The organism is Acinetobacter sp. NIPH 817 (genome assembly GCF_000368405.1).
Lineage (GTDB): Bacteria > Pseudomonadota > Gammaproteobacteria > Pseudomonadales > Moraxellaceae > Acinetobacter.
Genome location: NZ_KB849418.1, coordinates 57672 through 115342, shown reverse-complemented (window position 1 = coordinate 115342; position 57671 = coordinate 57672). Strand labels below are relative to the sequence as shown.

Here is a 57671-nt window from a genome sequence, read left to right as displayed (position 1 = left end):
CTGTGAAAAATCAACACCACCACCAGTAATCACACTGATAATTGGCATGATAATATCTTTTACTAAAGAGTCCACGATTTTGCCAAAAGCACCACCAATAATCACACCAATGGCTAAATCCATCATATTGCCTTTAATGGCAAATTCTTTAAATTCTTGAATAATACTCATCTAAACATCTCCAGATGTCGGGGGCCGAAACACGTCATATTTTTCTTTTTCAATGGCATCTTATCGATTTAGATAGTACTCGCCATGATATTGATAATTTAATATTTTTATCAAAAAAAAGAAAACTATCTCACACTTTAACAACATATTCTCTGATAAGAAAAATATGATTTTAAGCTTAGTTTAATTCTAAATAGAACGATTAAAAAAACCGCTGATCGAAATCAGCGGTTTTTATCATCCGAAGATAAGAATAACTTATTTGTTACGCTTACGTTCGTTTTCAGTCAACCAGCGCTTACGGATACGGATTGACTTAGGTGTTACTTCAACTAATTCATCATCTTCAATGAACTCAAGCGCTTGTTCAAGCGTATATTCAATTGCAGGTACTAAAGTTAAAGCATCATCTGTACCAGAAGCACGTACGTTAGTTAACTGTTTAGCTTTAGTTGGGTTCACCACCATATCGTCTGAACGTGAGTTAATCCCTACGATCATACCTTCGTAAACTTCTAACTGTGGTTTAGCGAATAGACGACCACGGTCTTGCAAGCTGAACAATGCATAGCCAAGGCAAGTACCTTGAACCATAGAAATCAACACACCGTTTTGACGCTTCGCAACAGTACCTTGTTTCATCGGACCGTAGTGAGAGAAGCTTGAAGTCATGATTCCTGTACCAGAAGTCATAGTCAAGAACTCTGAACGGAAACCAATTAAGCCACGTGAAGGTACAGTTGCTTCAATACGGATACGGCCTTTACCGTCAACTTCCATATTTGTCATTTCACCTTTACGGTTACCCATTTGTTCCATTACAGAACCTTGGTGCTGTTCTTCAACGTCAAATGTAACGTTTTCGTAAGGTTCTTGTTTTTCACCGTCAACTTCTTTCAAGATTACTTGTGGACGAGATACGCCCATTTCGAAACCTTCGCGACGCATGTTTTCAATTAAAACTGAAAGGTGAAGTTCACCACGACCAGATACTTTAAAACGGTCTGGACTGTCAGTGTCTTCTACACGTAATGCTACGTTGTGAATTAATTCGCGGTCTAAACGTTCACGGATGTTACGTGAAGTAACGAATTTACCTTCTTTTCCTGCAAACGGCGAGTTGTTTACTTGGAAAGTCATTGTTACTGTAGGTTCATCTACAGATAATGGTGGTAAAGCTTCAACATTTTTCGGATCACAAATCGTGTCAGAAATATGAAGTTCATCAATACCTGTAATACATACGATATCGCCTGCTTGAGCAGAATCAACATCAACACGCTCTAGACCGTGGTAACCCATAATTTTTAAGATACGGCCGTTACGTGTCTTACCATCTTTATCAATGACAGTTACAGGTGTATTTAAACCAATTGAACCACGTTGAATACGACCAACACCGATAACACCTACGAAGCTGTTATAGTCAAGTGAAGAGATCTGCATTTGGAATGGACCATCAGCATCAACTGCTGGTGGTTCAACAATGTCAACGATTGTTTGGAATAATGGCGTCATGTCGTCAGCCAATTCTTCTGGAGAAGGACCAGCAACACCACGTAAGCCAGATGCATAAACAACTGGGAAGTCTAGCTGTTCGTCAGAACCGCCAAGGTTGTCGAACAAGTCAAATACTTGGTCAATCACCCAGTCTGGACGCGCGCTTGGCTTGTCAACTTTGTTGATAATTACGATTGGTTTTAAACCACGAGCAAACGCTTTTTGAGTTACAAAGCGAGTTTGTGGCATTGGACCTTCTTGAGAGTCAACCAATAACAATACACAGTCAACCATCGACATTACACGTTCAACTTCACCACCGAAGTCGGCGTGTCCCGGGGTGTCGACGATATTAATACGGTATTCTGTATTCGTACGAGCATCGGTCCATTTAATTGCAGTGTTCTTTGCAAGAATGGTAATACCACGTTCACTTTCAATAGCGCCCGAATCCATGACACGCTCAATCTCACCAGCGCGATCACCAAGAGCACCTGATTGTTGAAGTAATTTATCGACAAGTGTGGTTTTCCCGTGGTCGACGTGGGCAATAATTGCAATATTGCGGAGATTTTTGATATCTGACATAGAATTCGATAAGCCTGAAACTTGAGGGCAAATTATACAGAAAAATTATAGATTTTAGTAGTGACAGTTTATTGACATTGACAAAAAAATTTCCAATAGCCTGTATTTCGTTTTGTAAAGATAGTTATCTCGATTAGAATAGCGCCAATTTGCAAAATTGCGGCAGACCTACACCCATGTCCAATCAACACTCTCAAGACCATTTAGACCTTGTTTATGGTTTAAATGATCGACCAAAACCTTTGATCGCTTTTTTAGCAGCTTTCCAGCATTTGCTTGCGATTATTGTACCAATTGTTACACCAGGCCTTTTAATTTGCTTAGCTTTAGGCGTTTCACGCACCGAAACCAACATGATTTTATCGATGTCTTTGGTAATTTCAGGTATTGCTACATTTCTACAATGTAAAAAAGTTGGTCCGTTTGGTGCAGGTCTTCTTATTGTTCAAGGCACAAGTTTTAACTTTATTGGTCCTATTATTGGTATTGGTAGTGCAATGGTTGCCGCAGGAACACCAGTCAACCAAGTTATGGCTGCAATTTTCGGTGTAGTAATTGCTGGCTCCTTTATTGAAATGGGTGTTTCGCAAATTCTTCCATGGGTAAAGAGACTAATTACTCCTTTGGTGACTGGTATTGTTGTTTTATTAATTGGCTTAACGCTTATTAAAGAAGGCTTGATTAGTATGGGTGGTGGTTACCAGGCCATGCAAGACCATACTTTTGCAAGTGCAGACAACCTTATTATGTCATGTACCGTACTTGCGATTATTATTGTACTCAATCGTATTCGAGTGGTTTGGATTAAAAGCTCAGCTATTTTAATCGCACTAGTGATTGGCTACATTCTTGCTGGATTTATGGGACATCTAGATTTCTCTAGTATTAAAGATGCACCTCTCGTACAAATTCCAACACCAATGCACTTTGGTTTGAGCTTCTCATGGGGCTTATTCATTCCAATGGCATTCATTTATTTGGTGACCTCTTTAGAAGCCATTGGTGATGTAACAGCAACCAGTAAACTTTCTAACCAACCTGTTAATGGTCCTGAATGGATGAAACGCATTAAAGGTGGTGTATTAGTAAATGGTGCAAACTCTTTACTCGCTGGATTATTTAACACTTTCCCAAGTTCTATTTTCGCTCAAAATAATGGTGTAATTCAACTCACTGGTGTGGCTAGCCGCTACGTAGGTATATGGATTGCTGGATTACTTATTTTATTAGGTCTCTTTCCTGCGGTAGCTGGTGTTATACAAGCAGTTCCTCAAGCAGTTTTAGGCGGCGCTGTTATGGTGATGTTCGGTGCCGTGGCTGCATCAGGCATTAATATTCTTTCATCTATTCACCTTGATCGCCGAGCATTATTAATTATTGCCATCTCACTTGCATTAGGTTTGGGTGTTGCTCAAGTTCCTCAAATTTTAGAGCATCTTCCAGAATTGTTTAAAAATATTTTTAGCTCTGGCGTGGCAACAGGTGGTATAGCCGCATTAATTTTAAATGTTGTGCTTCCTGAAACGCATAAATAACTAACTTTTAATTTTGATTACTGCCCAGCTCCCACTGGGCATTCTTCTTCATGAGAGATGTACATGGATCCTAGAAGTGAAGTGGTATTAAGACAGCAAGACTATTTAAAAGGTAGTATCTTGTTAATTAATGCACCGAATGATGCCTTAGTCAGTCAATTACCAGCTGGGACTGATGCGTCAGTCTGGACATGGAACCATGCCGACTATCAAGGATTTATAAATAGTGGAACAAAAGCTCACTTCTCAGTTGAGTTTCCCTCACAAGAATTCGACCAAGCAATTATTTTTGTTCCAAAATCTAAAGAACTCTTAAATTACATATTACATGTAGTGATGAGCCATCTTAAAACCAATCAATCGGTTTTTTTAGTCGGTGAAAAAAAAGGTGGCGTAGAAAGAGCGGCCAAACAATTACAAAGCTTTGGCAAAGTACTAAAACTTGATAGTGCACGTCACTGTCAGCTATGGCACTTAAAGATTGAGAAAACAGAACAAATTAAACCTCTAGAAAAATGGCTTAAAACCTATACTGTTCAGGTTAATGAACAAGAGCTTACGATTTGTGCCCTTCCCGGTGTTTTTAGCCAAAATCATTTAGATGTCGGAACTGCTGTTTTACTCCCTTATCTTAATCAAGTGAAATCAGGTAGAATTGCCGACTTCGGGTGTGGTGCTGGAATTATCAGTTGCTATTTGGCAAAAATAAATTCGAGTAATATTATTCATGCCCTAGATATTGATGCTTTCGCTTTACGGTCAACGGAAATGACTTTTAGTCGAAATGGAATAGGTTCAGACCAGTTGAGATTGCAGCCTGTTACAGGTATTGCAGACGCTCCAACAGAACTCGATGCCATTGTCAGTAATCCTCCTTTCCATCAAGGTATTCATACCAACTATGATGCAAGTGAAGGACTCTGCCAAAACGCTAAAAAACATTTAAAGGCATCAGGTGAGCTATGGATTGTAGCAAACCGTTTTTTAAACTATCCGATCTTAATTGAGAAGCACTTTGGTCAGTGCCAGATTAAAACTGATCTTCAAGGCTTTAAGGTGTTATATGCCTGTGCATAACAAACTATGTAAGGAATCTCCATGAGCGAAACACATGCTCCTGAAAAACTCCAGCGTAAGCTTGGGGCTCGTCATCTGAATATGATCGCCATTGGTGGTTCCATTGGTACAGGCCTCTTCCTTGCTTCTGGATCGACCATTGCAAATGCTGGCCCAGGTGGAGCGCTACTCGCCTATTCGCTTATTGGTATTATGATTTACTTCTTAATGACCAGTTTAGGTGAACTTGCAACCCATAATCCAACTTCTGGGGCTTTTTTTACATATGGTAGTCGTTATGTCGAAGAAGGCTTTGGCTTCGCTTTAGGTTGGAACTATTGGTATAACTGGGCAATCACAGTTGCATTCGAACTTGTAGCAGTTCAGTTTATTATGAAGTTCTGGTTCCCTGATATTCCAGGGTTCTATTGGAGTGCCCTGTTCCTTATCGTAATTTTTGCAATCAATGCCATGACAGTAAAAGGATTCGGCGAAAGCGAATTCTGGTTCTCAATGGTAAAAGTGATTGCGATTGTAGCGTTTATTATCATTGGCTTAGCCATGATCATTAAGATCATGCTGACTCCAGGTGTCGCAGCTTTTGGAAACTGGACCTATAAAGAAGCACCTTTTGTTGGTGGTTTACAGGCCATGATCGGTGTAGCAATGATTGCCGGATTCTCTTTCCAAGGCACTGAAATGGTAGGGGTTGCTGCTGGTGAATCTAAAGATCCAAAGAAAACGATTCCACTTGCAATCAAACAGATTTTCTGGCGAATCTTATTATTTTATATCTTATGTATCTTCATTATCGGCACGCTAATTGCCTATGATGACCCAAATTTATTGCAAGCTGCTACCACTGAAAATGTTGCACTTTCTCCATTTACATTGCTCTATGAAAGAGTTGGCTTTGCTTTTGCAGCTGGTTTAATGAATGCTGTCATTCTTACTGCTATTTTGTCTGCAGGTAACTCAGGCATGTATTCATCAACTCGTATGTTATTTAAAATGGCTCAGGAAGGTCGTGCACCAAAGTGGTTTGCAAAACTTGATGGTCGTGGCGTTCCGATGAATGCACTATATGCCACCACATTTATCGCCGCTTTTTGTTTCTTGACAACGTTTATTGGTGAAAAACAAGTCTTTAACTGGCTACTGAATATGTCAGGGATGTGTGGTTTTATTGTCTGGCTGGGCATTGCGATTTCACACTATCGTTTCCGTAAAGGCTATATTGCTCAAGGGTATAAATTAGAAGATTTAGCTTACCGTGCCAAATTTTTCCCATTTGCCCCTTGGTTTGCCTTTATTCTCTGTTCAATCATCATCTTAGGGCAGAACTATCAAGCCATTTTAGGTGGAAAAATTGACTGGTTAGGCCTACTTTCAACTTATATTAGTTTGCCATTATTCTTAATTATTTGGTTAGGTTATAAGTGGAAAAATAAAACTAAACTGATCGCTTATGATCAAATGAATGTGAAGCCAGAGCAAGACTAAGAATCGGTAATTAAAAGTAAATCAAAGATCAAAAGCTTGATCTTTGATTAAAAAAGCGTAAAATGCCGTTCAGATTTTCAACGGCGCTTTTAAATAAGGAGGACATCATGCCAACACTACAAGGTAAAACAGATTAAATAATTTGGCACGATGTCAGCTCACGGACAAGTGTACAAATTCACTTCACTTGTCCGAATGCTCAAATTTAAGACCTAGCATTCGCTAGGTTTTTTTATGCCTGCTCGGACAAAAATAAGAGAAAAATTATGGGCATACAAAAAATATTAAATGAGGAAGCACTTTACGGTGTTCCCGTTAAAATTTTCACTCAAGATATAGATAGTGAAAGTATCGAACAACTCAAAAAAATGGCACAGCTGCAATTTATCTATTCACATATTGCTGTTATGCCAGATGTTCACGTAGGAAAAGGCGCGACTGTAGGCAGTGTTATTCCAACTAAACATGCCATTATTCCAGCAGCAGTCGGTGTAGATATTGGCTGTGGAATGAATGCAATTCGCTTAAGCCTAAAGGCCTCGCAATTGCCTGATAACTTAAGTCGTTTACGCGATGCAATCGAACGTAAAGTACCAGTCGGATTTGCTTTGCATAAACAAGTTAAAGCAAAAGCTTCTAGCATTATTCCACTTGAAAAACGCTTAGAGCCCATTATCAAAAAGCATCCTGGACTTGTTCGAATGCTTCGACAGTTTGATGCAACATGGCAAAAGCAACTTGGTACTTTAGGCGGTGGCAATCACTTTATAGAATTATGTATTGATGAAAATCAAGACGTATGGGTGATGCTACATTCAGGTAGCAGAGGGCTGGGTAATGTCATTGGTACTTATTTTATTGAGTTAGCCAAGAAAGAAGCCCAGCATCGCTTTGGTCATGTACCTGATAAAGACTTAAGCTATTTTGCCGAAGGCTCAACCAGTTTTGATGATTATGTAGAAGCTGTAGAGTGGGCTCAAGAATATGCTTTTGAAAATCGCAAGGAAATGATGCGTTTAATTTTAGAAGCGATTCGTCCACTTCTACCCTCCTTTCAAATGACCAAAGAGGCTATTAATTGTCATCATAATTATGTAAGCCGTGAAACACATTTCGGTGAAAGTTTATTGATCACCCGAAAAGGTGCAATTCGAGCAGGCTTAGATGAATTAGGCATTATTCCAGGTTCAATGGGAGCACGCTCTTATATCGTCAGAGGTAAAGCAAACCCTGAGTCATTTTGTTCTTGTTCTCATGGAGCAGGTCGTAAGATGAGTCGAAGCAAGGCAAAAACTCTTTTTAACCAGCAAGATCTTATTGAACAAACCCAAGGTATTGAATGTCGCAAAGACAGTGGTGTTGTTGATGAAATCCCAAGTGCTTATAAAGATATTGATGAAGTCATGGCAAATCAGGCTGACCTCATTGAAGTTGTTCACACACTTAAACAAGTTTTATGTATTAAAGGTTAAAATATGAAAATTAAAGAAATGCCAAAAATCAAAGTCCGTAATCAAGTGGCTCTTTCCCCTTTACTTCACAAAGGTGGAATTCATGAAACAGAGAAACCTCGTGCCCAACATCGTAGAGATAGACAAGATGCTAAACAGCAATTAAGAAAAGGAGATTGGTAAATAATTTAGACCAGGATCGAAAGTAATTATTTATTAAGGAGATATAGAAATGACTAAATATTTTAAAAATCGCAATAAAAAAAGCGACTCTAACGAGTCGCTTTTTTACTGTTCAAGAACTCAAATTATTGAGCTGCTGCTTCTTGACCAGGTTGAACAACTACAGTACGGCTACCAGTGATTGTCGCGAATACACGACGGTTCATAGCACGACCTTCTTTAGTTTTGTTGTCAGCAATCGGTTGATCCCAAGCGAAACCTTGAGTAGACAAACGAGATGCATCAACGTTGTATTCGTTTACAAGAGCTGATTTAACAGAGTTAGCACGAGCTAAAGATAAACGTTCGTTTAACTTACGTGGACCAGTGTTATCTGTGTGACCTTCGATACGTGCAGTAGCGTTAGGGTATTCAGTTAACTTCTCAGCAACTTTAGCAATTTCTGGCTTGTATTGGTCTTTGATGTTTGATTTGTTAGTATCAAAGAACACACGAAGTTCCATGTTAAGGTCTTCAGTTAACTCTTGTGGTTGTGGAGCAACTGGAGTTGGTTCAACTGGAGCAACTTCTACTACAGGAGCAGCAGGCTTCAAGTGACCACCAAGAACTACGTTTAAACCAGCAAGAGCTGTATAGTTCCAGAACTCTTCATCAGCGTTATAAGTAGCACGAGCTTCTGTACGAAGAGATAAAGCGTCGTTTAAGCGCCAGAAAGCACCTACACCAGCGTTACCTAAAGTACCTTCTTCTGAATTACCACGTGTACCACGGTTTACGCCATCAAAGTCGTATTTGTAGTGACCAGCACCTAACAATACATACGGCTTAATTTTGCTGTCGTAGTTTTTAGTGATTAAATCAGAAGTAACATAGAAGTTACCGTTGATTTGTTTTTGTTTGTATTCAGCACCAGCAGCAGCGCCGTCTACGTCACCTTTAACTTGGTTATATTCAGCTTCGAAACCTAACCATGGTGTTAACTCGATACCAAGAGCTGCACCAACGAATAAATCGTCTTGTAACTCAGGACCGTTTGTTAAGTTACCATCTTTACCGCCATTATTGTGTTGGCTGTCTTGGAAAGTGTAACCAAGCAATAATGGAGTAACTGTTACGCCAGCATTAGCAGCAGCTAATGGAGCAGCAACAAGCATAGTAGCAAGTGCAATACGACTCAATTTCATGGATATCCTCCAGAGATAACAATTGTTGTTCAAGCTCAGCCTAAATTTATTGGCCCCTGAGATATTTTCACCCCAGTATTATTTTTAAGCTATTCACATTTGAATCATACAAACACTTGATAGACTTTCCAAGTGCTTGATAATTTTAATCAAGTAAATTATTGACAAAATTACTTACAATTTCCGTTGTAATTCGGTAATTTTTTACTCAACTAGCAAATATGAACAACTTCTTTCTTTCGCTTAGGGTGATTTTACCAGTATTCTAGCGTCCTGATAACCTTTATTTAATTTTGTGTTTCCTCATTATAAAAAGTCATATAAATCATTGATAGAACGCATAAAATCAAAATATTTCTTTATATATTAAGGAATTCTAATGTTTAAATCTCCCGGTTTCACATTGATGGAACTCATTATAACGCTCGCAATTCTTATGATTACGTTCACCCTAGCCCTTCCTTTATACCACCAATTTATGGCTTCAATGGAATTTAAAAGCACACCTCAACTACTCACAATTCATATACAAAAAGCCAAATACGACGCAATTCTACGACATAAGAGTGTCGTACTTTGCCCAAGTGTTGATTTGTCTATATGTAATAGTAATTGGGATACAAGGCTTATAAGCTTTGTAGACACAAATCATAATCTACAAAGAGAAAGCGACGAAGAAATATTAACCAATATTGAACTTAATCATCGTTATGGCTCTTTGAAATTTCAAAAATTCGGCAAAAATTTAAATAGTATCGTATTTCAGGGAGATACCGGACTTCCACGAGAGTCTAACGGCAGTTTTACTTATTGTTCTTATAATCAGCTTAAAAATTTTAAATTAGTTCTTAGCAAAATGGGGCATGTACGCTTAGAAGAACTTCAAAATTGTTAGAACTCTACAGTCTAATACAGAATCCAAGCCCTCCCCCATTTTGCAATATACTGCTTAAGTTTTAATGTTTTCTTAATTTGAGATAAAGAACAATCGGAGATTACAACAATGACTGATATCGTAATTGTTAATGGTGCTCGTACTGCCATGGGTGGTTTTCAAGGATCACTATCAGGACTTACAGCGCCTGAATTAGGTGCTGTAACGATTAAAGAAGCAATCGCACGAGCAGGTTTACAACCTACTGATGTCGAAGAAGTCATTATGGGTTGTGTTCTTCCTGCGGGTTTAAAACAAGGCCCTGCTCGTCAAGCAATGCGCAAAGCTGGTTTACCTGATTCTACAGGTGCTGTGACTATTAATAAGCTTTGTGGCTCTGGTATGAAAGCCGTGATGCAAGCAACCGACATGATTAAAGCAGGCAGTGCTGACATTGTTGTTGCTGGCGGCATGGAGTCTATGACAAATGCACCTTATGTTTTACCAAAAGCACGTGCTGGCTACCGCATGGGTCATGGTGAAATTAAGGATCACATGTTTCTTGATGGACTTGAAGATGCTGAAACTGGTCGTTTAATGGGTTCTTTTGCTCAAGATATGGCAAATACTCGTGGCTATACGCGCGAACAAATGGATGACTTTGCGATTCGCTCTTTGAAACGTGCTCAAACAGCAATTACTGAAGGGTATTTCAAAGATGAAATTGTTTCGGTTACCGTACCTAGTCGCAAAGGTGATGTCGTTGTTGATCAAGATGAACAACCTCTAAATGCAAAAATCGACAAAATTCCTTCGCTTAAACCAGCTTTTGCAAAAGACGGTACAATTACCGCAGCAAACGCAAGCTCTATTTCGGATGGTGCATCTGCCTTAGTATTAACTTCAAGTGAAGTTGCAGCACAGCGCGGTTTACAACCACTTGCGAAAATTATCGCGACAGCGTCAAACTCTCAGCATCCTTCAGAATTTACGATCGCTCCTGTCGGCGCTATCGAAAAAGTTCTTAAAAAAGCGGGATGGAATGCTCAAGACGTTGATCTTTGGGAAATTAACGAAGCTTTTGCTATGGTTACTATGTGTCCAATTGATGATTTCAAACTTGATGCTGAAAAAGTCAATATCAATGGTGGTGCTTGTGCCCTAGGTCATCCAGTAGGTTCTACAGGTTCTCGTATTATTCTTACGTTGATTCATGCACTGAAACGTACTGGCGGTAAAAAAGGTATTGCAGCACTTTGTATTGGCGGTGGTGAAGCAACAGCCGTTGCGATTGAACTTATTTAATTAAAATTAACTATTTTAAAATCCCACTTCGGTGGGATTTTTTTATGAAAAAACTACAAAAAAAGACCCACAAAATCACTTTTAAGTTTTAACTTATTCTTTTAAACGAAAACAACAATGGACAATAACAATGCAACTCAATCACTATCTCAATTTCCAAGGTCAAGCAGAACAAGCCTTTAACTTTTATAAATCAGTATTTGGTGGTGAATTCGGTATGTTAAGCCGTTATGGTGATATGCCAGCGCCTGAAGGTGTGACGTTATCGGAAGCCAACAAAAATCTGGTTCTACATGTTTCACTGCCAATTAATGAATACACTGTGCTTATGGCCTCAGATACAAATGATCAGTTCTGTGCGCCTAACAGCTTTTTTACCCAAGGAAATAATCACTATATCTCGATCAATCTTGAAAAAGATGAGCAAGAAAAAGCAAAACAACTTTTTGATACTTTATCTGTTAATGGCCAAATTGAAATGCCTTTAGAAAAAACGTTCTGGGGCGCATTGTACGGCGCTTTTACCGATCAGTTCGGTATAAAGTGGATGGTTAACTGCCAGCTCAATACCTAATATTTTCAATATTTAGCCCTTATAGAGATACTTAATATTTCTATAAGGCTTTAAACATCGATATTGGAATATTGTGCAATAATCATTAAACCTACAGTAATAAAACCAATTCCCACCCATCCTGCCACATCAATATTCTGACCAAGAAAAATCTTTGCTAAAAAAGCCGTCGCTAATACACCTATTCCAGACCAAAGCACATATAAGATTCCAGCTTGCATATACTTCAAAGCAATAGCAGCGCATGCAAAAGAAATAATATATAAAATCAGTGCAATACCTTGAGCTGTTTTATTGACTAATCCATTCCCCTTAGCAGAATAAAATGTTGAGAGTACATCTGTCGCAATAGCAAAGAGTAGCCACCAAGCACCGGGATTTATTTTTGAAATTAAACCTAACATTATTGTTCTTCAGTTGAGTCATATAAAAATTATTTATAAAAAAAGCTGAACCAGAGTTCAGCCTTTATATTTTAAAGTTATTTAAGCACCAGTTTGATAACTTGCTTGCGGTACGGCTGTTGAAGCTTGATATGGACGAGTAAAGTCTTGCAAACCAGCTGCCGCTTCTTGCACATCTTTACCTTCTTTAATCACAAAACTATCAAAACCTGAACGTTTTAAGTAGTTTAAGACATCCTTAAACACATCACCAGTTGCACGCAATTCACCTTGGAAACCTTGACGACGCAATAGTGCAGCGAATGAATAACCACGACCATCACCAAAACCTGAAAACTCAATGAAGATTGCATCAAGTTCACCTAATGGAAATGTGTGCTCTTCAGGTGAATCATTTACGGTCACATACAAAGCTTTTTTGTCTTGAATGTTTGCCAATTGATCGAGTTGAGCTGTTGTTACAACAACATCACCTTGTGGAACAACACCATCTTCAGCAATGATTTGATAAGTATTATCTGCAATCGTGCCATCTTTATAAAGCACTGGTAGAGCTGTATTAAGCATATGCGCGCTCCTTAAATGGTTGAATTCCTACACGGCGATATGTATCAACAAAACGCTCACCTTCAGTACGCAAATCAAGATAAGTATTTAATACTTCCTCAATTACATCTGGCACAGCATCTGCTGCAAATGATGGCCCTAAGATGTCACCGATTGATGCATCATGGTCAGAATTACCACCTAATGTAATTTGGTAGAATTCAGCGCCTTTCTTATCTACACCTAAAATACCAATGTTACCTACGTGGTGATGACCACAAGCATTCATACAACCAGAGATATTTAGATCTAAATGACCAAGATCATAAACTTTATCTAAGTCATCAAAACGACGTGTAATTGCTTCAGCAATTGGAATTGATTTCGCATTTGCAAGTGAACAGAAATCACCGCCCGGGCAACTAATAATATCGGTAATAAAACCAATATGTGCACGTGCCATATTTTGCTGTTCAAGCGCTTGCCATACATCGAACAAATCTTTTTGAGGCACATCTGCCAAAGCAATATTTTGTTCGTGAGTCGTGCGAAGTTCGCCGAAAGTATATTTATCAGCAAGATCTGCAATAAAGTTCATTTCTTCAGTGGTCATATCGCCCGGTGCGATACCTGCACGTTTTAGAGAAATCGTAACAATACGATAGCCCTTCACTTTATGCGCATGCGTGTTGATGTTGAACCACTGTTTGAATTTTGGATGCTCAGCAAATAAAGCTGTAAAGTCTTCATCTGCCAAATCTTGATAATCAAAAGGAGTGAATTCTTCATCCAGTTTTTTCAAGATTTCTGGCTGAATTTTTAATGCTTCACGTGTATGTTCAAATTCAGCTTCAACTTTCTGTGCAAATACTTCAGGCGTTAATGCTTTAACTAGAATTTTAATACGTGCTTTATATTTGTTATCACGACGGCCATGCAAGTTATAAACACGTAGAACCGCTTCTAAGTAAGCAATTAAATCTTCACGTGGTAAAAACTCACGAATAACGCTACCAATGATTGGAGTACGGCCTAAACCACCACCAGCCATAATTTTATAGCCGATTTCACCCGCTTCATTGCGCACGATGTAAACACCAATATCGTGAAATGCAGTTGCCGCACGATCTTTTTCTTCAAGTGCAGAAACAGCAATTTTGAATTTACGTGGCAAGAATGCAAATTCTGGGTGGAATGTACTCCACTGACGAATCAATTCACATGTTGGACGTGGGTCTGCAATTTCACCAGCAACCACACCTGCATATTGGTCAGTTGTGGTGTTACGAATACAGTTACCACTGGTTTGAATGGCATGCATTTGTACAGTTGCAAGTTCAGCTAAAATATCTGGCACATCTTCAAGTGCAGGCCAGTTCAACTGGATATTTTGACGGGTAGATACGTGTGCATATCCACGGTCATAAGCAGTTGAAACTTCAGCAACTTTACGTAATTGCTTAGAATTCATTAAGCCATACGGCACAGCAATACGCAGCATAGGCGCATAGCGTTGCACATATAAACCATTTTGCAAACGTAACGGACGATATTCATCTTCAGAAAGTTTGCCAGCTAAATAGCGTTCAGTCTGATCACGGAACTGAGCAACTCGTTCATTAACCAGCTGCTGGTCGAAATCGGTATATAAATACATGGCGTATGGCTAGTAGATTCATTATTAAGGCGGATAGCATAGCGAGCTTTCATTCATCAATAAAATGCTTTTTTTGCATATTTAATAACGGTTTTATTGATAAGCTTTAATATAAATCGACATAAAAAAGCCCGGATAAATCCAGGCCCTTTCTATAAAAGCTTTTTATTTGTTATCTGGTAAGGCATAGGCCACTAAATAGTCGCCCATTTTCGTACCAAATGAACCATGACCACCAGCCATGATCACAACATATTGCTTACCATTGATTTCATAAGTCATTGGTGTTGCTTGTCCACCCGCTGGTAAACGCGCTTCCCAAAGTTTCTTACCGTTAGTAACGTTAAACGCACGTAAGTAGTTATCTTGAGTTGCACCAACAAACATGACATTACCGGCAGTAGAAATTGAACCACCTAAACCAGGCACACCAATTTTCACAGCTGGTAACTGGAACAAGTTCGGTAAGCTGTCACGAATTGTACCAATACGTTTTTTCCATACTACTTCATGAGTTTTCAAATCAACGCCAGCTACATAGCCCCAAGCCGGTTGCTTACAAGGTAAACCAAGCGGAGATAAGAATGCGCTAATTTCAACACCATAAGGTACGCCGTACATCGGTTGTACACCCTGCTCAGTTCCCGCACCTTTTGCAGTTTGTGCACGGTTTGGATCAGCAGGAATTAAACGACTAACGAATGGCAAACCAATTGGGTTCATCACAGCAACTTGACGGTCAGGGTTAACTGACATACCGCCCCATTCAAATACACCTAAGTTACCAGGGAAAACTAAAGTACCGTTTTCAGATGGTGGCGTATAAATACCATCGTAATTTAGACGTTTGAAAGATACACGACACATGAGCTGATCAAGCATAGTGGCACCCCACATATCTTTATCAGTCAATTTATCTTGTGGAGCTAGGTTCAAGTCAGAGAATGGCTGAGTTTTTGAATAATGCTCGCCTTTAGTTTGTGGTCCACGCTTAACTGTTTGTGGAACTGGTTTCTCAGTTACAGGAACAATTGGTTGACCATTACGACGATCAAGAACAAAGGCGTTACCTGTTTTAGTCAATACATAGATTGCAGGAACAGTTTGGCCAGCTTTGTTTTTGATATCAGCTAAAGATGGTTGTGATGGTACGTCCATATCCCATAGATCGTGATGGGTTGTCTGGAAGTTCCACACTAATTTACCAGTTGAAGCATTAATCGCTAACATCGAGTTTGCATAACGCTCTTTCAACTCGGTACGGTCGCCACCCCAGATATCTGGAGTACCTACACCTGTTGGAACATAAACGATATCAAGTTTGGCATCGTATGCTAAAGGAGCCCACGCATTTGGTGAGTTATGAACAAAATTCGTACCTTCGCCCGGCATTGCATTTGGATCTGCTGCACCTGTATCAAATACCCAAAGGAGTTTACCAGTGTTAACGTCGTATCCACGAATTACACCAGATGGCTCTTTATTTGAGTAGTTATCGGTTACCGAACCAGCAATAACAACTGTTGAACCAGTCACGATACCAGGAGATGTTGGGTTGTAACCACCTGGGTAAGCATATGGCATAAACTCTTGCAAGTTCACTTCACCATTTTTACCAAAGTCAGTACATGCTTTACCAGTGTCAGCATTCACCGCAACTAAACGGCCATCATTCACAGGAACAAAGACTTTACGCGGACATTGTGTAGAGTCAGATTTCTTGCTTTGAAGACTCGTTGCAAACTCAGTTGTGTTGTTTGCATCGTAGTACATCACACCACGGCAAGTTAAATGCTGGAACGATTTATCCGTTTTAAGCTTCGGATCAAAACGCCATTTTTCTTTACCTGTCGCAGGATCAATTGAAATTAATTGCTGGTGAGCTGTACAGATAAACATGTTATTACCGATTTTAATCGGTGTAACCTGATTGGTCGTTTCGCCAGAGTCATTATCCGTTTTAAGATCGCCAGTACGTAAAGTCCAAGCAACTTTCAAATCTTTTACGTTTTGATCATTAATCTGTTTTAACGGAGAATAACGTACACCTGCCTGAGTACGACCATACGCTGGCCAGTCACTCTCTGCTACACCTGGAACTGCTTGAGCAGTTTCTGGTTGAGGTGTCTTGATTTCACCATTAATTTCTTGCGGATCGTTGAAGATAGAATAAACCATCAACAAGATTGCAATTGCTAGAGTTGAAGATAAGGCAACTTTACTTGATCCAAGGTTGCTGATTCCACGAGTTACGGCTGGAACCAATAACCATAAACCAAGAATACCTAAAATATCTAAACGAGGTGCAAGCGCCCAGAAGTCTGTTCCAACTTCCCAGACACCCCAAATAATGGTACCTAGCATTAAAGCAGCGTACACCCACAATGCGGTAGATGCTCGCTTATAGAGTTGCCATGCAACAATTAGGAGTAATACACCAGTAATAATATAGTAAATTGAACCGCCTAATGTAGCGAGCCAAATACCTCCAATTAACAGGAATAACGCTAATAACCCAATAATAATTACGGTAAAAGTCGTTAAACCTGATCTTGAAGTAGGTTGAGTCATAAACCACCTCTTATCAATCATCATTTTTATCGGAAAGATAGGCCAAGCTTTTCATCAAAAATCGGCCTATCAATACATCTAAAACAAAACTCAGGCATAAAGAAAAAACGGAAGGTCAGGATTATTCAATCAATGATTTAGCCCTCGACAATCCGTTTTCAGAGTAATTACGCTTAGAATGCAGTTGAGAATTTAATACCGCCTACCCAAGTGTTATCACCATTTTTTAATGCACCAACATGACGAACATATTGCACATTTGGACGGATAGTTAGCCAGTTTGTCGCATGAATACCGTAGTAAAGCTCGGTATTGTATTCAGTGTCGTATTCTTTATTTTGGACATCGTTCCAATCATCGTTGATATGGATACGTGCAACACCTAATGCCAATTCATCTTGAGGACGTTGATTGAGCAAACCTTTATAGACTAAGCCTACATTTTGCATATTATCAATTTTGTTGGTATCAGAGTCGTGGAACGTTAGGTTCACAAACCCAGTCAAACCACGGTCTGTTTGATCAACCGGCTGGAATAATTTTTGTTTTGCAGTTACCCACACCCCTTGCTTATGAGATGTTTGAGCCTTATTTGTAATTTCTTCGGCATCAGCAGTGCTGTAGTAATACCCTAAACGGTATTCACCAGCCATACTTTGAGCGCCTAATTTAGGTGACCACACTACTTCTGCTGGAATAATTGCACCGTGAGAGCCATCGGTACTTAGGTTAAAGCCTTTGCCTCGGTCCAGATTTTCTGGATTATATTCATATACACCTACTTGCGTATATAAATCGGGTTGCAAGTTATATTTAACGCGCATTGCCCATTGGCTGACTGGCCAGTTATACCACTGTTCGCCCACCCAGTTACCGACTTGTGAACCACAAAGCGCCAAGTTCTGGAAATCACAGTCAAAACTATTAAAGTCTTCACCTTCACCAAAACGACCAACTTTCACGTCTAACTTCTGGTCAAGAAATTTTTTCTTGATCCACAAATCGGTTAAACGCCAAGTTTGCTCACGCCCCCACACTTCTTGTGCCGAGCTTAAGTGCCCCGCTAAAGCTGGTGAATGTTCAGAAAGTGATTGCCCATCACGATAAGTTAATGTGATTTGAGCTTCAGTATCTTGCCACCCTAAAATTTTGTTTAAATCAAAATGAGTTCCTAAAGCAAGTTGCCCCGTATAAGCACTACCATGCGTTGATGTATTTTTTGAATCTAAAATACCGGCGTATTCGCCGGTATATCCAAAAGAAAAATCATAACCTTGTGCTTGTAACGCGGTGCGTTGACCGTTCCAATCACCCAACATCCACGGACTATTTGGGTCGAATGCAGCAGCAGCTTGTGCGTGCTGTATGAAAAGAGTAATTGATAAAACGGATAAACAGGAAGCCATCAAGGATTTATGTGTTTTCATGTTTACATACCTTTTATGTCTTTGTTTATAAAGGGTACGCTAATTTTATGTAAAGAAATTATTCAAAATGTTAATCAATTGATTAATCTAATAATAATCTTAATACACAGTGTCTAAGAAATAACCTCAGCTCTTTACCATTGTCCTTCACCAAGTTTTTGACCTATAAAGGAATATCTCATTTTTGATCTTGAAAACTTAATTGGGCAAGCCAACTGTGGTTCTGTATCTGCTGTATTATTCTGCAAAGGAACATCCACAATCCATCCACGTTGTTGTGCTAAGGGCGAGTTTAATGACTCAGTGAGACTTAAAACAGGTTCTACACACACATCAAGGTTTGCAAAAATTTCATGCCACTCTTTAAATGTTTTGCTTTTAATTTTTTCTTGAATCGCTTGTTTAACTTCCTTTCTATCTTCAACATCCAAAGAAGCGCCTTTTTGTAATAATAAAGGCAAATCAAGAGCTACGGACAAACCAGACATAAACTGTGGCTCAAGACTACCTATTGAAAGATAACGACCATCTTGAGTCATATAATAGTCATAGAAAATCCCACCATTGAGCATTCCATGCTCTGGAGCCTGCTCGACTTGTGCAGCGAGTGTGGCTGATGCAGCCATACTATTTAAGCTAGCAACACAATCAGTCATAGAAATATCAATATATTGCCCTTGTCCACTACGCCCGCGTTCAACCACCGCCGCTAAAATAGCAATCACTGCATGAAGTGAACCACCTGCAATGTCTGCAACTTGAATACCAAGTGGTGGCGGACCATTGTCTTGTCGGCCACTATATCCAGCAATACCAGCTAAAGCTAAATAGTTAATGTCATGCCCTGCTCTATCTTTATAGCTTCCTGTTTGTCCATAACCTGTAATTGAGCAGTAAATTAAGCGAGGATTAATTTCGGCAAGTGTTGAATAATCTAATCCTAGACGGCGCATAACATCAGGTCGAAACTGCTCTATGACAATATCAAACTCGGAAATTTTGGCTTTAATTAATTCGATACTTGCAGGATCTTTTAAATCAAGAACAATTGACTGTTTATTTCGGTTTAAATAACTATGTGCGGTTGCTTGCCCATTTGCATAGGGTGGCATGATCCGAATTAAATCTGGACGCGATGGAGATTCGATATGGATGACTTCTGCTCCCATATCGGCTAAGTACATTGTGGCAAAAGGTCCGGGTAAGAGTGTCGAGAAATCGAGAACTTTAAGTCCATTTAATGCTGTCGTCATCGTTTTTTTAACCACTATTATTCATATTTTCTTTTATATTAGTTAAGCAAATATTCTAAAACAATGTCATGTTCAGCCATTTACCTTGATCATTTCGGCAATTTAACATGTAAAAAGTGCTTTTACTCTGTTGTAAATCGCCAATTTATTTTTTTAGACGGTCATTTAGGTCAATTTAAAGTGAACATCAAAGAGACTGAAGGATTCAATATGAGTCGCGATACGATTAGCATCCACTTCGTGAATGCGGCTTTGACAGGCGTAAAGCGCCTTGGCATGGATGTTGAAATGCTCCTTTCACATGTGGGCATTGAAGCGGAATTATTACGTCAACCTAAAGCTCGAATCTCACCAGAACAATACACTCGTTTTATAAAAATGTTGTGGATGGTCACACAGGATGAACACGTTGGATTTGACGTACAACCACGTCGTCTGGGCACTTTTGCCATTATGTGTCAGTTGATTATTCACGCAAAAACATTGGGCCAAGCCCTTGAACTGTCATCTCAATTTTACAAATTATTTGGCGATGAATGGTCTGTCAGCCTAGAGCGTGATAAGCATGAAGCACGTCTAGTTCCACTCATTCCAAAAACTTTAGATCCAGATCATTTCATTACCGAAAGCATGCTTATGATTTGGCACGGTCTAGCATCATGGCTCATTGAACGCCGTTTGCCATTAGAGCGTGTTCATTTTAGCTACCCACGTCCTGCACATGCAGATGAATATGATGCATTATTTTTTGCACCAGTCATGCAGTTTGATGCACCACGCACTGAAATAACCTTTGCGGCTGATTATCTTGATTTGCCAATCCGCCAAGATGAAAAAACGCTAGAAGAATTCTTAAAAGCAGCACCTGCTCAGCTTTTAGTAAAATTCAAAAATACTAACTCGCTAACTTCTCGTATTCGTGAAGTGCTCAAAAGCCAGATTGGTGAAGAAATGCCAACGCTTAATGACGTTGCATCAATGTTGTATTTATCTCCTCAAACCTTACGTCGCCGCTTGGCTGCCGAAGGTAAAAGCTATCAAGGTGTAAAAGATGCCTTACGTCGAGATGCTGCAATTCACTTATTACTCAACCCTGAATTAACACTTGAAGACGTTGCTCAACAAGTTGGTTTTAGTGAAACCAGTACGTTCCACCGCGCATTTAAAAAATGGACGGGTGTAACCCCTGGCCTATATCGCCAGCTACACGGTTATCACTAATTCTTCAATCTATTTAAGTTTCACATTTAGCCCAAGTTCAACTTGGGCTTTTTTGTATTTCTATTGGCAAAAATCATCACCTGACTGGTGCGCTTATCGTCATTGCACTCGCTATTAAAACCAGTACACTCAAAACACAAATAAATTTTAAGCAATAAAAAAGGAACTGCTATGAGCGAGGCTTATATTATTGATGCCATTCGCACCCCACGCGGAAAAGGAAAAAAAGACGGCTCTCTTTATGAAGTAAAACCAATTACCTTACTCACCACTTTATTAAATGAATTACAGCAGCGCCATCAACTCGATACATCTAAAGTCGACGACATTGTTTTAGGCTGCGTAACTCCTATTGGTGATCAAGGTGGTGACATTGCCAAAACTGCAGCCATTGCAGCTGGTTGGAATGATGACGTTGCTGGGGTTCAAATCAATCGTTTTTGTGCTTCAGGCTTGGAAGCCGTCAACATGGCAGCCATGAAAGTTCGTTCTGGTTGGGAAGATTTAGTGGTTGCTGGTGGCGTTGAATCAATGTCACGTATCCCAATGGGTTCCGATGGAGGACCATGGGCGTTAGATCCTGAAACAAACCTTAAATCATCATTTGTTCCGCAAGGTATTGGCGCCGATCTTATTGCAACCTTAGATGGCTATAGCCGTGAAGATGTTGATAATTTTGCTGTGAAGTCACAACAAAAAGCAGCAGCAGCTCAATCAAATGGTTATTTCAATCACTCTGTCGTACCAGTAAAAGATCACGCAGGCGTGGTGATTTTAGATAAAGATGAGTTTATTAAAAGCAATACCACACTCGAAGGTCTAACGAAGCTCAACCCAAGTTTTGAAATGATGGGGCAAATGGGCTTTGATGCAATCGCTTTGCAAAAATATCCAGAAGCACAGAAAATTAATCATGTTCATCACGCAGGTAACTCATCAGGTATTGTTGATGGAGCAGCTGTAGTTTTATTGGCTTCTGAAAAAGCGGTAAAAGAACAAAATTTAAAACCACGCGCTAAAGTTTTGGCGACTGCACTAGTCGGTACTGACCCAACCATCATGCTGACAGGCCCTGCTCCTGCTGCACGTAAAGCTTTAGAAAAAGCTGGTCTTACTATTGATGATATTGACCTCTTTGAAGTCAATGAAGCCTTTGCAGCTGTTGTTATGCGTTTTATTAATGAGCTCAACGTCCCTGCTGAAAAAGTCAACGTAAATGGCGGTGCGATTGCTTTAGGCCATCCTTTAGGCGCAACAGGTGCCATGATTTTAGGCACACTACTTGATGAGCTTGAACGACAAGATAAAAAGCGCGGTTTAGCGACGCTCTGTGTTGGTGGTGGGATGGGTATTGCCACCATTATTGAACGCGTATAAAAATTAGGGATATAAAAGATGAGTGCAATTCAATACGAAAAAAATGCCGACAATATTGTCATTTTAACGCTTGATTCAACTGGTCAATCTGCAAACACCATGAATGCCGAGTTCCGTGACTCGCTCGATGAAGCGACTCAGAAACTTAAAACAGAAACAGAACTTTCAGGTGTTATTTTTCGCTCAGCTAAAAAAACTTTCTTTGCAGGCGGTGACCTAGATGAGCTGATTCAAGTTCAGCCGGAACATGCGACTGACTTTTTTAATATGGTTGAAAAGCTAAAAGGTCATTTACGTACAATTGAAACGCTAGGGATTCCAGTTGTTGCTGCATTAAATGGCACAGCACTTGGCGGCGGTTGGGAAATCGCATTAAGTTGCCATCACCGTATTGCAATCAATGACCTGAAAAGCAAATTTGGCCTACCAGAAGTTACTTTAGGTTTGTTACCGGGTGGCGGCGGTATTGTACGCATGGTACGTCTGCTTGGGCTTCAAAATGCATTCCCATTTTTAATGGAAGGCAAACAGTTCGGTGTTGATAAAGCAAAATCTTTAGGTTTAATTCACGATACTGCTGAAAATGAACAAGAGCTTTTAGATAAAGCAATTGCTTGGATAAAGGCCAATCCAAAGTCTCAGCAGCCTTTTGATGTGAAGGGTTATAAAATTCCGGGCGGTGATCCAAAAACTCCAGCAGTTGCACAAGTTCTTGCGATTGCACCAGCCATGTTAAGAGACAAAACCAAAGGTTGTTACCCTGCCCCTGAAGCGATTATGGCTGCCGCAGTTGAAGGCGCTCAAGTCGATGTAGATACTGCTTTACGTATTGAGTCTCGCTACTTTACTCAGCTTACAATAGGCCAAATTTCTAAAAATATGATCGGCACTTTCTGGCATGGTCTAAATGCAATTAAGTCTGGTGCGAGCCGCCCTGCCGATGTTGCAAAATGGCAAGCCAGTAAAGTGGGTGTGTTGGGTGCGGGCATGATGGGTGCGGGCATTGCTTATTCAACAGCCATTAAAGGCATTCCAGTTGTACTCAAAGACGTATCTATTGAAAATGCTGAGAAAGGCAAAGCTTACTCACAAAAACTCTTAGATAAACGTGTTTCACAAGGCCGCATGACCGCAGAAAAACGTGATCAGGTTTTATCGCTCATTACGGCTACTGCTTCAGCTCAAGATCTTCAAGGCTGTGATTTAATTATTGAAGCGGTATTTGAAAACCAAGAACTCAAAGCCAAAGTTACTCAAGAAGCTGAACAATATTTAGCTGAAGGTGGAATTTTTGCATCGAATACCTCCACCCTACCAATTACGGGTTTAGCTCAAGCAAGTAAAGATGATAAAGCGTTTATCGGTCTGCACTTCTTTAGCCCTGTCGACAAAATGCAGTTGGTTGAGATTATTAAAGGTAAAAACACCTCCGCAGAGACTCTTGCTAAAGCCTACGACTTTGTACAACAAATTGGAAAAACACCGATTGTTGTCAATGATAGCCGTGGCTTCTTTACCAGTCGCGTATTTGGTACTTTCATTCAGGAAGGTATGCGCTTGCTTGCCGAAGGCGTCCATCCAGCGCGTATTGAAATGGCAGCACTGAAAGCTGGTATGCCAGTTGGCCCACTCGCTATTCAAGATGAAGTGTCTTTAACCTTAACCGAGCATGTTGCAAGTGAAGCACGTAAAGCCTTGCAAGCTGAAGGAAAAGATTTACCTAAAACCTCTGTAGACGAAGTCGTTCACACCATGATTCATGAGCTAAACCGTAAAGGTAAGGCGGCTGGCGCTGGTTTCTATGAATATCCAGAAAATGGTAAAAAGCACCTTTGGAAAGGTTTAAACCGCTGGGAAAAAGATCATGATATTTCCGAGCAAGATATGATTGATCGCATTCTGTTTGTACAGGCGTTAGATACCTTACGTTGTTATGAAGAAGGCGTATTAGAGTCTGTAATTGATGCCAATGTCGGTTCTATCTTTGGAATTGGTTATGCACCTTGGACAGGAGGAGCAATTCAATTCCTAAATCAATATGGCACTGATAAAGCACAAAAACGAGCTGAAGAATTGGCTGCCAAATATGGTGAACGTTTTACACCTCCAACTTTGTTAAAAACCAAAGCTGAGCAGAAACAAAATATTCAATAACTTAGACTTACTGAATATTTAAAAACTGCATAAACCTTACCCATATAAATATATTTTATTTATATGGGTTTTTCTTTTATGACCTTTAAGATTTCAGCCTACTACCTAAATATGCTATAAATAGACTTCATTTTTGTGCTTCTATAGCACATTCGAGAAATCCTTATGTCCGATAAAAATTCTTCCGAGTCAGCAGTTCTAGGCTGGAAATTTGTTCTGATCGTTGGTGTTTTAAGTGCGATTTTCCTTGGCTTTTTCTATTTAGCAATGAGTAATGAACCTGACTATATGCCAGGAGCACAGCGCAAAGCACAACAAGAGCAAATGCAGCAAAAAGCTGAACACTCTACAGAGCAACACGCTCAACATGACGATATGCCTGAAATGGATATGCAAGAACATAAGCACTCAACTCAGTAATTAGATATTTTTCAAATGACAGATTTTTCCCGCAACGCGCTGGTTGTAGAGGGTGGAGGCATGCGTGGTGCCTTTACCAGTGGTGTACTTGACTCATTTTTACAACAACAGTTCAATCCTTTTGACTTATACGTTGGTGTATCGTCTGGTTCGACCAATGTGGCTAACTACTTGGCAGGCCAGCAAGGCCGCACTCTAACGTTTTATGTTGATCATTCACTTCGTCCTGAATTCATCGATTACAAACGCTTTTTTAAAGGCGGTGATTTACTTGATTTAAAATGGATGTGGGAAATTGGTGAGCAAGAGCACCCTCTTGATCAACAGAGTCTTTTCGCTAAAAATCCAGATTTTTATATGGTGTTGACGCATGCAAAAACAGGTCATGCGGAATATCTTCGTGCTGGTAAAGATAATTTACTAAACGCACTGCGTGCTTCTAGTTCAATTCCAGTGTTAACGCGTCATCCCGTCGATATTATGGGTGAACCTTATTTTGATGGTGGCGTTGCAGATGCCCTACCCGTTCGCTGGACGGCTCAGCAAAGTGACGTAAAGAAACTATTGGTTTTACGCACACGCCCGAAAAATTACTTTAAGGCGAGTAGTCGAGGCGATCAATTCCTAGCGAAATACGCGTTTAAACATCATTATGGTTTTGCAAACAGCTTACGTAGCCGTTGTGCTCGTTATAACGCTTCGGTCGATTTTGTTCGTGGTGAAAATCCAGAACAGCAAATTTTAGAAGTTTGCCCACCACCTCTTAAAAATATGGCTGGCCGTTTAACTACTAACCCGAAAAAGCTTCGTTATAGCTATGAAGTCGGCTTAGAAACAGGGCTACAGGCAATTGAAAGCTGGAATACAATGAAATAAATCCAACTTGAGATTTCTAAAAAGAAGTCTCAAGTTAATTCTAAAATCATATCAATATGTGGAATGCCACAGTCTTGGTAAACCTCACCTTGCACCTGAAAACCTAAAGCTTCGTAAAAAGCTGTTACATAGGTTTGTGCTGAAAGCTTTAAATAAGGCAGTTTATGACGACGCGCATAGTCAATGATATGCTGCATTAAAATTTTACCAATACCCTGCTTTCGATAAGGCACTAAAACAGCAACACGCCCTACGCTATGCTGTGGCAACAGACGTGCTGTAGCGATAGGCTGTTCTTTGTCATAAACAATAAAATGCAAAACTGTGACATCCAACTCGTCCCACTCATCTTCAGGCGCAATTCCCTGTTCTTGAATAAAGACTTGTTCACGGATGTATTTCGCATCTTTTTCGAGCTGTTCCCAACTACCCGCTATAATTTTATACATCCGCTCACCGTCCTAGCACTTGCAGCCAATATTTTCGATCAGCAACTGATCTTGTAATAACAATTCCAAAGTCTGTTTTTTAACACCGTACATTTCTTTCAATGCTTGGATTTGAGCCATAATCTTGGCATCAGGTTCAGAAACATTTTTGCGTTTCGTCGCCAAAATCATTTTGTTTTTGCTGGTATGTTCAAGCGATACAAACTCAAAAACTTTAGTTTCATAGCCATATGCTTTTAAAAGTAACGCACGTAAAGTATCAGTCAGCATCTCGGCTTGCTGCCCAGCATGAATACCAAACTGTAGCATTGGTTGTAAAACTTCTGGGCTATGTAATTGTGGGCGTAACTCTTTGTGACAACATGGCGCGCACATAATCATTGAAGCGTTTAAACGAATTCCAGTATGAATGGCAAAGTCAGTTGCAATATCACACGCGTGTAAGGCAATCATAACGTCTAATTTTTCTGGCTGATAACTACGGACGTCACCTTCAAAAAAGTCTAAGTGGTTAAAATGCACTTTGTCTGCAACATTCTGGCAAAACTCAACCAGATTCGGGCGTAATTCAACACCAGTGATTAATGGTGTTTTATGTTGTTCTTGCAAATAATCATATAACGCAAAAGTTAAATAACCTTTGCCCGAACCAAAATCGACAATGCGTAACTCTTGTTGAGATGCATCAATTTGCTCATAAGCACTGGCAAAGATTTCAATAAATTTATTAATTTGTTTCCATTTACGTGCCATGCTTGGAATGATTTGGCCTTTTTCATCGGTAATACCCAGCTCTTTTAAAAATGCATTCCCCTGCTGTACATAACGTTGCTTTTCACGATCATGGGCCTGAATCGTTTGAGTCGCATTTACTGCCTGTTTTTCCCCCATATTAAGCATGGCTTTTTTCTTATTTTTTTTAAGTTGAATTTCTTGAGTAGTCGAAAATAAGTTTGCTTGTTTACACTGAATGATCAATTGCTCAATTTGCTGCAAGCCTTGTTCAAATGAATAATTTTTAGTCACATCTTGGGTAGTATGGTGATATAAAGCTGAAAGCTGTTTTTGACCATGTAGTTCTACAACGCGGAAAGTAATTTTTTCCAGCTGAGCCAACTCTCCTTTATATTGGCTTAAGATCAATCGCTCAAAAGCTTGTTGGTCAAGCATTTGCTTGATTTCATGAAAGAATTGCTGTTCTTGCTCAAAGGAGAAAACCGACACGGATATACCTAAAAATGAAGACTCATATAAAATAGAAGTTTAAAGGGTCTAGGATTAAAAATAAAATAACTTTACGACTGTTTTGTATTTCTATACATTTGTATTTTTAATCAAAAAAATTAAACTTATGAGTAAATCTGTGTTGGAAACTTACGATCCAAAAGAAGAACTATTTAATGCCTACAGCCATGGGGCTGGTATTATTATGGCAGTTATAGCTTCTATGTTTTTAATTATAAAGGGATCTTATCTTTCAACTGCTCAGTGGATAGGTTTGTGGGTATATTCATTTAGTCTCATTCTAGTTTTCACCAGTTCTACACTCTATCATTTTGCTCAAACACAAAATCTACGCTACTGGTATAAGAAGCTTGACCATACAGCTATTTATTATTTAATTGCTGGAACGTATACCCCGTTCTTAAGCATCGCAATTCCTACTACAAAAGCTCACTATCTGTTGGTTGCACTTTGGAGCATCGCTGCAATTGGTACACTTTTCAAGTTAGTTTTTATACATCGTTTTCAAAAAATTTCTTTGCTAGCCTATATTTTAATGGGATGGCTTGCTGTGTTTGTAATGGATGACATGCGCACGTATTTAAGTAAAGATGCATTGATTTTCTTGATCATTGGCGGCTTAGCTTATACGGTTGGAGCATTGTTTTACGCGTTAAAAAAGGTAAGATATACCCATGCGATCTGGCACATTTTTGTGCTTTTAGGTGCAGGAGCACATTTTCTTGCGATCTATTGGTACATAGTTTAGTTCATTTTTCACTCTTATTCAGTGATCCTGAAAGAGTCATGGATGATGTTCTTTCACGCTATTCTTTTAGAAAAAATACGTCTTTAAAAGGAATAGTAAATTAAAAATAAATTTTAGCTGATATAAGGTCTTATATGGAGTCAACTTCTGCGACTGCTGCTCCAGCAGTAGCCACTAATTCAAAAACACGGGTTTTGTTTGCAAGCTTAGTCGGTACAACCATTGAGTTCTTCGACTTCTATATCTATGCAACTGCTGCCGTTATTATTTTTCCTCACTTGTTTTTCCCTGCTAGTAGTGGCAGTGCCGCAGTCTTACAATCTTTAGCAACCTTCGCCATTGCCTTTATTGCCCGCCCCATCGGTGCAGCAATATTTGGTCATTTAGGAGACCGTATTGGTCGGAAAGCCACATTGGTTGCAGCTTTACTAACCATGGGTATTTCAACCGTATGTATTGGTTTACTTCCTACCTATGCACATATCGGAATCTTCGCACCCTTACTATTGGCTGTATGCCGTTTAGGACAAGGCTTGGGTTTAGGTGGTGAATGGAGCGGTGCAGTATTACTCGCGACTGAAAATGCCCCAGAAGGTAAAAGAGCATGGTATGGCATGTTCCCACAGCTTGGTGCTCCAATTGGTTTTATTTTGGCAACCGGTTCATTTTTATTATTGAGTGCAACTATTCCTGAGCAAGCATTTATGCAATGGGGTTGGCGTATTCCATTTATTGCAAGTGCTGTATTAGTGATTGTGGGTTTATATATCCGTTTAAAACTACATGAAACTCCAGCATTCCAAAAAGTTTTAGATAAGCAAAAAGAAGTTAATATTCCATTTAAAGAAGTTATCACTAAACATACGGGTAAGCTTATTCTTGGTACGATTGCAGCAATCTGTACGTTTGTCGTGTTCTATCTTACTACTGTCTTTGCCTTAAACTGGGGAACCACAAAGCTTGGTTATGCACGTGGTGAGTTTTTGGAACTTCAGCTCTTTGCCACCCTTTGCTTTGCTGCATTCATTCCTTTATCAGCTATTTTTGCAGAAAAATTTGGTCGTAAAACAACCTCCATTGGGGTCTGTATTGCTGCTGCGATTTTCGGCTTGTTCTTCTCTAGCATGTTAGAGTCTGGAAATACATTAATCGTCTTCCTTTTCTTGTGTACTGGCTTGGCGATTATGGGATTGACCTATGGTCCGATTGGTACAGTTCTTTCTGAACTTTTCCCAACTTCAGTTCGCTACACAGGTTCAGCATTAACGTTTAACTTAGCAGGCATTTTTGGTGCATCATTTGCGCCACTTATTGCAACTAAGCTTGCTGAAACTTATGGTTTATATGCAGTTGGTTATTATCTTACTGCGGCATCACTTTTATCACTCATCGCATTCTTACTCATTCGTGAAACGAAAAATGATGATGTGAATAATCAGATTTAAAATTAGAAATTCTTATATAAAAAAGCCGGTTCAAAATTGAACCGGCTTTTTTATAAATATATGATCTTAATTTATTGATGCTGGATTCGAAGGCGCAATGCTATTTGATACAGCAGGAGCTGTTACATTACTCGCCGCAACAGCAGCTGGTCCAGCAACAGCAGCTTCACCAATAAGTGCAACTTTTGCTTTTTCTTGGCTCTTCACAGATAAAGCAGGGTTAGTTGCTACAATACGATTAATGTTTGCTGAGTTTGCCGGAGCAATCGCAGTCGTTTGTAAAATAATTGGGCGATTACCTGTGTTACCCAACGTATAGCGAATGCCTGTACGCGGGCTAATCACTGTAGTATTTTCTTGCTTCACTACAGCTTGAGCCGAAGTTGGGCCTTTTGCTGCAAGTACTTTATCAACCGTTGTCGTTTGAGGGGCTGAAGCTGCTTCTGCTGCGAAAACAAAACTAGGCACAGCAAGAACAGTTAAAAATAAAGGTTGTAATACTTTTTTCATTGTCTTTCCAACATACACTCTGGATGAGAAGTAAATAGCATTTAATGCTTAAAACTGCAAACATTATTCACAGGCTTACTACAAACATAAAAAAAGCAGAACAATAGTTCTGCTTTTTCCTTTAAGGCAGATTAGATCTTACCGTGACATTGCTTATATTTTAGTCCAGACCCACATGGGCATGGTGCATTACGGCTTTCTGGAACAGGGAAAGCTTGCTGATCATTAGACTCATTCATGTTTTCTTGAGAAAGTGTAACTTCACCAGTTAAACCATCCACATCGTCATGTTCAAAAGAAAGCTTCATTGATTCAGCTTGCTGCTGCTGTTGAGCTTCCATTTCTGCAAGTTCTTCTGGTGTTGGGATATGTACACGAGACAAATCAGTCACAACATCAGTTTTAATAACACCTAACATATTTACAAACAGGTTGAAGGCTTCTTTCTTGTATTCCTGTTCAGGATTTTTTTGCGCATAGCCACGTAAGTGAATACCTTGACGCAAATAATCCATTGCAGCCAAGTGATCTTTCCAATGACGATCAAGAGAGTTTAAAACGAAATGACGTTCAAGCATTGCTGCTGATTCCTCACCCATTTGAGCGCGGCGCTGGCGATAACGTTCAATTACTTCATCGCTAATACGCTCAACTAAACCTTCTTCATCTAGACGGCGATCTTGATCTAACCACTCTTGAATTGGTAACTCAATACCCAAATCAATACGTAGAGCGTTTTCCAAACCTTCAACATCCCACTGGTCATGAATTGACTCTGGTGGAATAAAGTTAGCAATCACACCTTTCATCACTTCGTGATGCATTTCTTCAACGTATTCTTTTAAAGTATTTTCAGCCAATACTTCATCACGTTGTGAATAAATGATCTTACGTTGTTCATTATTCACATCATCGTATTTCAATAAGTTTTTACGAATATCGAAGTTACGCGCTTCAACCTTACGCTGAGCATTCTCGATTGAACGACTCACCATTTTGTGTTCAATCGCTTCATTTTCTTGGAGACCCATTGCACGCATCATTCCGACTACACGGTCACCTGCAAAAATACGCATAAGGTCGTCTTCAAGAGACAAATAGAAACGAGAAACACCAGGGTCACCCTGACGACCCGCACGACCACGTAACTGGTTATCAATACGGCGTGATTCATGGCGTTCAGAACCAATGATGTGCAAACCACCTGATTGCAATACATCTTCGTGGTCTTGTTCCCATTGTGCTTTCAGACGTGCTTCATCTTCAGCAGTAGGATTTTCAAGTTTGGCAAGTTTCGCTTTCCAGTTACCACCCAAGATAATGTCCGTACCACGACCAGCCATGTTGGTTGCAATCGTTACTGCATTCGGGCTACCCGCCTGAGCAATAATGTCAGCTTCACGCTCATGTTGTTTTGCATTTAACACTTCGTGATGAATACCAGCTTGCATTAACTTAGAAGATAAAATTTCACTGGCTTCAATGGTCGCGGTACCAATCAGAATCGGTGCAACACCCTGCTCACGAATGTTGGTAATTTCCTGAATAATCGCATCGTATTTACCGTTACGGTTTAAATAAATTAAATCGTTTTGGTCATTACGTACCATTGGGCGATGAGTTGGAATAATCACAACATCAAGGCCATAAATTTCTTTCATTTCCGCAGCTTCAGTATCAGCAGTACCTGTCATACCTGAAAGCTTTTTATATAGACGGAAATAATTCTGGAATGTTGTGGTCGCTAGTGTCTGGTTTTCAGGCTGAATTTCCAAACCTTCTTTCGCTTCAACTGCTTGATGCAAACCTTCTGACCAACGACGACCCGGCATTGTACGACCAGTATGTTCGTCAACGATCACAACTTCACCATCGTGAATAATATAGTGAACATCACGTTGGAATAAGAAATGTGCACGAATAGCAGCAGACACATGATGAACAAGGCTCAGATTCGTTGCTGAATACAGGCTTTCACCTTCAGCCAACAGTCCCATTTGAATAAGCTCTTGCTCAACAGTTTCATAACCAATTTCGGTCATTTCAACTGAACGCTGCTTTTCATCAATCCAGAAATGCCCACCATCTGCAACTTTTTCTTCTTTTTGCGGATGTAATTTAGGGGGAATCGAATTAATTGCAGAATACAGATGCGAAGAGTCTTCACTTTGACCAGAAATAATTAATGGTGTACGTGCTTCATCAATCAAGATTGAGTCAACTTCATCGATAATTGCATAGTGCAAACCACGTTGTTTCTTTTCTGCTAAAGAAAACACCATGTTGTCACGTAAGTAGTCAAAGCCAAATTCGTTATTGGTACCATAGGTAATATCAGCAAGATAAGCTTCCGCTTTTTCAGACGGACCTTGCATTGAATAGATCGTACCAATAGATAAACCTAAAAACTCAAATAATGGGCGGTTCAACTCAGCATCACGCTGTGCCAAATAATCGTTCACTGTAATAACATGAACGCCTTCGCCACTTAATGCGTTTAAATAACACGCCAAAGTACCCATCAGGGTTTTACCTTCACCGGTACGCATTTCGGCAATTTTACCTTCATGTAAGGTAATACCACCAATAAGCTGAACGTCATAGTGACGCATGCCCATTACACGTTTAGCTGCTTCACGACAAACTGCAAACGCTTCTGGAAGTAATTTATCTAAACTTTCGCCATTATTATAACGTTGTTTGAATTCTGGAGTTTTTGCAGATAAGTCTGCATCGCTTAAAGCTGATATCGTCGGCTCGAGCGCATTGATTTGCTCAACAATTTTGCGCATGCGTTTGAGTTCGCGCTCATTTTTTGTACCGAAGATACCTCCGATCAGACTTGCCAACATGGATAAACTCTCTAAATCTTGCTTGGTCAAATGAATAAACTTTTTCTCAGTCGTTTATTATGGTGCCAGAAATTTGAAGTACAAGGGGTTTGCACAAAACCCCTAAAAAAAATCTGATAGTTAGATGAATGGTATTTCATTCATCTAGTCCCCCCTTAATGTATCTGGCACCTAAAAAGCACCATTAACGCTCATCTATTAAGCATAACTTCCGAGAAATCTAATTTAGCAAATTTACCTTAAAGTTACATTGATTAAGCACTTAAAATAATGAGTTTTAGTCATATATATTTACACTTATATAAAAATTTCATAATAAAATATAAAAACAATAATTTTAATCATAAAGTAAATGCTGCATATTCATTCAATCGAATAACAAATTATGAGCAATTGAGGAAATATCATGACACTACGATTAGGAGACACTGCCCCCGATTTTCAACAAGAATCGAGCGAAGGCCCAATTAATTTTTATGATTTTTTAGGGGATAGTTGGGGAATCTTATTTTCACATCCAGCCGACTATACGCCAGTATGTACAACAGAGTTAGGTTACACAGCAAAATTAAAAGATGAATTTACGAAGCGTAATGTTAAAGCGATTGCTTTGTCAGTAGACGATGTAGAGTCTCATAAGGGCTGGATCAACGATATTAATGAAACACAAAACACAACGGTAAATTTTCCAATCATTGCGGATAAAGATCGTAAAGTATCTGAGCTTTATGGTTTCATCCATCCTAACGCCAGTGAAACACTCACAGTGCGTTCTCTAGTGATTATTGATCCGAATAAAAAAGTTCGCTTAATTATTACCTACCCTGCTTCAACAGGTCGAAATTTTAATGAAGTCTTACGTGTTGTTGACTCATTACAATTAACTGACAAGCATAAAGTAGCTACACCAGCGAACTGGCAACAAGGCGAAGATGTAGTGATTGTGCCATCACTTAAAGACGAAGAAGAGATTAAACAACGCTTTCCTAAAGGTTATACAGCGGTTAAGCCTTATTTACGCCTCACACCACAGCCTGAGTGAGGATAAAGCGAGCAATGCTCGCTCCGAACGCAAGACAAGCGAAGCGCGTAGGCACACATCTTAAAAATTCCCTACAAGACAAACGAAGTGCGTAGGCAAGAATCAGAAGGTTTCAAAACAAGCCAACCGCGTAGTAAATCTTAAGCAAAATAAGTAAATATTCCACTCTTAAAAAGTCATCCAACGCGATGGCTTTTTATTTATGTATTGAATACACATGGTTTTTACTGCTCAGATCAGTTATAACTCGAAGCGTTTCGGTATAAAAAATAAAAATCATGATCTATAAAATTCATCATTTAAAGTGTGGCAGCATGTGCCCAGTTTGTGCCCCACTCTTTGGACAAAAGGGCTTTCGAGCTGAAGTCGTCTGTCATTGCCTTCTGGTTGAAACTGATAGAGGCTTAGTACTTATTGATACAGGCTTTGGCTTGCAAGATTACTTACATATGAAACAACGTCTAGGCTCATTAGTTAAACGTTTAGGCAAAATTGAGCCTAACCTTGAGTTTAGTGCCATTCAGCAAATCCAAAAGCTGGGGTTTAATCCGAAGGATGTGCAACACATCTTTGTCACTCATCTTGATTTTGATCATGCAGGTGGAATTTCAGATTTTCCACATGCCACTGTGCATGTTTTAGCTGCAGAATACAACGCAGCCCAACTTCCAAATTTTAAGGGCAAACTTCGTTATAGAACCAATCAATATAAAGATCATCGCTACTGGAACTTTGTTGAATACCAGCAAGGTGAAGCATGGTTCAACCTCGAAAAAGTAAAAGGCTTTCCTCTATTCCAAGATGAAATTTTAATGGTGCCTCTATTGGGGCATTCAGCTGGCCATTGTGGTATTGCCATAAAGCAACAAAATCAATGGCTATTATTTTGTGGAGATGCTTACTACTCACATCTAGAGTTAAACCCTAAAAATAAATTAAGATCACTCAATGTGCTGGAAAAAACATTTGCAGAAGATAATGAGCAACGCCTTGTTAATCTCAAACGCTTACAGCATTTAGCTCAACATGAGCCAACGATTGAAATAATTTGTGCTCATGATCCTTATGAGCTTAATCGGTATCAAACATGAAAAAAATATCGCTCATCACCCTTCTCATCTGTATAAATTTACAAGGATGTATGCAGCATGAAAGTATCGCCCATGAGCATCGACCACAAGATTGGGGAAGCTTAGTTTCTCAGACTCATAACTTTTATCAAATTAGTAAGAATGTTTATCGTAGTGAACAACCTGATACTGCAATGATTTCTGAATTAAAGAATCATCAAATTGGAACGATTATTAATTTACGGGCCAAAGACGCAGATACTTTAGTTTTTAAAAATGAAAATTTTAACCTTGTGCATATTCCTATCAACACATGGGCAATTAACCGACAAGATCTATTAGAGGTTATGCAGCAAATCAAAATTGCCAAGCAGAATGATCAGCGCGTTTTATTGCACTGCTACCATGGTTCAGACCGTACAGGCGCCAGCGTTGCGATGTATCGTATTATTTTTGAAAATTGGGCGATTGATGATGCGGTTAAGGAAATGAAACAAGGTGGTTACGGTTATCATATTATTTGGAAGAACATTGACCGTTTATTCACCCCTGAAAATGTAAAATGGATTCAACAAGAATTGTCGAATCCATCTTAACTACATCTTAAATAAACCTTAGATCAGATTAACGCTGATCTAATGGCACCCAATCAATGACCCAAGCCGATTTCATATTTAAACTTGAATCAGAAGTAATTTTCTTACGGGCCGCATCTGCTGTATCACGGTCTTTCGCAGGTCCGACCATAATACGGATTCCCTTGCTAGTTTGGCTCGTAGTTACCTTGTAGCCTTTAGCTCGTAATTTAGAAACAACTGCATCTGCATTTGCTTGGTTAGCAGCCAATGCAACTTGCACCATCCACTTTTTATCACCATTTTCCAGCAATTCACGCGCTTTTTCAGCCTCAGCTTTTTTATCAGCTTCTGCTTTACGTTTAGCATCAGAGGCTTTTTTATCAGCTTCTGCTTGTCGTTTGGCTTCAGCTGCTTTCTTATCGGCTTCGGCTTGGCGTTTTGCTTCAGCAGCTTTCTTATCAGCTTCTGCCTGACGTTTTGCTTCAGTTGCTTTCTTATCAGCTTCTGCTTGGCGCTTTGCTTCAGTTGCTTTCTTATCAGCTTCTGCCTGACGTTTTGCTTCAGCTGCTTTCTTATCAGCTTCCGCTTGGCGTTTTGCTTCAGCTGCTTTTTTGTCTGCATCTATTTTTGAAGTATCAGTTGTTTTATTTGCCACATTAGTTTGCTGGTTTTTAGCTTTCGCCTCACCCACTAACTCTGGTGGAATATTATCTGAACTTTCTTGAGCAGCTGTACGACGTGCATTAATCGCAGCGTACTCTGCTGCGGCTTTACGAGCAGCATCAGCTTCTGCTTGCTGTTGCATTGCTAAAAACTCAGCTGCACGTGCTTCTTGCTCAGCAACCGCTTTTTCACGCGAACGGCGCTGTTCTTCTAACAAACGCTTTTCTGTTTCAACATCAACCGCTAGAGGCTGTAGTTGTACCATTTGTCCTTCGGTTGCTTGCTTTGGCTTAGTTTGAGTTTTTGGCGATGTGGATGCGGGTGGCTGAACTTCAACCTGTTTTATTTCCTCATTTCCTTTTAGAAGTAATGCTGCCAATAAAACACCACCTCCCAGTAAAACAACACCACCCATCCAGCGTTGTTTGTTATTCATTGACATTCTTCCAAATACTCCCAAATCGCTTCTAAAGTATGAAACGAACCACAGGCCAAAATCAGCTGATTGTTATTTGTTTGCTCAAGCGCTGATTTAAAAGCCTCTTTGATATTGCCATATTGTTGTACTGTCTGGCCTTGCAAGGCATCATTGAGTTGCTGAATCGGTGCAGCACGCGGCACATTCAACTCAGCAATTTTCCAATGTAAAACAGTAGGTTTCAATAAATCGACTACTGATTTTATATCTTTATCTGCCAGCATTGAAAATACTGCGACAACTTCTGTGTACTGTTTATTGTATTCTAAGAAATTTCGCAATTGCTTTAACAAAAATTCAACACCATGTGGATTGTGTCCGGCATCAAAAATTACCGTTTTCCCCTGCACTTGACGCTGCTCAAAACGTCCTGCTAAACGTGCAGATTGAATACCTTTTTCTAATGCTGACTGAGAGATTTCAAGTCCGCTATTTAAAATAGCGGCAACCGCTCCCGCAATATTTTCAATGGCTAAATGACCTAAGGGAAGCTTTAAAGTAGTTCCTTCAGAGGCAAAGTACCAGTTTTGTCCATCATCGGCGAGTTTATAAAAATAATCACGATTAACGGTATATAAGTCTGCTTGGGTACTTTCTGCTTTATCTTTGATTGCTTGAGGTAGAATTTGTTCACCGGCAAAGACAACCGGAATGTTTGGACGAATAATGCCTGCTTTTTCAAAAGCAATTTTTTCGATAGTATCGCCCAACCAGTCAGTATGATCTAGGCCAATATTAGTAATAACTGCAACGTCGGGATCAATTACATTGACGACATCTAAGCGCCCGCCCAAACCAACTTCAAGCACCCATACATCACATTGCTGTTGTTTAAAAATGACAAAAGCAGCCAAAGTGGTTGCTTCAAAAAAAGATAAGCTTAAATCACAATCGCGACGAGCCTGATCGACTTGAACAAAAGCATCAATCAGACTTTGATCATCGACTTCAACTCCACCTAATTTGACTCGCTCATTAAAGCGATAGATATGCGGTGACTGATATAACCCAACTTTATAACCCTGTGCGTTTAATATCGCGGCCAGTGTGGTTGTAGTTGAGCCTTTACCATTCGTTCCGGCTACTGTAAAAACTTTAGCAGTAGGCTGAGTTACACCCAGCTTTTCTGCAACAGGAATTACACGTTCCAGACCAAGATCTATCCCTGTAACGTGAACATGGCTCCAATAATTGAGCCATGTATCTAAAGAGTCTATTGAAAGTGGAGCTTGTTGGTTCAAGGTAAGTTCATCAATTTCGATACAAGTCGAGATACAGTATCACGTAAAGCGTGACGATGAACAATCTGATCGATTACACCATGATCAAGCAAATATTCAGCACGTTGGAACGGTTCTTCTAGCGTTTCACGTACAGTCTGCTCAATTACACGTTTACCAGCAAAGCCAATCATCGCTTTAGGTTCAGCAATATGAATATCACCCAACATTGCTAAAGAAGCTGTTACACCACCATATACAGGATGTGTTAACACCACGATATAAGGTAAACCTGCATCTTTTAACTTTTGGATCGCCGCTGAAGTACGTGCCATTTGCATAAGAGACAGCATGCCTTCTTGCATACGTGCACCACCAGAAGCTGCGAAACAGATCAATGGTTGACGTTTTTCAATAGCAAGTTCAGCAGCCTGAACAAAACGGTCGCCTACAACTGTACCCATAGAGCCGCCCATAAAGTCGAACTCAAAAGCACATGCAATCATATCTACGCCATTTAAATTACCTTGCATGGCAATTAAGGCTTCCGTTTCACCAGTTTTGGTTTGCGCTTCACGCATACGATCTGGATATGGCTTGGTATCGACAAACTTTAACGGATCTTTCGCGCTAAATTCTTGCCCTAATTCTACTACTACATTGTCGAAGAACCAGTTCAAACGATCACGAGCTTTCATACGTAAGTGTTCATCACACTGCGGACAAACATACGCATTGAAAGAGATTGCTGTACGTGTCACTAGAGCATGACATTCAGGGCATTCAATCGTTGGCTCAGTAAATGTTGCTTTGAGAATTTGTTGCTCATTTGCGACTTCAATACCTGGAACCGGACGTTTTGTCCATGGTGTCGAAGGGCTAAGAACTTTCCCTGATTTCACTTCTTGATTCATACTAACTCATCGAGCGCTGCTCGAAGCTCCTTGACTTTATTCACCGTCTGTTCAACAGCGTCATCCGCTGCCAACGTTGCAAAATTTTTAACGAAAGCACTACCTACAATCACCGCATCAGCAACACTACCCATTGCTTTTGCTGAAGCAGCATCACTAATACCAAAACCAACACCTACTGGAATATCAGTGGCATTTTTGATTTTTTGAATACGTGCAGCAGCTTCTGCCGTATCTAGTGTTGCGGCTCCTGTTACACCCTTAAGTGAAACATAGTAGATAAATCCACTTGCCTGATTTGCCACATGCTGAATGCGTTGGTCTGTAGAAGTTGGTGCGAGCAAGAAGATTTGATCCATGTCATGTTGCTTCAACACAGCACCAAAATCTTTTGACTCTTCTGGCGGTAAATCCACCAGTAATAAGCCATCTACACCACACTCTTTCGCATGAGAAACAAACTTCTCGTAACCAATCACTTCAACCGGATTCAGATAACCCATTAAAACAACAGGTGTATCATGATCCTGTTCACGGAACTCCTTTACCATATGAAGAGCATCTAATGTGTTAGTCCCTGCTGCAAGCGCACGTTCAGCTGCAAGCGCAATTACTGGACCATCGGCCATTGGATCTGAAAATGGTAAACCAAGCTCAATGACATCTACTCCTGCTGCAACCATTTTATGCAGTAACGGAACTGTTACTTGCGGTTGTGGATCACCCGCCATGACATAAGATACAAGCGCTTTACGTTGTTGGGACTTAAGCTTTTCAAAACGAGTGGCAAGACGTGACATAGGGTTGTGCTTTCCTTGAATTATTTAAAATTGAGGAGTTGTTTGTAGAAATACAAGAACATCGCATTTTAACGCTATTTTTTGTCCATTGAACAGGTCTAACGTTATGGCGATATTCGATTGTATGATTCATACAACCCATGGCGTACATTTATCAATATTTTGAAACTTTTCTCAATGATCAAAGCTTCCTATTTTCGGGCCATTATTAGATCGTCATCCAAATAGAAAATCGCCACAGAAAGGCTATTTTATTGCATTTTTATTTGTTAGCTGTAATTGTCTTTTTCTTGCTAATAGGGTTTGTCCTGTCAAATTTTTATGGGCACGTGCAAGTGCTGACTGGTCCGAATATCCCAATTGTTCAGCAATTAAAGTGAGGCTGGCATTTTGGTTAAGTAATATCTCACAGCGCTTCATACGCTCTGCATCTAAAATTAATTTAAATGAAGTGTTTAATGACTGTAGTTGGCGCTGCAAGCTTCGTGCTGAAATATTCAACTCGATGGCAATATCTTCTATTTTAGGGGCCTGCTGCCTTTGCTTAAAATACTCATGGACGATCCAATGTATTTGCTGAGCTAAATCTGTATGTATTTTACGCTGAGCTAATGCTTCTTCTGCCTGTTTCACTAAAAGTTGCATTAAGGTTGGGTCTGCATGCTGAGGACGAATACTTAGTCCCTCACTTGCAAAAGTTAATGCATAGTAAGGTTTTTCAAATGATAATTTGCATTGAAAGAAACGCTGATAGTGCACTAACGGACCACGTGCACGGTGCACGAACTCAACTTGTTGCAAGAGAAAATCATGTAGTGGGGCGATCTGTTTAGCAAGCTGTACCATCGCGGCCAAAGTCAATTCACAAAGTATGATATTGCTGTCATCAACCAACGGCCAATACAAACGAATTTTTGAAGCATCTTGCTCAATTTGCATAGGTACCACTTGCTCACCGTCAATCACCAGACGATGAAACTTCATAATATATTCAAGAACCTCTGCAAAACTGCCACTTCGGGATGCCATATAGCCCAATACACCAAAATTAGCAGGTGTAATGCAAGTGGCCATTTCCAAAGCTAAATTGGAAACTTGTAGTTGAGATTCTGTTAGCTCTAAAAGCTCAAGAAAAAAATTTAAAGATGATTGAGAATCAATAGACGAAGCTAAAATATTTTGAACTTGTCGGGCCTGAACATCCGTCAGATTTAATGCCTGCCAATCCATTTCCCTTTCTTTTAAGTAAGTATTCCAAAGGTAAAAATACCCATTTGAAATCGTAAAATCCTGCATGGCTCATCCTTTTTTTAATGCCATCTTGTCGCAAACTGTATAAAAATTGGCAATAACTGTCAAAACAAAGCCGACCAGCCGCGACATACTAGTGAACAAGTTAGATGCGAGAAATAAAATATGAACGCACATGTTTCTTATCAAGTCGAGCCAGTGGTTCGTAAAGATCTAGATTTTCACTTAAACGAAGCGCCTCGCTTTTGGTTTAATAATGATCCTTTTTTGACTCGTATGTTTGATGCACTCAGCTTAACCTTTCCAGATGGAGAGCGTTATTTTATCGAATGCGTTCGTATGTTCCGTGACAAAATTGATGATCCAGAACTACAAAAACGAGTTGTGGACTTTATTAAACAAGAAGCTCAACACGGTATTGCTCATGACAAAATGAATCAGCTCATGAAAGAACAAGGTATGCCGGTTGACCAATTCACAGCTACCCTGAAAAGAATTTTTCGTTTTGAACTCACCAAACGCTCACCGCAATACAATATTGCAATGACAGCAGCAGCTGAACATTTAACTGCCCTAATGGCAGAAACGTTTTATAGCAATAAAAAAACTTTGGAAAATGCTCACCCATATGTTCGAGCACTGTTTGCTTGGCATGCCATTGAAGAAATGGAGCACCGTGATGTTGCTTTTGATGTCATGAAACAAGTGGGTGAGGTTCCTGAGTCGACTCGTCGTTTTGTATTGGTTCTTACGACAGTATTGATGTTTGGTTTTACGCTCTATCGCACTAACATCATGTTGAAATGTGATGGTTTTAGTTCTAGAGAACGTCTCTTAATGAGCCTTAAAGGCTTACCTTGGTTCTTTGGTAAAAATGGCACATTAACCGCTATGAAAAGCCAATATTTAGATTGGTTTAAAAAAGATTTCCACCCAAGTCAGCATCCGGTCATTCGTCAATATTCAGTCTGGATTGAAACACTCGAAAAAACGAATGATCCTATTGCAGCTGGTGAAGCATTTTGGCAAGCAGGTTTATAACCTGCTTGTTACCATTTTGCATAATGTTGTTCTAGTAAACCATATTGCTCATTGCAATTGATTATATCGGTTGCCTCATGCTCAATCGTGCCGCTAATTTTAGCTTGCCACTGATTGAACTGGCTTCCAATCATTCTTAAATTAATATTTTCGTATCGGCACCAACCAATATGGACCTGTAGATTAAGTTTTTGATCTAGAGAGCTAATTTGCCAAAGCTCATCATTTACTTTTTCAAATAAAATATCAGTCAGCGGAAATAAAACGCCGTTAATCCATAAGCAGTTTTCATTACCAAAGCTTTCATTAACACCTGAAGCCAAATTTAAACCAATACGCCGCCCTTGCTCATCCCAGAAATTACATGAAAGCCAGAACCAAGCTGTTTCAGGTCGCAAAAAACCACAAGTATCATCTAGCGATGCAAAAGTCTTTTCATCAAATTGTACGATTTGGTTTTGTTTATTAATAAACATCCCCTCTACAGCAAGCGTGGTCTGCTTTTGAGTATAGGTCCAACCATTGATACCTGTCGGCGTACATAAACTTAATATGTCTGTTCCAGCACAAAAAATTCGAGCGCTAAGTTGAATCTCAGCATATTTCGTGACTCGAATGTACCGCACGCCATTGGCATGCTGAATATCAAACTGATAAGGCGATTTAGAAAAATAGCTTTGATTAAACAATGGCTGTTCATCAAGATAGGTTTTATGCCCCAAAGGCTGAATTGCATTCCACTCAATGACCTGCTGAGTTTCATGATCATAAATATAGAAAAAACCGTGCCCAACCCAGCCAATATCTGCAATGGCCAGACCGATACTATAGTGTTTATGTTGAATGCCGCAGAATTTGAATTTTTTATATTTTAATTGCTTACGCCAGCCTTTTAAGACCTTACCATACGGCGTTTTATAAATATAATGTTGTACATGAATGGTGGACGGTACAGATTCAAAACGCCCATAACGAGGCTGCCCATTTTCTTGAATTAAATCCATTTACCCACTTCCATATGAATATTAGATTTCAAATGACCTATACCACGGTCAAATACGTATTTTCCCAAGTTGCTGCAGCAAAATCGCCTTTTATTAAATGAATATAGCGCCCTGCTACACAATCTATTGCTAAGCAGTCATCAATATCAATAACTCGATCTGTATGTGCTTTTTGCCACTGCTGATCTATAAATTGTTTACCTAATTGTTTGGCAATGACCGCATTGGGTGCAACCACAAACTCATAACGATGAAGCTCACCGAATTCACGCGCATCATATCCACCCAAATTAATTAAATATAATTTTAAATCATCTGGTTGTGGAGCAGCATCTGTAAAATGAATTTGATAATTTTGCCCTTGATAGCTAACTCCTGAGAGCTTGGCCCAAGCATCGATATGCAACCCTTGAGCCTCACCAAACCAAGCCTGTTTAAGTTGAGGATAAACTTCTTCCAAAGTATCCCCTACAGCCATGACAACATCATGAACTTCTGTATTAGCGCGGGCATGGCGTCCGCCCAACATCACCATAAACAAGCTTGGCATTATAGTTCTCTTACATCTCGACCATTTCTACGCCATCAATGCGTGCAACAGTCATTAAATCTTTATCACCACGGCCTGAAACAGTCGCAATAATAATCTGATCTTTAGACATTGTTGGCGCAAGCTTAGAGACATAAGCCATCGCATGTGAGCTTTCAAGTGCAGGAATAATCCCTTCGATTTTGGTTAAATCACGGAAACCTTGCAAAGCTTCTGTATCATTAATCGGCACGTATTCTACGCGCTTCATATCTTTCAAGAAGCTATGTTCAGGACCAACACCCGGATAGTCAAGACCTGCTGAGATACTATGTGTCTCAATAATCTGACCTTGTTCATCACTCATCAAGTAAGTACGGTTACCATGCAATACACCCACATGACCTGCATTTAACGGCGCAGAATGCTTACCAGTTTCAATACCAAAACCAGCAGCTTCAACACCATACATTTTCACGTTGGCATCGTTTAGGAACGGATAGAACAAGCCCATTGCATTTGAACCACCACCAACACATGCAACCAATGCATCTGGTAAGCGACCTGCTTGTTCCAAGATCTGTTTACGTGCTTCACGGCCAATAATCGACTGGAAGTCACGAACGAGTTGAGGGTATGGATGTGGGCCAGCAACTGTACCAATGACATAGTAAGTCGTATCAACATTGGTTACCCAGTCACGCATCGCTTCGTTCATGGCATCTTTCAGCGTTTTAGAACCACTTTGTACAGGTACAACAGTCGCTCCCAATAAACGCATACGATAAACGTTCATGGCTTGGCGCTTAACATCTTCAGCACCCATATAAACAACACATTCAAGACCTAAACGTGCTGCAATCGTTGCTGTTGCTACGCCATGTTGCCCTGCACCAGTCTCCGCAATAATACGTTTTTTACCAGAAAGCTTTGCCAATAACGCCTGACCAATCGTGTTATTTACCTTATGTGAGCCTGTGTGGTTCAAGTCTTCACGTTTAAGATAAATTTGCGCACCACCTAACTCTTTTGACCATCGCTCAGCATAATAAAGTGGACTAGGACGACCTACATAGTAGGCGAGATCGCGGTCGAATTCTGCCAGAAACTGTTCATCATTTTTCATGCGGGAATAGAGATTTTCTAAATCTTCTAATGCCGCCATTAAAGTTTCTGACACAAAACGTCCGCCATGGATACCAAAATGCCCTGCAGCATCTGGGTACTGTGTATAGTCAATCACATTGTTTTGCTGATCCACGTTGGACTCCTTGCATAAATCGTTCAATGAGTTGTTGGTCTTTTATACCTTTTGCGGACTCTACGCCTCCGCTCACATCTACTGCAAAAGCACCGGTAGTATGAATAGCGTCAATGACATTGTCAGGGGTTAAACCACCTGCCAAGATTAAAGGAATATCAAGTTTTGGAAATTTAGACCAGTCAAACTGATGCCCTGTGCCCCCTTTAAGCTCAGGATGCCACGCATCAAGCAATACAGCACTGGCACCAGCCATCTGATATTTTTGAATTTCAGCAATTACATCTAAATCAGGTTTAACCTGAATCGCTTTATACCAGCGACGCTTACAATGGCGAGCTATTTCCTGACATTGTTCAGGAGTTTCATCGCCATGTAGTTGTAATACATCTAGGGGAACACAATCAAGTACATCGTGAATTTCAGTAGCACTTGCATTAACAAACAAACCAACCATTTGTACATAAGGTGGAATTACTTTTGCTAATTCTTGAACCTGCGCAACTGTTACGTGTCTTGGACTTGGCGGAAAAAAAACAAAACCTATCGCATCTGCTCCAGCAGCAACAACTGCCTGAACATCTTCAAAGCGAGTAATTCCACAGATTTTTGCTCGTGTACGTTTTTGGTTTGATGGGCTCATGATCTGCCTAAACTACAACCATTTCTTAAAATAAACGCCATTGTAATGCAATTTTTGCCCCTTGCGTAAAAGTTCTCTGGGAATTGGGCTAAATGACATTGTATGAAATAAATCGTCACTTTATACTGCGTAAAATTGGAAGCAAGTGTAAGCAATTAATGCTTTAGGGAAGCTGGTGAAAGTCCGGCACTGCCCCCGCAACGGTAACAATGTAAAGCATATTTTTTAAGTCGATATCGACTTACACCACTGCAGTAATGTGGGAAGGTGAATATGTCCATAAATTAAATATGGCGCTGAAGTCCGGAGACCTACTTGTTTCATCTATCTACCCGATCATTCACGTGGGGTGAATGTATGGAGCATGTTATGTCTAAGACTTTTCAACCTACTCGTCTGGTAGGGGCTATCGCTATTGCGATGGGGTTTTCACCTGTTATTTTTGCTGAAGATACAACGAACGCAACTCAACTTGATCCAATTGTAGTGACTGCTTCAAAAAGTGCTGAAAAAGCGAGTGAAGTTCCAGCGCGTATTTCAGTAATTTCTAAAGAAGAAATTGAAAAAAATCCTGCTTTAAATTTATCTGATGTATTACAAAAAGATGCATCTATTTATGTAAAACAATCAGGGGGAATTGGCCAGCTTGCAGACTTATCTTTACGCGGTGGTCGAACTGGACATACTCTATTGCTTAAAGATGGTGCACGTATCAATAGCCAGAATGGATTAGGTCCTATTACACCAGAATTCATGGATCTGACAGATGTAGACCAAATTGAGATTTTGAAAGGACCTGCTTCTGTACAATATGGTAGTGATGCGATTAGTGGTGCTATTCAACTGATCAGTAATACCCCTAAAAAAAATAATGCCTTTGTCACCGGTATATATGGAGAAGATAATACTTATAAAGCTATTGTAGGTGCTGATATTGTTTCACCACAAGGTTTCTATGCTCAAATACGTGGACAGAGACTAGAAACTGATGGAACCTCTATTTTGGATATTCAGGATGATAAGGAAAAAGCACCTTATGATCAAAAAGGATATAGTACAAAAATTGGATATGATAATGAGGTATTCAAAACAAGTTTAGCCATCAGTCAAAATAAAGGAACAAATAACTATACTAGTGATTACTACCACAACACTTCACAAAAAGAATTTGAAAATCAGCTCATCAATTGGTTAGCAAGTTACAATATTAATCCAAACCTTGCTTTAAATGCCCGATATTCAAACACTAAAAATAACCAGACTTATTTAGGAGATCCTGATTCCCATTACAATGCTAAGGCGAATGAAGGGGATATCAATGCTAAGTGGAATTTTACTACTACTCAAAATTTACTTGCTGGTATAGATACTAATCGTAGTGAATACAGCTCAGCTTCATTCATTGGCAATAAAGAAAAATTAGATACCACCGGATATTACATCCAACATCAATACAATAGTGATGGTATTCATACTCAAGCTGGGGTTCGAGTAGAAGATAACGATTGGTTCGGCACTCATACAGTTGGTCAGGTTGCAGCACGTTATCAAATAGCACCTCTTACAAGTATTTATGCAAATATGGGAACAGCATTTAAAGCCCCAACCCTTGAACAGTTATATGGCTATTATTATCAACTCAATTTTCAAGGCAATCCTAATTTAAAACCTGAAGAAAGTACGGCATATGAAGTTGGTGTTGACCAAAAATTAGCTTATGGACTCTCTGTTTATATGTCTGCATATTACACAGATATCAAAAATCTTATTAGCTTTGGCAAGATAGATGATAAGAGTACTTACGTAAATTTAAATAAAGCACGTATAACAGGTGGAGAAACAGGACTCAAATGGAAGCTGAATGAATATTTCTCAAATATTGAATATTCATATATTAAAAGCCGCGCTACGGATAACTTAACAGGTCAGAGTTATGATGTTGCTTATCGCCCTCATCAAACTATAACATTCACAGCAGGTTATGATGATGGAGTCTATGGTGTAAATGCATCATTAACCGCACGTTCAAAAGCTAATGCGGACAATACAATAAACTCAGTTAAAGTTCCGGGTTACGCAACTGTTGATTTAAACGCTTTTTGGAATCTCAACCCAAACGTAAAACTATTTACCAATATTCAGAACATTGGTGATGTCCGTAATAAGACAGTATACAATGCCCAATCTTCATTCTCTCCAGAATACTGGTATATCAATGGTGGTCGCCAAGCTTCTGTTGGGGTCACTTTCCGTTATTAATTTTTCATTCTAATTATAAAAATATTTTCTTAACTCCAGTTTCGGGGTAATGTTCTGACCGACATTATCCCCTTTTTTATGTTCAGGATATCCATCATGGGACACCGTTTAAGCAAAATCTATACACGCACAGGCGACTCAGGTACAACAGGTTTAGGCGATGGCTCTCGTGTTGCCAAAGATGATTTAAGGGTTGCAGCGCTTGGTGATGTCGATGAACTGAATGCCATCATTGGGGTTTTACGGGCTCAAATTACAGCCAGTCAAGTGACCAACAAAACTGAGTGGGACAAAAGCCTGAGCCTGATTCAGCATTGGTTATTTGACTTAGGTGGCGAGGTTTGTATTCCGAACTACAATTTACTTCAGCCTATTTGTATTGAGTTTCTTGAAAAAGAAATTGACCGTATGAATGAAGACTTGCCTATGCTTAAAGAATTTATTCTACCTTCTGGCTCTTTAGCGTGTAGCTATGCTCATCAGGCCCGTGCCGTTTGCCGTCGTGCAGAACGTTCCCTCATGTCTGTACAAGCACGTGATCAAAATATTCAGACAACTGCCCTACAGCTAATTAACCGGTTATCTGATTGGCTATTTGTTGCATCTCGAGCTTTACAACGGGCTGAAGGTGGACAAGAAGTGCTTTGGCAAAAAAATATTAATGAGATTATTTAAAAATAGATTAGATTAAACATGGTCTCTGCTCTTTTTAAAGAGGCCATCATTAAAAATAGTTGATAGAAGAAAATTATGCGCATTATTGGTCATCGTGGTGCACGCAAAGAAGCTCCTGAAAATACACTAGGCGGTTTTCAGCACATAAAAAATTTAGGTATTCGTGGTGTCGAATTTGATATTCGTCAACTTCAAGATCAAGAGTTGGTCGTAATCCATGATGATAATTTTTTACGTACAGCTGGAGTCAACCAAATTGTTGAGCAATCCACTTTGGCTCAAGCACTGTCATTTGATCATCGTCAAAACTGGCCTGACTGGCCAAATTCAGAGCCAACACCCACTCTCACAGGCGTTTTAAACCTGCTTGATAACTTCGATCATATTGAAGTGGAAGTGAAAGCTGTAAGAGACATGGTTTTAGCAGAAAAAATTGTTCAAAAGCTTGAGACTGAATTACAAGGTTTTGAGAAAGTCGTCACCATCACAAGTTTTGATCTTCAGATTCTAACTGCCTTACGCGATATAAACTCTCAATTCAAACGTGGATTGTTAGTCGAACTTCCAGTTGGAGCAACAGCAATTGAACTCGCACATCAATATGGTTGTTGTCATATTGGCTGGCACGATCAACTCGCAACAGATGAAATGATTCAGCTTTCACAACAGGCCAACTTAAATATTAGTGTCTGGACAGTGAATGATGTCGAAAGAGCAAAAAGGCTTAGGGATTTAGATGTACAAGGGCTAATTACAGATATTCCAACCACGATGTTACAAGCACTATAAATATAAAAAAGGTGGTAAAACCACCTTTTATTTCTTTTGCGCCTGAATAAGGCGTTGTCCACTCTGATCAAGCAGATATAGCGTATTACCTACGAGTTGGAAGCGTTGAATACGTTGCAAAGCATCCACTAGCTCTGCCTCTTGGGCCAAAGCACCATCACAGCTTAAATGTCCTGCATTTACCTGCATGTCAAGTTTTTGCTGACTAAAATCAAATGTATAACGACCAAAAACTGCGTTACATCCAGTATGGCCTGATACTGTTTTGATAGCAGAATTTAAAGAAAGAGTTGGCCACTGTGTAAAGAATTTTGCCTTATGACCACTGATCTGAGTAATCTGCCAATCAATATCTTGAATGCCATCAGCACTCACTCTCTTTTTTACAACAGGCGATTGAACATGATGAACTGTTTTTTTTGTTTGGACTTTTTTTGTATTTTGATCGGGTGCACTTTGACATGCGGCTAATACAAGACTGATTGTGACCAAGATACACTTCAATGATAATTTCCTTGCAATATCAATGCTGTTCTTTTTTTTCAATCGTTGTACGTTCATTAAACAACTTCTCCTACTTGAAAAACTCTGTGACATAGTTTAATTCTGTTACCGTTCTTTCAATACATCTGTACAATAATGCTAGTGATTCTCACTAAGCACGTGCTAATATGAAGGATAGAATAGCAATATATCTTGATGATTGGTTTTGCTATGTCGTTTTGTCTTTGTACCTTGTCTGACAAGGATTCTAGGAGCGCTGCCGGATATGACTTCCGCCCCACTCAAAGCCCCAATTAACTGGACCGCTAGCATTACCTTAATTGGTTTACCAATTCTTGCCGCAATCATAATCCCGATTTACGCGTATTATTATGATTTTAGTGTAAGCGCATGGGTAAGCTTATTTTTTCTTTTAGCTCTAAGTAGTATGGGGATTACTGCTGGTTATCACCGCCTGTGGGCTCACCGAGCTTACGAAGCGTCGTTACCGCTTAAAATTCTTTTAATGATCGGTGGAACTTTTGCCGTACAAAATAGTATTTTGTTCTGGGCATCTGGTCACCGTACTCACCACAGACATGTTGATCATGTCGATGAAGATCCATATTCAATTGAGCGTGGTTTTTGGTATGCCCATATGGGTTGGATGATCCGCGATCATTCGCCATCTGAGCCAGACTTTAAAAATGCACCTGACTTGCTCAATGATAAATTGGTTATGTTCCAGCATAAATACTACGGTTTACTCGTAGTTGCAGTTCATGTTGGAATTTTAGGTTTAATTGGTTGGGCAACTGGCGATTTATGGGGTGTAGTCCTCATAGGTGGTCTCTTACGCTTAATCATTAGCCATCAAGTGACTTTCTTTATTAACTCACTTTGTCATATGTTCGGTAAACGTCCTTATACAGACGAAAACTCGGCACGTGATAATTTCTGGTTAGCTATCGCCACTTGGGGCGAGGGTTACCACAACTATCATCATATCTTCCAATACGATTATCGTAACGGTGTGAAATGGTGGCAATATGACCCAACAAAATGGTTGATATGGTCTTGTTCTAAACTCGGTTTAGCTAAAAATTTACGTCGTATTCCAAGCTTTAATATTAAAAAAGCAGAACTAGCGATGAAGTTTAAATATGCCGAGCAAGATCTTGCTATCTATGGTCATGATGTAAATGCTGACATTAGTCAAATGAAACAACGTATTGCACAAGAATACGAAGCATTTACCCATACTTTAAATGATTGGGCAAAACTTAAAGAACAAGAGTTACAAGCGAAAAAAGCAGCAATGGCTGAAAAGATTCATAGAATGGATCACAAGCTTAAAGTTGATTTTCAATTGCTTGAACACCGTTTAAGTCATCACCGTGAATGCTTAGAAACACTTATGCGTAGTGTTAAAAAGAATACCAACGTGGTGTCAGACTAAAATAAATTCTGATCAAAAATAGCTCTTTCGGGAGCTATTTTTATGCCTGCTTTTTAACTATGGTATAGTGAAATCCGCTCTCTCTATTTTGCCAAGCCCATGCAATTTAATCCGCTCTACCCTTCACTTCCTTCTAAATTATTCCATATTCAGCAGCCATCTCCTTTGCGTGGTGCAAAAGCAGGCCATTTCAATGCCGCTTTGGCAGATGAACTGCAATGGTCAGAAGACGAAAAAAATGCATGGGTTGAAATCTGTAGCGGACAGCGTACTTTCACTGAATTCCCTTCTCTGGCGATGGTCTATGCTGGCCACCAATTTGGACAATGGGCAGGACAACTCGGTGATGGTCGTGGCTTACTGATTGCACAAATACTCAATACAAAGGGTCAAACCATCGACCTACATCTCAAAGGTGCAGGTCCTACCCCTTATTCAAGAATGGGAGATGGACGAGCCGTATTACGCTCTGTGGTTCGTGAATATTTAGCTGGGCATGCATTAAATGCTTTAGGCGTCGCTTCTAGTCACGCGGTAGGTTTTACGACCTCTACTCAAGGGGTACAGCGAGAAAAACTAGAGTTAGGCGCAATGCTGCTCAGAACATCTGAATGTCATATCCGTTTAGGACATTTTGAATGGATCAATCAATACGCTCCAGATTTACTGTCAGAATTCACTCAAAAATGTATTGAATGGCATTATCCTGAATGTCTAGAAACTGAGAATCCTATTTTATCCTTTGCTAAAAAAGTAATTGAGCGGACTGCAATCATGATTGCGAAATGGCAATTGGTTGGGTTTGCTCATGGCGTAATGAATACCGATAACTTAAATATTACAGGTTCAACACTCGATTTTGGTCCATATGGTTTTATGGAACGCTTCCGCCCAAACTGGATTAATAACCACTCAGATTATCAAGGTCGTTATACTTATCAAAATCAGCCAAGCATAGGCCATTGGAATTTATGGACGTGGTTAAACAACTTGATTCCACTTGCTGAACCTGAACAAAAGGATCAGTTCAAAGAAGAGTTAGCGCGTTGCTTAGAACAATTTGAACCGACTTTTATTGAACATTACACAACTGGTTTATGTCAAAAAATGGGACTTCCCCATTTTCATAAAGACAGTCTTGATTGTAGTTTTGCGTTTTTAAGAATCTTACAAACTGAACAACTCGATTACACTCAGAGCTTTATCCGACTTCAAAATAAAGAATATAAGACTCTACGAGATGATTGCCTTGATATTCGACAGTTTGATGAGTTTCTTAGTCAATATCAAAGTATTCGTGAACATCAAGATACCGATGAACTTGATGCAAACATGCAAAAAGCAAATCCGATTTATATATTACGTAATCACATGGCTCAGCGTGCTATTGAAGCAGCGGAAAGAGATGATTTTAGCGAAGTAGACCGTTTGTTTAAGCTGCTTGATCAGCCATATACAAGACAACCAGAGCTCGAACAGCCACAAGACTTAGGTCCGTTACCAAGTGACGTACCAGACGTAGCAGTCAGCTGTTCTTCTTAATACTTTAAAGACTAAATCTCTCTTAAGCCGCTTTGGTAGTGGCTTAAGAGAGTTTTTTTAAGCATCAAAGAATAATATATGAAAATTAGACCTATCATTATTTGTACACTTCTTATGATTCCACTCGGAATCGCTTTTTATAAATATGAAAAATATTTACCAACTTTTACGCCAAGTCATCAAGCACTTTCAAACGAAGAGATCTTAGAACTCATCAAGACAAAGCCCGTCACCTCAATTGAAGTGTTTAAAAGTCAACGCGTACTTCTGCTCAAGAGTAATCAGGATGTGATTCGTCGTTATCCTATTCGTTTAGGCTTTAACCCTGAAGGACACAAAAATTTTGAAAATGATGGAAAAACACCTGAGGGGATCTATTCTATAGATTGGCGCAATCCACAAAGTGCGTACTATAAATCTTTGCATATCTCCTATCCAGATACGAAAGATATTGCTTATGCCAAGCAACATAATCAACCAACAGGTGGAGATATCATGATTCATGGATCAGTTCCAAAATCCTTTTTATCTATGCCGTTTAGCTCGACTTATATGCCACATAAGGATTGGACATTAGGATGTATTGCAGTTAGAAATGCAGACATAGATGAGATTTGGCAATTCGTACCAAATCATACGAAGATTATTATTTATCCATAAAATCTTTAAAACTATCCACATTTTCTGTGGATAACATTGTGGTTATCCACAGAATAACTTTCGCGAGTGTTTTACTCTTCAGGATATTCGAAGCGGTAACCTACACCGTAAACAGCTTGAATCCATTCATGACGGTTACCAGTTTCAGCCGCTTCACTAATTTTTCGGCGCAAGTTTTTGATATGGCTGTCAATTACACGGTCGGCAACGTCAAAACTATCTGGATTAATATGATCCAATAATTGTGCACGTGAATATACTTGCCCTACATGCTCTAAAAATAGCTCAAGTAAGCGAAATTCGGTTGGCGTTAAGCTCAATGATTTTTGTTGATACCAAATCCTTTGCTGAGCTTTATCGATTCTGAAAGAATCATTTTGTTCAGGTTCTGCTTTACGCTCTAAACGGCGCAGAACAGCCTGTACGCGAGCAACAAGTTCTTTTGGGCTAAATGGTTTACATACGTAATCATCAGCACCCATGTTGAGACCCAAGACGCGGTCGATTTCTTCGGTACGAGCAGTCACCATAATAATCGGTAAATCTGACTGTTCACGAACTTTACGGCAAATGGTCAAACCATCCATTCGTGGAACCATTAAGTCCAGAACCATTAAATTAGGTTTACGTTGTTGGAAACTCGCATAGGCATCTTGACCATCATGAAACATACTTACTTCAAAACCGGCAGCTTCAAGATAATCACGCACTAAATGAGCTAATTCGACTTCATCTTCAACCAACATCACATGTTTCATGAGATATTTTTCCTTTTATATTTAACTCTGCTTTTTAAAAGTGAGCACACAACGTAAACCACCTAAAGGTGAATGTTCAAAACTGAGTGTACCACTAAGCGCCTGCGCAATTTTACAAGACAAAGCCAAACCTAGCCCTGTTCCACCTGTACTACGCGTACGCGAATCATCTACGCGATAGAAACGTTCACCTAAACGAGATAACTGCTCATCGTTTAAACCAAATGGGCTGTCATCGACATACAATGTCCACTCCTGCGGAGTTTGAGCTGTATGAATATGGATTTTGCCACCTGTTTCTGTGTAACGAATACTATTACTAATTAAATTAACAATAATCTGTTTAAAACGATCACGGTCTAATAACAGTGGAGAACTTGTTCCTTCAACCTGAATTTCGAGACCAGCCTGCTCAAGTTTAGGTTTAAAGTTTTCTACTTCCTGTAATACCACTTCCCATGGATTAACAGAACTTAAATAACACTTAAGCTGCTGGGCATCTGCCTGTGCCAAGTCTGCAAGGTCTTGGGTCAGTTTTTTCAGACTTGAAACCTGACGCATCATCGCATCTAGATGTTCAGGCGTTGCTTTTCGAATCCCATCTTGCATTGCTTCAATTTGTGCTTGTAATACAGCCAGCGGCGTTTTTAACTCATGAGAAGTATCTGCCACCCACTGACGTCGTGACTCTTCATGCTGATGTAAAATTTCTGCTAAATGGTTCAATTGAGTTGATAAATCGCCCAACTCATCATTTCGTTTAATCACAACTTGATGTTGATAATTTCCTTTCGTTAATTCATTGGTTGCATTTAATAAACGCTGAATCGGCTTTTTAAAATAAGTCGCCATCAAGAGCGCCGCAACTAAACTTGAAAGTAAGGTTAAAGCATAAATTAAGAGTAAATAGCGCTTTTGGTTACTAAAGAAATTAATACTCAAAGCATCTTCTTTATCTAAAACAGGTTTTAAACCCAAATATCCCACAACTTGATTGTTTAAGATAATCGGACGAAATGACATCTGATCTGAAGAAGGCGGTTCACCTACAACAAACTGGTGGCGTGCATCATATAAAGATAAACGAGAACTCAAACCCAAACGGTCAGGCAAAGCAATAAAACGCTTTTTACCATTTTGAGTTTCAATATCTTTTAAGCTCCCTTTCTTTGATTTATTTTTATCATCACTTGAGCGAAATTGGTTTGCACTTAAGGGGAATCTTAATCCTTCAAAGGGTTGATATTGAGAAGGTAAATTTTGCTCAAGCGTTCTTAATTCTTCATCACTAAAAATAGTATTTTTATTTGTCGGTGCAACTTGCGGTGAAATATTAATAAGGGCATGTTCATCGAAAGAATGCTGTTGTATCGCAATGTCATATTGACGACGAAGCCACCACTGCGAGAGACGATCGTAGTCATCGGGAGCCGCGGTTCCTTCGATTTGTAAAATCTGTGCCTGAATCGCATTCCCCCAATCATGGTACACCGTATAGACATCGCCCAGATTGGTTATAAGGCGGTCGAGCTTCTGCATTTCAACGTCAGCCACGTATTTGGCAAAGTTCTTTTGCATTGTCCAGTGCAAAACGCTCAAGCTTGCAGTCGCAATAAGCAATGTGGTGAGCAAGACTGTCAAAAACAACCGTAATGCAATGGGAACACGTAGAACGTTCAAAAGCACTCTCTCATTTTTACGCTATATTTGGCATTGTAACCAACAACGAAAAGAAAAACTCTCCATTGTTTCTACATCTTTATTATCTAATCTTTAAGCCATCTTAAAACACAACATTAAAGGGCTTTAAATATGAAAATGACGGCAAAAATTGCATTATTCAGTGCGGCAATTGTAACAATGGGAAGTTTAGCGGCGTGTCAATCGACGACTCAACCGCCCAAACCTGAGCGTGGCATGATGCAAGATGGCCCACGTGAAGGCCACCACCGTATGAAACATCGTGAATTCACACCAGAGCAAAAAGCAGCATGGGAACAACACCGTGCAGAACGTCAAGCTCGCTTTGAACAAATCCAAAAAGCATGTGATGGTAAGGCCAACGGACAAGCAGTAAATGTTCAAGTTGGAGATAAGACACTTGAAGGTACTTGTAACCTTCGTTTTGAACCGAAACGCCCTCAACCATCAGTGAACGCCCCTGCTCCTGCATCAGTTCAAGCAAAATAATTCTAAAAATCATGAAACAAAAGGCGCCTATAGGCGCCTTTTGCTTATACATAACTATTTACGATTTTGACTATTTGTATCATATAAACATAACCAAAAGTGTTTACACTCAAAGCACTTAGCTAGTTTAAGTATTTTTTTCTTGACTTTGCAGTCACAAAGTAAAGGTCCTGAGGTGCTTGTGCAGTTATGCAAGTTGTTGCACGATGTAATAGTCCAAGGTGCCTCATGGCACATTCTCATAGATTAAGATTATAACTCTGGTTTCACCAGTATTGAGGAACCCGATATGCCACAATACAAAGCGCCCTTACGTGATATGCAATTCGTTTTGCATGAATTATTAAATGCTGAAGAACACTATGCAAAATTACCTGATTTCCAAGGTAACGTAAGCCGTGAATTGGTTGATCAATATTTAGAGGCTGCGGCAGACTTTTGCGAAAATGAACTTTCTCCTTTAAACCAAGTTGGTGACCGTGAAGGTTGTACTTGGAATGATGGCGTAGTTACCACTCCAACAGGCTTTAAAGAAGCTTATCAAAAATATATTGAACTTGGCTTTCCGTCTTTATCAGCAGAAGAACAATACGGTGGTCAGGCTTTACCTAACTCTTTAGGTATTGCAATTTCTGAAATGGTTGGTACAGCAAACTGGTCTTGGGGTATGTACCCTGGCTTGTCTCACGGAGCTGTACGTACATTAGAACATCACGGTTCTGATGAACAAAAAAATACTTATTTACCAAACCTTGTTTCAGGTGTTTGGACAGGTACGATGTGCTTAACTGAATCTCATGCAGGTTCTGACTTAGGTATTATCCGTTCTAAAGCAGAACCAAATGCTGACGGTAGCTATGCAATTTCTGGCGAGAAAATCTTTATCTCTGCTGGTGAACATGACATGGCTGAGAACATCATTCATATCGTTCTTGCTCGTTTACCAGGTGCGCCGAAAGGTACCAAAGGTATCTCATTATTCATCGTTCCTAAATTCCATGTAAATGCAGATGGTACTGTGGGCGAGCGTAATGCGGTTCGTTGTGGTTCTATCGAGCACAAAATGGGTATTCATGGTAACGCGACTTGTGTCATTAACTTTGACCAAGCTAAGGGTTACTTGATCGGACCTGAAAACCGTGGTTTGAACTGTATGTTCACCTTCATGAACACAGCACGTATTGGTACTGCGGTTCAAGGTTTAGCAGCATCTGAATCATCTTTCCAAGGTGCGTTAACTTATGCAAAAGAACGTTTAGCAATGCGTTCGCTTTCTGGTCCTA

At 39.7% G+C, this 57671-nt stretch carries 52 protein-coding genes and 1 riboswitch (2 of these 53 cut by a window edge); of the genes, 27 read left to right on the top strand and 25 right to left on the bottom strand.

Annotated elements, in window-relative coordinates:
* Window positions 1–171, bottom strand: partial view of a large conductance mechanosensitive channel protein MscL gene (gene mscL, locus F968_RS00545; protein WP_004789231.1) — the start only. 261 nt of this gene lie to the left of the window's left edge; 171 of the gene's 432 nt are visible here — the first part of the coding sequence; its start codon is at window positions 169–171; the stop codon falls past the left edge of the window.
* A 258-nt stretch (window positions 172–429) separates the two neighbouring features.
* Complete coding sequence (typA, locus tag F968_RS00540) at window positions 430–2259, bottom strand: translational GTPase TypA (protein WP_004789229.1); 1830 nt, start codon at window positions 2257–2259, stop codon at window positions 430–432.
* A 176-nt stretch (window positions 2260–2435) separates the two neighbouring features.
* On the opposite strand from typA, the gene F968_RS00535 reads away from it, so the two are divergent.
* From F968_RS00535 to F968_RS20310, 5 genes are all read left to right on the top strand, one after another.
* On the top strand, window positions 2436–3794 hold the full coding sequence (locus F968_RS00535) for a uracil-xanthine permease family protein (protein ID WP_004789227.1): 1359 nt from the start codon (window positions 2436–2438) through the stop codon (window positions 3792–3794).
* A 63-nt stretch (window positions 3795–3857) separates the two neighbouring features.
* The gene (locus tag F968_RS00530) at window positions 3858–4871 is read left to right on the top strand and encodes a methyltransferase (protein ID WP_004789226.1); all 1014 of its coding nucleotides are present in this window, start codon (window positions 3858–3860) and stop codon (window positions 4869–4871) included.
* Between the two features lie 21 nt (window positions 4872–4892).
* Complete coding sequence (locus F968_RS00525; protein ID WP_004789223.1) at window positions 4893–6353, top strand: amino acid permease; 1461 nt, start codon at window positions 4893–4895, stop codon at window positions 6351–6353.
* A gap of 266 nt (window positions 6354–6619) precedes the next feature.
* Window positions 6620–7825: an RtcB family protein gene (locus F968_RS00520; protein WP_004789221.1), complete on the top strand. Its 1206-nt coding sequence runs from the start codon at window positions 6620–6622 to the stop codon at window positions 7823–7825.
* Window positions 7826–7828: 3 nt separating this feature from the next.
* A complete protein-coding gene (locus F968_RS20310) occupies window positions 7829–7987 on the top strand; it encodes a hypothetical protein (protein WP_004789219.1) in 159 nt (52 codons plus the stop codon).
* A gap of 125 nt (window positions 7988–8112) precedes the next feature.
* Here F968_RS20310 and omp38 read toward each other — a convergent pair whose 3' ends face one another.
* The gene (gene omp38, locus F968_RS00515; protein ID WP_004789217.1) at window positions 8113–9171 is read right to left on the bottom strand and encodes an outer membrane protein Omp38; all 1059 of its coding nucleotides are present in this window, start codon (window positions 9169–9171) and stop codon (window positions 8113–8115) included.
* A gap of 379 nt (window positions 9172–9550) precedes the next feature.
* Here omp38 and F968_RS00510 point away from each other — a divergent pair, with 379 nt between their 5' ends.
* From F968_RS00510 to F968_RS00500, 3 genes are all read left to right on the top strand, one after another.
* Window positions 9551–10066 (top strand): GspH/FimT family pseudopilin, encoded by a 516-nt coding sequence (locus tag F968_RS00510; RefSeq protein ID WP_004789215.1) that lies wholly within the window; start codon window positions 9551–9553, stop codon window positions 10064–10066.
* A gap of 108 nt (window positions 10067–10174) precedes the next feature.
* Window positions 10175–11350, top strand: coding sequence for a thiolase family protein (locus F968_RS00505; protein ID WP_004789212.1), 1176 nt, complete (start codon window positions 10175–10177; stop codon window positions 11348–11350).
* A gap of 130 nt (window positions 11351–11480) precedes the next feature.
* Window positions 11481–11924, top strand: coding sequence for a VOC family protein (locus F968_RS00500; protein WP_004789211.1), 444 nt, complete (start codon window positions 11481–11483; stop codon window positions 11922–11924).
* 50 nt (window positions 11925–11974) lie between these two features.
* On the opposite strand, the gene F968_RS00495 is transcribed toward F968_RS00500, so the two are convergent.
* From F968_RS00495 to F968_RS00470, 6 genes are all read right to left on the bottom strand, one after another.
* Entirely contained in the window at window positions 11975–12328 is a 354-nt protein-coding gene (locus tag F968_RS00495; RefSeq protein WP_004789208.1) for a DMT family transporter, read from the bottom strand.
* An 81-nt stretch (window positions 12329–12409) separates the two neighbouring features.
* Window positions 12410–12895 (bottom strand): DUF934 domain-containing protein, encoded by a 486-nt coding sequence (locus F968_RS00490; protein ID WP_004789207.1) that lies wholly within the window; start codon window positions 12893–12895, stop codon window positions 12410–12412.
* Window positions 12888–14531 (bottom strand): nitrite/sulfite reductase, encoded by a 1644-nt coding sequence (locus F968_RS00485; protein WP_004789205.1) that lies wholly within the window; start codon window positions 14529–14531, stop codon window positions 12888–12890. The genes F968_RS00490 and F968_RS00485 overlap by 8 nt, the downstream gene beginning before the upstream one ends.
* 165 nt (window positions 14532–14696) lie before the next feature.
* A complete protein-coding gene (locus F968_RS00480) occupies window positions 14697–17102 on the bottom strand; it encodes a glucose/quinate/shikimate family membrane-bound PQQ-dependent dehydrogenase (RefSeq protein WP_004789203.1) in 2406 nt (801 codons plus the stop codon).
* Window positions 17103–17275: 173 nt separating this feature from the next.
* Window positions 17276–18508, bottom strand: coding sequence for a carbohydrate porin (locus F968_RS00475; RefSeq protein ID WP_081399429.1), 1233 nt, complete (start codon window positions 18506–18508; stop codon window positions 17276–17278).
* Window positions 18509–18663: 155 nt separating this feature from the next.
* Entirely contained in the window at window positions 18664–19782 is a 1119-nt protein-coding gene (locus F968_RS00470; RefSeq protein ID WP_004789201.1) for a CaiB/BaiF CoA transferase family protein, read from the bottom strand.
* 210 nt (window positions 19783–19992) lie between these two features.
* Between F968_RS00470 and F968_RS00465 the strand changes: the two genes are divergently transcribed.
* From F968_RS00465 to F968_RS00445, 5 genes are all read left to right on the top strand, one after another.
* A complete protein-coding gene (locus F968_RS00465) occupies window positions 19993–21003 on the top strand; it encodes an AraC family transcriptional regulator (RefSeq protein ID WP_004789200.1) in 1011 nt (336 codons plus the stop codon).
* 171 nt (window positions 21004–21174) lie between these two features.
* Window positions 21175–22380, top strand: coding sequence for an acetyl-CoA C-acetyltransferase (locus F968_RS00460; RefSeq protein ID WP_004789199.1), 1206 nt, complete (start codon window positions 21175–21177; stop codon window positions 22378–22380).
* An 18-nt stretch (window positions 22381–22398) separates the two neighbouring features.
* Complete coding sequence (locus F968_RS00455) at window positions 22399–24534, top strand: 3-hydroxyacyl-CoA dehydrogenase NAD-binding domain-containing protein (protein WP_004789196.1); 2136 nt, start codon at window positions 22399–22401, stop codon at window positions 24532–24534.
* A gap of 165 nt (window positions 24535–24699) precedes the next feature.
* Window positions 24700–24954: a hypothetical protein gene (locus F968_RS00450; RefSeq protein ID WP_004789195.1), complete on the top strand. Its 255-nt coding sequence runs from the start codon at window positions 24700–24702 to the stop codon at window positions 24952–24954.
* 15 nt (window positions 24955–24969) lie between these two features.
* Window positions 24970–25830 carry a patatin-like phospholipase family protein gene (locus F968_RS00445; protein WP_034596020.1) on the top strand — a complete coding sequence of 287 codons (861 nt, stop codon included), beginning with the start codon at window positions 24970–24972 and terminating at the stop codon, window positions 25828–25830.
* 29 nt (window positions 25831–25859) lie between these two features.
* Here F968_RS00445 and F968_RS00440 read toward each other — a convergent pair whose 3' ends face one another.
* Window positions 25860–26279 (bottom strand): GNAT family N-acetyltransferase, encoded by a 420-nt coding sequence (locus F968_RS00440; protein ID WP_004789191.1) that lies wholly within the window; start codon window positions 26277–26279, stop codon window positions 25860–25862.
* A 12-nt stretch (window positions 26280–26291) separates the two neighbouring features.
* The gene (locus F968_RS00435; RefSeq protein ID WP_004789188.1) at window positions 26292–27503 is read right to left on the bottom strand and encodes a class I SAM-dependent methyltransferase; all 1212 of its coding nucleotides are present in this window, start codon (window positions 27501–27503) and stop codon (window positions 26292–26294) included.
* Window positions 27504–27630: 127 nt separating this feature from the next.
* Between F968_RS00435 and trhA the strand changes: the two genes are divergently transcribed.
* A complete protein-coding gene (gene trhA / locus F968_RS00430; RefSeq protein ID WP_034596045.1) occupies window positions 27631–28272 on the top strand; it encodes a PAQR family membrane homeostasis protein TrhA in 642 nt (213 codons plus the stop codon).
* A 134-nt stretch (window positions 28273–28406) separates the two neighbouring features.
* Window positions 28407–29717, top strand: coding sequence for an MFS transporter (locus tag F968_RS00425; RefSeq protein WP_004789185.1), 1311 nt, complete (start codon window positions 28407–28409; stop codon window positions 29715–29717).
* Window positions 29718–29783: 66 nt separating this feature from the next.
* Here the strand turns inward: F968_RS00425 and F968_RS00420 are convergent, their stop codons facing one another.
* Together F968_RS00420 and secA are read right to left on the bottom strand one after the other, a co-directional pair.
* Entirely contained in the window at window positions 29784–30227 is a 444-nt protein-coding gene (locus F968_RS00420) for a hypothetical protein (protein WP_004789183.1), read from the bottom strand.
* 131 nt (window positions 30228–30358) lie between these two features.
* Complete coding sequence (secA, locus tag F968_RS00415) at window positions 30359–33079, bottom strand: preprotein translocase subunit SecA (protein WP_004789181.1); 2721 nt, start codon at window positions 33077–33079, stop codon at window positions 30359–30361.
* Window positions 33080–33485: 406 nt separating this feature from the next.
* On the opposite strand from secA, the gene F968_RS00410 reads away from it, so the two are divergent.
* The 3 genes from F968_RS00410 (at window position 33486) to F968_RS00400 (ending at window position 35787) form a co-directional block, all read left to right on the top strand.
* Window positions 33486–34121: a peroxiredoxin gene (locus tag F968_RS00410; RefSeq protein WP_004789179.1), complete on the top strand. Its 636-nt coding sequence runs from the start codon at window positions 33486–33488 to the stop codon at window positions 34119–34121.
* Window positions 34122–34399: 278 nt separating this feature from the next.
* Window positions 34400–35212 carry an MBL fold metallo-hydrolase gene (locus F968_RS00405; protein WP_212749647.1) on the top strand — a complete coding sequence of 271 codons (813 nt, stop codon included), beginning with the start codon at window positions 34400–34402 and terminating at the stop codon, window positions 35210–35212.
* A complete protein-coding gene (locus tag F968_RS00400; RefSeq protein WP_004789176.1) occupies window positions 35209–35787 on the top strand; it encodes a dual specificity protein phosphatase family protein in 579 nt (192 codons plus the stop codon). Before F968_RS00405 ends, F968_RS00400 begins: the two co-directional genes overlap by 4 nt.
* A gap of 28 nt (window positions 35788–35815) precedes the next feature.
* Here the strand turns inward: F968_RS00400 and F968_RS00395 are convergent, their stop codons facing one another.
* The 5 genes from F968_RS00395 to F968_RS00375 form a co-directional block, all read right to left on the bottom strand.
* Window positions 35816–36874 (bottom strand): SPOR domain-containing protein, encoded by a 1059-nt coding sequence (locus F968_RS00395; RefSeq protein WP_004789174.1) that lies wholly within the window; start codon window positions 36872–36874, stop codon window positions 35816–35818.
* Complete coding sequence (gene folC / locus F968_RS00390; RefSeq protein ID WP_004789173.1) at window positions 36865–38151, bottom strand: bifunctional tetrahydrofolate synthase/dihydrofolate synthase; 1287 nt, start codon at window positions 38149–38151, stop codon at window positions 36865–36867. Before folC ends, F968_RS00395 begins: the two co-directional genes overlap by 10 nt.
* A complete protein-coding gene (gene accD / locus F968_RS00385) occupies window positions 38148–39044 on the bottom strand; it encodes an acetyl-CoA carboxylase, carboxyltransferase subunit beta (protein ID WP_004789171.1) in 897 nt (298 codons plus the stop codon). Before accD ends, folC begins: the two co-directional genes overlap by 4 nt.
* Window positions 39041–39844, bottom strand: a complete 804-nt coding sequence (gene trpA / locus F968_RS00380; RefSeq protein WP_004789166.1) for a tryptophan synthase subunit alpha — start codon at window positions 39842–39844, stop codon at window positions 39041–39043. Before trpA ends, accD begins: the two co-directional genes overlap by 4 nt.
* Window positions 39845–40090: 246 nt before the next feature.
* Window positions 40091–41140 (bottom strand): AraC family transcriptional regulator, encoded by a 1050-nt coding sequence (locus tag F968_RS00375; RefSeq protein ID WP_004789164.1) that lies wholly within the window; start codon window positions 41138–41140, stop codon window positions 40091–40093.
* A gap of 120 nt (window positions 41141–41260) precedes the next feature.
* On the opposite strand from F968_RS00375, the gene F968_RS00370 reads away from it, so the two are divergent.
* Window positions 41261–42136, top strand: a complete 876-nt coding sequence (locus F968_RS00370) for a metal-dependent hydrolase (RefSeq protein WP_004789161.1) — start codon at window positions 41261–41263, stop codon at window positions 42134–42136.
* An 8-nt stretch (window positions 42137–42144) separates the two neighbouring features.
* Here the strand turns inward: F968_RS00370 and F968_RS00365 are convergent, their stop codons facing one another.
* The 4 genes from F968_RS00365 to F968_RS00350 are packed head-to-tail and all read right to left on the bottom strand — an operon-like array spanning window position 42145 to window position 45573.
* Complete coding sequence (locus F968_RS00365) at window positions 42145–43140, bottom strand: DUF2804 domain-containing protein (RefSeq protein ID WP_004789160.1); 996 nt, start codon at window positions 43138–43140, stop codon at window positions 42145–42147.
* A gap of 37 nt (window positions 43141–43177) precedes the next feature.
* On the bottom strand, window positions 43178–43690 hold the full coding sequence (locus tag F968_RS00360; protein ID WP_004789158.1) for a DUF1543 domain-containing protein: 513 nt from the start codon (window positions 43688–43690) through the stop codon (window positions 43178–43180).
* 10 nt (window positions 43691–43700) lie between these two features.
* Complete coding sequence (gene trpB / locus F968_RS00355; protein WP_002116129.1) at window positions 43701–44930, bottom strand: tryptophan synthase subunit beta; 1230 nt, start codon at window positions 44928–44930, stop codon at window positions 43701–43703.
* On the bottom strand, window positions 44905–45573 hold the full coding sequence (locus F968_RS00350; protein ID WP_004789156.1) for a phosphoribosylanthranilate isomerase: 669 nt from the start codon (window positions 45571–45573) through the stop codon (window positions 44905–44907). Before F968_RS00350 ends, trpB begins: the two co-directional genes overlap by 26 nt.
* A gap of 126 nt (window positions 45574–45699) precedes the next feature.
* Window positions 45700–45907, top strand: a riboswitch (cobalamin riboswitch).
* A 35-nt stretch (window positions 45908–45942) separates the two neighbouring features.
* Between F968_RS00350 and F968_RS00345 the strand changes: the two genes are divergently transcribed.
* The 3 genes from F968_RS00345 to F968_RS00335 all read left to right on the top strand — a co-directional run bounded on the left by F968_RS00345 (window position 45943) and on the right by F968_RS00335 (window position 49296).
* Window positions 45943–47832: a TonB-dependent receptor plug domain-containing protein gene (locus F968_RS00345; RefSeq protein ID WP_004789154.1), complete on the top strand. Its 1890-nt coding sequence runs from the start codon at window positions 45943–45945 to the stop codon at window positions 47830–47832.
* Window positions 47833–47928: 96 nt separating this feature from the next.
* A complete protein-coding gene (locus F968_RS00340) occupies window positions 47929–48507 on the top strand; it encodes a cob(I)yrinic acid a,c-diamide adenosyltransferase (RefSeq protein WP_004789151.1) in 579 nt (192 codons plus the stop codon).
* 75 nt (window positions 48508–48582) lie between these two features.
* Window positions 48583–49296, top strand: coding sequence for a glycerophosphodiester phosphodiesterase (locus F968_RS00335; RefSeq protein WP_004789148.1), 714 nt, complete (start codon window positions 48583–48585; stop codon window positions 49294–49296).
* 27 nt (window positions 49297–49323) lie between these two features.
* Here the strand turns inward: F968_RS00335 and F968_RS00330 are convergent, their stop codons facing one another.
* Window positions 49324–49857: an META domain-containing protein gene (locus F968_RS00330; RefSeq protein ID WP_004789146.1), complete on the bottom strand. Its 534-nt coding sequence runs from the start codon at window positions 49855–49857 to the stop codon at window positions 49324–49326.
* A 208-nt stretch (window positions 49858–50065) separates the two neighbouring features.
* Here F968_RS00330 and F968_RS00325 point away from each other — a divergent pair, with 208 nt between their 5' ends.
* The 3 genes from F968_RS00325 (at window position 50066) to F968_RS00315 (ending at window position 53440) form a co-directional block, all read left to right on the top strand.
* Window positions 50066–51238, top strand: a complete 1173-nt coding sequence (locus tag F968_RS00325; protein WP_004789144.1) for an acyl-CoA desaturase — start codon at window positions 50066–50068, stop codon at window positions 51236–51238.
* A gap of 99 nt (window positions 51239–51337) precedes the next feature.
* The gene (locus tag F968_RS00320) at window positions 51338–52780 is read left to right on the top strand and encodes a protein adenylyltransferase SelO (RefSeq protein WP_004789142.1); all 1443 of its coding nucleotides are present in this window, start codon (window positions 51338–51340) and stop codon (window positions 52778–52780) included.
* A gap of 78 nt (window positions 52781–52858) precedes the next feature.
* Window positions 52859–53440 (top strand): L,D-transpeptidase family protein, encoded by a 582-nt coding sequence (locus F968_RS00315; protein WP_034596018.1) that lies wholly within the window; start codon window positions 52859–52861, stop codon window positions 53438–53440.
* A 71-nt stretch (window positions 53441–53511) separates the two neighbouring features.
* Here F968_RS00315 and F968_RS00310 read toward each other — a convergent pair whose 3' ends face one another.
* Together F968_RS00310 and baeS are read right to left on the bottom strand one after the other, a co-directional pair.
* On the bottom strand, window positions 53512–54198 hold the full coding sequence (locus tag F968_RS00310; RefSeq protein ID WP_003655179.1) for a response regulator: 687 nt from the start codon (window positions 54196–54198) through the stop codon (window positions 53512–53514).
* Between the two features lie 21 nt (window positions 54199–54219).
* Window positions 54220–55878 (bottom strand): sensor histidine kinase efflux regulator BaeS, encoded by a 1659-nt coding sequence (gene baeS / locus F968_RS00305; RefSeq protein WP_004789138.1) that lies wholly within the window; start codon window positions 55876–55878, stop codon window positions 54220–54222.
* Window positions 55879–56010: 132 nt separating this feature from the next.
* On the opposite strand from baeS, the gene F968_RS00300 reads away from it, so the two are divergent.
* The gene (locus tag F968_RS00300; RefSeq protein ID WP_004789137.1) at window positions 56011–56388 is read left to right on the top strand and encodes a hypothetical protein; all 378 of its coding nucleotides are present in this window, start codon (window positions 56011–56013) and stop codon (window positions 56386–56388) included.
* 289 nt (window positions 56389–56677) lie between these two features.
* Window positions 56678–57671: the 5' portion of an acyl-CoA dehydrogenase C-terminal domain-containing protein gene (locus F968_RS00295; RefSeq protein ID WP_004789135.1), read on the top strand. 809 nt of this gene lie beyond the right edge of the window; the window shows 994 of its 1803 coding nt (coding positions 1–994); the start codon lies at window positions 56678–56680; its stop codon lies off the right edge, out of view.

Excerpts from the sequence above, each read along its gene's own strand:
- F968_RS00350 (WP_004789156.1), bottom strand. The coding sequence starts at position 45,573 with ATGAGCCCATCAAACCAAAAACGTACACGAGCAAAAATCTGTGGAATT.
- F968_RS00405 (WP_212749647.1), top strand. The coding sequence starts at position 34,400 with ATGATCTATAAAATTCATCATTTAAAGTGTGGCAGCATGTGCCCAGTT.
- F968_RS00410 (WP_004789179.1), top strand. The coding sequence starts at position 33,486 with ATGACACTACGATTAGGAGACACTGCCCCCGATTTTCAACAAGAATCG.
- F968_RS00360 (WP_004789158.1), bottom strand. The coding sequence starts at position 43,690 with ATGCCAAGCTTGTTTATGGTGATGTTGGGCGGACGCCATGCCCGCGCT.
- F968_RS00440 (WP_004789191.1), bottom strand. The coding sequence starts at position 26,279 with ATGTATAAAATTATAGCGGGTAGTTGGGAACAGCTCGAAAAAGATGCG.
- F968_RS00300 (WP_004789137.1), top strand. The coding sequence starts at position 56,011 with ATGAAAATGACGGCAAAAATTGCATTATTCAGTGCGGCAATTGTAACA.
- F968_RS20310 (WP_004789219.1), top strand. The coding sequence starts at position 7,829 with ATGAAAATTAAAGAAATGCCAAAAATCAAAGTCCGTAATCAAGTGGCT.
- F968_RS00475 (WP_081399429.1), bottom strand. The coding sequence starts at position 18,508 with ATGGCTTCCTGTTTATCCGTTTTATCAATTACTCTTTTCATACAGCAC.
- secA (WP_004789181.1), bottom strand. The coding sequence starts at position 33,079 with ATGTTGGCAAGTCTGATCGGAGGTATCTTCGGTACAAAAAATGAGCGC.
- F968_RS00400 (WP_004789176.1), top strand. The coding sequence starts at position 35,209 with ATGAAAAAAATATCGCTCATCACCCTTCTCATCTGTATAAATTTACAA.
- F968_RS00310 (WP_003655179.1), bottom strand. The coding sequence starts at position 54,198 with ATGAAACATGTGATGTTGGTTGAAGATGAAGTCGAATTAGCTCATTTA.
- F968_RS00445 (WP_034596020.1), top strand. The coding sequence starts at position 24,970 with ATGACAGATTTTTCCCGCAACGCGCTGGTTGTAGAGGGTGGAGGCATG.
- F968_RS00335 (WP_004789148.1), top strand. The coding sequence starts at position 48,583 with ATGCGCATTATTGGTCATCGTGGTGCACGCAAAGAAGCTCCTGAAAAT.
- F968_RS00370 (WP_004789161.1), top strand. The coding sequence starts at position 41,261 with ATGAACGCACATGTTTCTTATCAAGTCGAGCCAGTGGTTCGTAAAGAT.
- F968_RS00450 (WP_004789195.1), top strand. The coding sequence starts at position 24,700 with ATGTCCGATAAAAATTCTTCCGAGTCAGCAGTTCTAGGCTGGAAATTT.
- F968_RS00345 (WP_004789154.1), top strand. The coding sequence starts at position 45,943 with ATGTCTAAGACTTTTCAACCTACTCGTCTGGTAGGGGCTATCGCTATT.
- F968_RS00425 (WP_004789185.1), top strand. The coding sequence starts at position 28,407 with ATGGAGTCAACTTCTGCGACTGCTGCTCCAGCAGTAGCCACTAATTCA.
- F968_RS00485 (WP_004789205.1), bottom strand. The coding sequence starts at position 14,531 with ATGTATTTATATACCGATTTCGACCAGCAGCTGGTTAATGAACGAGTT.
- F968_RS00530 (WP_004789226.1), top strand. The coding sequence starts at position 3,858 with ATGGATCCTAGAAGTGAAGTGGTATTAAGACAGCAAGACTATTTAAAA.
- omp38 (WP_004789217.1), bottom strand. The coding sequence starts at position 9,171 with ATGAAATTGAGTCGTATTGCACTTGCTACTATGCTTGTTGCTGCTCCA.
- F968_RS00495 (WP_004789208.1), bottom strand. The coding sequence starts at position 12,328 with ATGTTAGGTTTAATTTCAAAAATAAATCCCGGTGCTTGGTGGCTACTC.
- F968_RS00375 (WP_004789164.1), bottom strand. The coding sequence starts at position 41,140 with ATGCAGGATTTTACGATTTCAAATGGGTATTTTTACCTTTGGAATACT.
- F968_RS00465 (WP_004789200.1), top strand. The coding sequence starts at position 19,993 with ATGAGTCGCGATACGATTAGCATCCACTTCGTGAATGCGGCTTTGACA.
- F968_RS00535 (WP_004789227.1), top strand. The coding sequence starts at position 2,436 with ATGTCCAATCAACACTCTCAAGACCATTTAGACCTTGTTTATGGTTTA.
- F968_RS00325 (WP_004789144.1), top strand. The coding sequence starts at position 50,066 with ATGACTTCCGCCCCACTCAAAGCCCCAATTAACTGGACCGCTAGCATT.
- F968_RS00520 (WP_004789221.1), top strand. The coding sequence starts at position 6,620 with ATGGGCATACAAAAAATATTAAATGAGGAAGCACTTTACGGTGTTCCC.
- F968_RS00315 (WP_034596018.1), top strand. The coding sequence starts at position 52,859 with ATGAAAATTAGACCTATCATTATTTGTACACTTCTTATGATTCCACTC.
- F968_RS00490 (WP_004789207.1), bottom strand. The coding sequence starts at position 12,895 with ATGCTTAATACAGCTCTACCAGTGCTTTATAAAGATGGCACGATTGCA.
- F968_RS00510 (WP_004789215.1), top strand. The coding sequence starts at position 9,551 with ATGTTTAAATCTCCCGGTTTCACATTGATGGAACTCATTATAACGCTC.
- F968_RS00505 (WP_004789212.1), top strand. The coding sequence starts at position 10,175 with ATGACTGATATCGTAATTGTTAATGGTGCTCGTACTGCCATGGGTGGT.
- F968_RS00460 (WP_004789199.1), top strand. The coding sequence starts at position 21,175 with ATGAGCGAGGCTTATATTATTGATGCCATTCGCACCCCACGCGGAAAA.
- F968_RS00470 (WP_004789201.1), bottom strand. The coding sequence starts at position 19,782 with ATGACGACAGCATTAAATGGACTTAAAGTTCTCGATTTCTCGACACTC.
- trhA (WP_034596045.1), top strand. The coding sequence starts at position 27,631 with ATGAGTAAATCTGTGTTGGAAACTTACGATCCAAAAGAAGAACTATTT.
- trpA (WP_004789166.1), bottom strand. The coding sequence starts at position 39,844 with ATGTCACGTCTTGCCACTCGTTTTGAAAAGCTTAAGTCCCAACAACGT.
- typA (WP_004789229.1), bottom strand. The coding sequence starts at position 2,259 with ATGTCAGATATCAAAAATCTCCGCAATATTGCAATTATTGCCCACGTC.
- F968_RS00320 (WP_004789142.1), top strand. The coding sequence starts at position 51,338 with ATGCAATTTAATCCGCTCTACCCTTCACTTCCTTCTAAATTATTCCAT.
- F968_RS00330 (WP_004789146.1), bottom strand. The coding sequence starts at position 49,857 with ATGAACGTACAACGATTGAAAAAAAAGAACAGCATTGATATTGCAAGG.
- F968_RS00365 (WP_004789160.1), bottom strand. The coding sequence starts at position 43,140 with ATGGATTTAATTCAAGAAAATGGGCAGCCTCGTTATGGGCGTTTTGAA.
- accD (WP_004789171.1), bottom strand. The coding sequence starts at position 39,044 with ATGAATCAAGAAGTGAAATCAGGGAAAGTTCTTAGCCCTTCGACACCA.
- F968_RS00395 (WP_004789174.1), bottom strand. The coding sequence starts at position 36,874 with ATGTCAATGAATAACAAACAACGCTGGATGGGTGGTGTTGTTTTACTG.
- F968_RS00420 (WP_004789183.1), bottom strand. The coding sequence starts at position 30,227 with ATGAAAAAAGTATTACAACCTTTATTTTTAACTGTTCTTGCTGTGCCT.
- F968_RS00480 (WP_004789203.1), bottom strand. The coding sequence starts at position 17,102 with ATGACTCAACCTACTTCAAGATCAGGTTTAACGACTTTTACCGTAATT.
- F968_RS00340 (WP_004789151.1), top strand. The coding sequence starts at position 47,929 with ATGGGACACCGTTTAAGCAAAATCTATACACGCACAGGCGACTCAGGT.
- F968_RS00455 (WP_004789196.1), top strand. The coding sequence starts at position 22,399 with ATGAGTGCAATTCAATACGAAAAAAATGCCGACAATATTGTCATTTTA.
- F968_RS00500 (WP_004789211.1), top strand. The coding sequence starts at position 11,481 with ATGCAACTCAATCACTATCTCAATTTCCAAGGTCAAGCAGAACAAGCC.
- F968_RS00525 (WP_004789223.1), top strand. The coding sequence starts at position 4,893 with ATGAGCGAAACACATGCTCCTGAAAAACTCCAGCGTAAGCTTGGGGCT.